This window comes from Desulfobacca acetoxidans DSM 11109 (assembly GCF_000195295.1).
In the GTDB taxonomy this organism is placed as follows: Bacteria; Desulfobacterota; Desulfobaccia; order Desulfobaccales; family Desulfobaccaceae; genus Desulfobacca; species Desulfobacca acetoxidans.
In genome coordinates this window covers 2,537,395-2,594,737 of sequence record NC_015388.1, presented here as the reverse complement: position 1 = coordinate 2,594,737, position 57,343 = coordinate 2,537,395, and the positions used below count along the sequence as shown (strand labels likewise).

At 52.2% G+C, this 57,343-nt stretch carries 56 protein-coding genes and 2 tRNA genes (1 of these 58 cut by a window edge); 22 read left to right on the top strand and 36 right to left on the bottom strand.

Features of this window, described 5'->3' with window-relative positions:
• Window positions 1-7: 7 nt before the first annotated feature.
• Window positions 8-838 (top strand): deoxyribonuclease IV, encoded by an 831-nt coding sequence (locus DESAC_RS11645; RefSeq protein ID WP_013707270.1) that lies wholly within the window; start codon window positions 8-10, stop codon window positions 836-838.
• A gap of 14 nt (window positions 839-852) precedes the next feature.
• On the opposite strand, the gene DESAC_RS11640 is transcribed toward DESAC_RS11645, so the two are convergent.
• The 3 genes from DESAC_RS11640 to DESAC_RS11630 form a co-directional block, all read right to left on the bottom strand.
• On the bottom strand, window positions 853-1,302 hold the full coding sequence (locus DESAC_RS11640; RefSeq protein WP_013707269.1) for a PPC domain-containing DNA-binding protein: 450 nt from the start codon (window positions 1,300-1,302) through the stop codon (window positions 853-855).
• A gap of 85 nt (window positions 1,303-1,387) precedes the next feature.
• Window positions 1,388-2,209 carry a FecR family protein gene (locus DESAC_RS11635; RefSeq protein ID WP_013707268.1) on the bottom strand — a complete coding sequence of 274 codons (822 nt, stop codon included), beginning with the start codon at window positions 2,207-2,209 and terminating at the stop codon, window positions 1,388-1,390.
• Between the two features lie 28 nt (window positions 2,210-2,237).
• A complete protein-coding gene (locus tag DESAC_RS11630; protein WP_013707267.1) occupies window positions 2,238-3,668 on the bottom strand; it encodes a tetratricopeptide repeat protein in 1,431 nt (476 codons plus the stop codon).
• A 211-nt stretch (window positions 3,669-3,879) separates the two neighbouring features.
• On the opposite strand from DESAC_RS11630, the gene radC reads away from it, so the two are divergent.
• From radC to DESAC_RS11595, 7 genes are all read left to right on the top strand, one after another.
• On the top strand, window positions 3,880-4,572 hold the full coding sequence (gene radC / locus DESAC_RS11625; RefSeq protein ID WP_013707266.1) for a RadC family protein: 693 nt from the start codon (window positions 3,880-3,882) through the stop codon (window positions 4,570-4,572).
• 191 nt (window positions 4,573-4,763) lie between these two features.
• Window positions 4,764-4,955 (top strand): hypothetical protein, encoded by a 192-nt coding sequence (locus tag DESAC_RS11620; protein ID WP_041283957.1) that lies wholly within the window; start codon window positions 4,764-4,766, stop codon window positions 4,953-4,955.
• A 43-nt stretch (window positions 4,956-4,998) separates the two neighbouring features.
• Entirely contained in the window at window positions 4,999-6,237 is a 1,239-nt protein-coding gene (locus DESAC_RS11615; RefSeq protein ID WP_013707265.1) for an aspartate kinase, read from the top strand.
• Window positions 6,238-6,248: 11 nt separating this feature from the next.
• A complete protein-coding gene (cimA, locus tag DESAC_RS11610) occupies window positions 6,249-7,913 on the top strand; it encodes a citramalate synthase (protein ID WP_013707264.1) in 1,665 nt (554 codons plus the stop codon).
• 79 nt (window positions 7,914-7,992) lie between these two features.
• A complete protein-coding gene (locus DESAC_RS11605) occupies window positions 7,993-8,547 on the top strand; it encodes a ComEA family DNA-binding protein (protein ID WP_041283956.1) in 555 nt (184 codons plus the stop codon).
• Window positions 8,548-8,663: 116 nt separating this feature from the next.
• Window positions 8,664-10,382, top strand: coding sequence for a diphosphate--fructose-6-phosphate 1-phosphotransferase (locus tag DESAC_RS11600; protein ID WP_013707263.1), 1,719 nt, complete (start codon window positions 8,664-8,666; stop codon window positions 10,380-10,382).
• 74 nt (window positions 10,383-10,456) lie between these two features.
• Window positions 10,457-11,284 (top strand): aminotransferase class IV, encoded by an 828-nt coding sequence (locus DESAC_RS11595; RefSeq protein ID WP_013707262.1) that lies wholly within the window; start codon window positions 10,457-10,459, stop codon window positions 11,282-11,284.
• On the opposite strand, the gene DESAC_RS11590 is transcribed toward DESAC_RS11595, so the two are convergent.
• Entirely contained in the window at window positions 11,270-11,689 is a 420-nt protein-coding gene (locus tag DESAC_RS11590) for an HIT family protein (RefSeq protein WP_013707261.1), read from the bottom strand. The two genes, DESAC_RS11595 and DESAC_RS11590, sit on opposite strands and share 15 nt — an antisense overlap.
• Window positions 11,690-12,127: 438 nt before the next feature.
• Here DESAC_RS11590 and DESAC_RS11585 point away from each other — a divergent pair, with 438 nt between their 5' ends.
• Window positions 12,128-13,531, top strand: a complete 1,404-nt coding sequence (locus DESAC_RS11585; RefSeq protein WP_013707259.1) for a TldD/PmbA family protein — start codon at window positions 12,128-12,130, stop codon at window positions 13,529-13,531.
• A gap of 57 nt (window positions 13,532-13,588) precedes the next feature.
• Window positions 13,589-15,751 (top strand): SF1B family DNA helicase RecD2, encoded by a 2,163-nt coding sequence (recD2, locus tag DESAC_RS11580; RefSeq protein WP_013707258.1) that lies wholly within the window; start codon window positions 13,589-13,591, stop codon window positions 15,749-15,751.
• Window positions 15,752-15,871: 120 nt separating this feature from the next.
• Here recD2 and DESAC_RS11575 read toward each other — a convergent pair whose 3' ends face one another.
• The 13 genes from DESAC_RS11575 to DESAC_RS11515 form a co-directional block, all read right to left on the bottom strand.
• Window positions 15,872-16,294 (bottom strand): response regulator, encoded by a 423-nt coding sequence (locus DESAC_RS11575; protein WP_013707257.1) that lies wholly within the window; start codon window positions 16,292-16,294, stop codon window positions 15,872-15,874.
• A 592-nt stretch (window positions 16,295-16,886) separates the two neighbouring features.
• Window positions 16,887-18,092: a hypothetical protein gene (locus tag DESAC_RS11570; RefSeq protein WP_013707256.1), complete on the bottom strand. Its 1,206-nt coding sequence runs from the start codon at window positions 18,090-18,092 to the stop codon at window positions 16,887-16,889.
• A gap of 14 nt (window positions 18,093-18,106) precedes the next feature.
• A complete protein-coding gene (locus tag DESAC_RS11565) occupies window positions 18,107-18,484 on the bottom strand; it encodes a hypothetical protein (RefSeq protein WP_013707255.1) in 378 nt (125 codons plus the stop codon).
• The gene (locus DESAC_RS15390) at window positions 18,481-19,956 is read right to left on the bottom strand and encodes a cyclic nucleotide-binding domain-containing protein (RefSeq protein WP_013707254.1); all 1,476 of its coding nucleotides are present in this window, start codon (window positions 19,954-19,956) and stop codon (window positions 18,481-18,483) included. The genes DESAC_RS11565 and DESAC_RS15390 overlap by 4 nt, the downstream gene beginning before the upstream one ends.
• A gap of 36 nt (window positions 19,957-19,992) precedes the next feature.
• Window positions 19,993-20,328 carry a Rho termination factor N-terminal domain-containing protein gene (locus tag DESAC_RS11555; protein WP_013707253.1) on the bottom strand — a complete coding sequence of 112 codons (336 nt, stop codon included), beginning with the start codon at window positions 20,326-20,328 and terminating at the stop codon, window positions 19,993-19,995.
• 35 nt (window positions 20,329-20,363) lie between these two features.
• A complete protein-coding gene (locus DESAC_RS11550) occupies window positions 20,364-21,131 on the bottom strand; it encodes a slipin family protein (protein ID WP_013707252.1) in 768 nt (255 codons plus the stop codon).
• The gene (locus DESAC_RS11545) at window positions 21,131-22,468 is read right to left on the bottom strand and encodes an NfeD family protein (RefSeq protein WP_148231240.1); all 1,338 of its coding nucleotides are present in this window, start codon (window positions 22,466-22,468) and stop codon (window positions 21,131-21,133) included. The genes DESAC_RS11550 and DESAC_RS11545 overlap by 1 nt, the downstream gene beginning before the upstream one ends.
• Before the next feature lie 103 nt (window positions 22,469-22,571).
• Window positions 22,572-23,327 carry a uracil-DNA glycosylase gene (locus DESAC_RS11540; protein WP_013707250.1) on the bottom strand — a complete coding sequence of 252 codons (756 nt, stop codon included), beginning with the start codon at window positions 23,325-23,327 and terminating at the stop codon, window positions 22,572-22,574.
• Window positions 23,328-23,334: 7 nt separating this feature from the next.
• A complete protein-coding gene (gene coaBC / locus DESAC_RS11535; RefSeq protein ID WP_013707249.1) occupies window positions 23,335-24,546 on the bottom strand; it encodes a bifunctional phosphopantothenoylcysteine decarboxylase/phosphopantothenate--cysteine ligase CoaBC in 1,212 nt (403 codons plus the stop codon).
• A 125-nt stretch (window positions 24,547-24,671) separates the two neighbouring features.
• Window positions 24,672-25,295: an MBL fold metallo-hydrolase gene (locus DESAC_RS11530; RefSeq protein ID WP_013707248.1), complete on the bottom strand. Its 624-nt coding sequence runs from the start codon at window positions 25,293-25,295 to the stop codon at window positions 24,672-24,674.
• A gap of 156 nt (window positions 25,296-25,451) precedes the next feature.
• The gene (locus tag DESAC_RS11525; protein ID WP_013707247.1) at window positions 25,452-26,099 is read right to left on the bottom strand and encodes a LysE family transporter; all 648 of its coding nucleotides are present in this window, start codon (window positions 26,097-26,099) and stop codon (window positions 25,452-25,454) included.
• A gap of 192 nt (window positions 26,100-26,291) precedes the next feature.
• A complete protein-coding gene (locus tag DESAC_RS11520) occupies window positions 26,292-26,918 on the bottom strand; it encodes an SH3 domain-containing protein (protein ID WP_013707246.1) in 627 nt (208 codons plus the stop codon).
• A gap of 17 nt (window positions 26,919-26,935) precedes the next feature.
• Window positions 26,936-27,703 carry a zinc ribbon domain-containing protein gene (locus DESAC_RS11515; protein ID WP_013707245.1) on the bottom strand — a complete coding sequence of 256 codons (768 nt, stop codon included), beginning with the start codon at window positions 27,701-27,703 and terminating at the stop codon, window positions 26,936-26,938.
• 387 nt (window positions 27,704-28,090) lie between these two features.
• Here DESAC_RS11515 and DESAC_RS11505 point away from each other — a divergent pair, with 387 nt between their 5' ends.
• Entirely contained in the window at window positions 28,091-28,855 is a 765-nt protein-coding gene (locus DESAC_RS11505; protein WP_237671396.1) for a HesA/MoeB/ThiF family protein, read from the top strand.
• A 48-nt stretch (window positions 28,856-28,903) separates the two neighbouring features.
• Here DESAC_RS11505 and tsaA read toward each other — a convergent pair whose 3' ends face one another.
• A complete protein-coding gene (tsaA, locus tag DESAC_RS11500; protein ID WP_013707243.1) occupies window positions 28,904-29,338 on the bottom strand; it encodes a tRNA (N6-threonylcarbamoyladenosine(37)-N6)-methyltransferase TrmO in 435 nt (144 codons plus the stop codon).
• A 338-nt stretch (window positions 29,339-29,676) separates the two neighbouring features.
• On the opposite strand from tsaA, the gene thrS reads away from it, so the two are divergent.
• The 6 genes from thrS (at window position 29,677) to DESAC_RS11470 (ending at window position 34,638) form a co-directional block, all read left to right on the top strand.
• A complete protein-coding gene (thrS, locus tag DESAC_RS11495) occupies window positions 29,677-31,599 on the top strand; it encodes a threonine--tRNA ligase (RefSeq protein WP_013707242.1) in 1,923 nt (640 codons plus the stop codon).
• Window positions 31,600-31,623: 24 nt separating this feature from the next.
• Complete coding sequence (gene infC / locus DESAC_RS11490) at window positions 31,624-32,133, top strand: translation initiation factor IF-3 (protein ID WP_041283953.1); 510 nt, start codon at window positions 31,624-31,626, stop codon at window positions 32,131-32,133.
• 18 nt (window positions 32,134-32,151) lie between these two features.
• On the top strand, window positions 32,152-32,349 hold the full coding sequence (gene rpmI, locus DESAC_RS11485; RefSeq protein WP_013707240.1) for a 50S ribosomal protein L35: 198 nt from the start codon (window positions 32,152-32,154) through the stop codon (window positions 32,347-32,349).
• Between the two features lie 12 nt (window positions 32,350-32,361).
• The gene (gene rplT / locus DESAC_RS11480) at window positions 32,362-32,715 is read left to right on the top strand and encodes a 50S ribosomal protein L20 (RefSeq protein ID WP_013707239.1); all 354 of its coding nucleotides are present in this window, start codon (window positions 32,362-32,364) and stop codon (window positions 32,713-32,715) included.
• Between the two features lie 94 nt (window positions 32,716-32,809).
• A complete protein-coding gene (gene pheS / locus DESAC_RS11475) occupies window positions 32,810-33,826 on the top strand; it encodes a phenylalanine--tRNA ligase subunit alpha (RefSeq protein WP_013707238.1) in 1,017 nt (338 codons plus the stop codon).
• A 47-nt stretch (window positions 33,827-33,873) separates the two neighbouring features.
• Entirely contained in the window at window positions 33,874-34,638 is a 765-nt protein-coding gene (locus tag DESAC_RS11470; protein ID WP_013707237.1) for a lipoate--protein ligase family protein, read from the top strand.
• A gap of 459 nt (window positions 34,639-35,097) precedes the next feature.
• Here DESAC_RS11470 and DESAC_RS11460 read toward each other — a convergent pair whose 3' ends face one another.
• Complete coding sequence (locus DESAC_RS11460; protein ID WP_013707236.1) at window positions 35,098-36,186, bottom strand: sensor histidine kinase; 1,089 nt, start codon at window positions 36,184-36,186, stop codon at window positions 35,098-35,100.
• Window positions 36,183-36,668 carry a hypothetical protein gene (locus tag DESAC_RS11455; RefSeq protein WP_013707235.1) on the bottom strand — a complete coding sequence of 162 codons (486 nt, stop codon included), beginning with the start codon at window positions 36,666-36,668 and terminating at the stop codon, window positions 36,183-36,185. Before DESAC_RS11455 ends, DESAC_RS11460 begins: the two co-directional genes overlap by 4 nt.
• A gap of 306 nt (window positions 36,669-36,974) precedes the next feature.
• Here DESAC_RS11455 and htpX point away from each other — a divergent pair, with 306 nt between their 5' ends.
• Window positions 36,975-37,823 (top strand): zinc metalloprotease HtpX, encoded by an 849-nt coding sequence (gene htpX / locus DESAC_RS11450; protein WP_013707234.1) that lies wholly within the window; start codon window positions 36,975-36,977, stop codon window positions 37,821-37,823.
• A gap of 170 nt (window positions 37,824-37,993) precedes the next feature.
• The gene (locus tag DESAC_RS11445; RefSeq protein ID WP_013707233.1) at window positions 37,994-38,725 is read left to right on the top strand and encodes a tetratricopeptide repeat protein; all 732 of its coding nucleotides are present in this window, start codon (window positions 37,994-37,996) and stop codon (window positions 38,723-38,725) included.
• Between the two features lie 82 nt (window positions 38,726-38,807).
• Here DESAC_RS11445 and DESAC_RS11440 read toward each other — a convergent pair whose 3' ends face one another.
• From DESAC_RS11440 to DESAC_RS11365, 16 genes are all read right to left on the bottom strand, one after another.
• Entirely contained in the window at window positions 38,808-39,251 is a 444-nt protein-coding gene (locus tag DESAC_RS11440) for a sll1863 family stress response protein (RefSeq protein WP_013707232.1), read from the bottom strand.
• Window positions 39,252-39,341: 90 nt separating this feature from the next.
• The gene (locus tag DESAC_RS11435) at window positions 39,342-40,058 is read right to left on the bottom strand and encodes a pyridoxine 5'-phosphate synthase (RefSeq protein WP_013707231.1); all 717 of its coding nucleotides are present in this window, start codon (window positions 40,056-40,058) and stop codon (window positions 39,342-39,344) included.
• Window positions 40,040-40,459 carry an rRNA maturation RNase YbeY gene (gene ybeY, locus DESAC_RS11430; protein WP_083800325.1) on the bottom strand — a complete coding sequence of 140 codons (420 nt, stop codon included), beginning with the start codon at window positions 40,457-40,459 and terminating at the stop codon, window positions 40,040-40,042. Before ybeY ends, DESAC_RS11435 begins: the two co-directional genes overlap by 19 nt.
• Window positions 40,413-42,878 carry an HD family phosphohydrolase gene (locus DESAC_RS11425; protein ID WP_013707229.1) on the bottom strand — a complete coding sequence of 822 codons (2,466 nt, stop codon included), beginning with the start codon at window positions 42,876-42,878 and terminating at the stop codon, window positions 40,413-40,415. The genes ybeY and DESAC_RS11425 overlap by 47 nt, the downstream gene beginning before the upstream one ends.
• A complete protein-coding gene (locus DESAC_RS11420; protein ID WP_013707228.1) occupies window positions 42,853-43,911 on the bottom strand; it encodes a PhoH family protein in 1,059 nt (352 codons plus the stop codon). The genes DESAC_RS11425 and DESAC_RS11420 overlap by 26 nt, the downstream gene beginning before the upstream one ends.
• A gap of 230 nt (window positions 43,912-44,141) precedes the next feature.
• On the bottom strand, window positions 44,142-45,386 hold the full coding sequence (locus DESAC_RS11415; protein ID WP_013707227.1) for a M16 family metallopeptidase: 1,245 nt from the start codon (window positions 45,384-45,386) through the stop codon (window positions 44,142-44,144).
• Between the two features lie 16 nt (window positions 45,387-45,402).
• Window positions 45,403-47,508 (bottom strand): polyribonucleotide nucleotidyltransferase, encoded by a 2,106-nt coding sequence (gene pnp, locus DESAC_RS11410; protein ID WP_373419371.1) that lies wholly within the window; start codon window positions 47,506-47,508, stop codon window positions 45,403-45,405.
• A gap of 29 nt (window positions 47,509-47,537) precedes the next feature.
• Complete coding sequence (gene rpsO, locus DESAC_RS11405) at window positions 47,538-47,807, bottom strand: 30S ribosomal protein S15 (protein WP_013707225.1); 270 nt, start codon at window positions 47,805-47,807, stop codon at window positions 47,538-47,540.
• 81 nt (window positions 47,808-47,888) lie between these two features.
• On the bottom strand, window positions 47,889-48,803 hold the full coding sequence (gene truB, locus DESAC_RS11400) for a tRNA pseudouridine(55) synthase TruB (RefSeq protein WP_013707224.1): 915 nt from the start codon (window positions 48,801-48,803) through the stop codon (window positions 47,889-47,891).
• Window positions 48,800-49,183 carry a 30S ribosome-binding factor RbfA gene (gene rbfA, locus DESAC_RS11395; RefSeq protein ID WP_013707223.1) on the bottom strand — a complete coding sequence of 128 codons (384 nt, stop codon included), beginning with the start codon at window positions 49,181-49,183 and terminating at the stop codon, window positions 48,800-48,802. The genes truB and rbfA overlap by 4 nt, the downstream gene beginning before the upstream one ends.
• 40 nt (window positions 49,184-49,223) lie before the next feature.
• Window positions 49,224-49,499 carry a DUF503 domain-containing protein gene (locus DESAC_RS11390; RefSeq protein ID WP_169311535.1) on the bottom strand — a complete coding sequence of 92 codons (276 nt, stop codon included), beginning with the start codon at window positions 49,497-49,499 and terminating at the stop codon, window positions 49,224-49,226.
• A 27-nt stretch (window positions 49,500-49,526) separates the two neighbouring features.
• Window positions 49,527-52,388 carry a translation initiation factor IF-2 gene (infB, locus tag DESAC_RS11385; protein WP_013707221.1) on the bottom strand — a complete coding sequence of 954 codons (2,862 nt, stop codon included), beginning with the start codon at window positions 52,386-52,388 and terminating at the stop codon, window positions 49,527-49,529.
• Between the two features lie 210 nt (window positions 52,389-52,598).
• Entirely contained in the window at window positions 52,599-53,927 is a 1,329-nt protein-coding gene (gene nusA, locus DESAC_RS11380) for a transcription termination factor NusA (protein ID WP_013707219.1), read from the bottom strand.
• 177 nt (window positions 53,928-54,104) lie between these two features.
• The gene (gene rimP, locus DESAC_RS11375) at window positions 54,105-54,566 is read right to left on the bottom strand and encodes a ribosome maturation factor RimP (RefSeq protein WP_013707218.1); all 462 of its coding nucleotides are present in this window, start codon (window positions 54,564-54,566) and stop codon (window positions 54,105-54,107) included.
• Window positions 54,567-54,773: 207 nt separating this feature from the next.
• Window positions 54,774-54,849: transfer RNA gene (locus tag DESAC_RS11370), tRNA-Gly, on the bottom strand.
• A 34-nt stretch (window positions 54,850-54,883) separates the two neighbouring features.
• Window positions 54,884-55,864: a bifunctional riboflavin kinase/FAD synthetase gene (locus tag DESAC_RS11365; protein ID WP_083800283.1), complete on the bottom strand. Its 981-nt coding sequence runs from the start codon at window positions 55,862-55,864 to the stop codon at window positions 54,884-54,886.
• A 198-nt stretch (window positions 55,865-56,062) separates the two neighbouring features.
• Between DESAC_RS11365 and DESAC_RS11360 the strand changes: the two genes are divergently transcribed.
• From DESAC_RS11360 to DESAC_RS11350, 3 genes are all read left to right on the top strand, one after another.
• Window positions 56,063-56,149 (top strand) — tRNA-Leu (locus tag DESAC_RS11360).
• A gap of 111 nt (window positions 56,150-56,260) precedes the next feature.
• Window positions 56,261-56,509, top strand: a complete 249-nt coding sequence (locus tag DESAC_RS11355) for a hypothetical protein (protein ID WP_148231239.1) — start codon at window positions 56,261-56,263, stop codon at window positions 56,507-56,509.
• Between the two features lie 152 nt (window positions 56,510-56,661).
• Window positions 56,662-57,343 carry the 5' portion of a tetratricopeptide repeat-containing protein gene (locus tag DESAC_RS11350; RefSeq protein WP_013707215.1) on the top strand. 1,937 nt of this gene lie beyond the right edge of the window, so 682 of the gene's 2,619 nt are visible here — the first part of the coding sequence; its start codon is at window positions 56,662-56,664; its stop codon lies beyond the right edge, outside the window.

Below are 57,343 nucleotides of genomic sequence, written 5' to 3'. Positions count from 1 at the left end.
GGTCGGTATGCATTTTTCCATTGCTGGCGGTTTGGCCAAATCTTTAGACCGGGCAGGGGCCTTAGACTGCCAAGGGTTGCAGATCTTTCTGCAGAACCCTCGGGGTTGGCGTTGGCGCCCAATTCCAGAGAGCGAGATTCAGGAATTTTGCGACCGACGCCGTCAGCGAAAGATTGAACTGGTGGTAGTCCACCTGTCTTACCTTCCCAATCTGGCGGCGGCTGATGGGCAGCTTTACGAACGCTCCTGGAACCGTCTGCGGCAAGAACTGTCTCTAGCAAAATCTTTACAGATTGATTATCTCGTCTGTCATCCAGGCCATGCAGCTAGTAATGACGCCAGTCTCAGTCGGATAGCGCAGGGGCTGAATCAGACTGTAGTGGTATCACCGCCTCCACCATTAATATTGTTAGAGAACACTTCTGGCCAGAAAAATGAGTTGGGGGCCAGCATAAATGAATTATATCAGATTATGTCTCGCGCCGTGGTTCCGGTTGGTTTGTGTTTGGACACGGCCCATGCCTTTGCCGCCGGTTATAATCTCCGGCTCGCCGCCGGTAGGAAAAAGCTTTTGGACGAGATTGCCGCCGGTTGCGGTCTGGCCAGCTTAAAGGTTATACATCTCAATGACTCCCTGGTCTCTTGCGGTTCCCATCGCGATCGGCATTGGCATTTAGGCAGAGGGGCCATCGGACTGCGGGCCCTGCGGGAATTTTTGCGAAGTTGTCCTCCCGGCGTGGAGGGGGTGATATTAGAGACCCCCAAAAAACAGTCGGATGATGACAGCCGCAATCTTACGGCTGCCAAAAAAATCCTAAACCAATTGGCCAAGGAATAATATAGCGCAAGCTTCTAAGCCTTTAGATCGATAGAGTTAAGCATCGACACCCCCAGGTCCGGGTCCAGGCGGCGGCACAGGTTCAGACCGGTCAACTCTACGAGCAGAGCCTCGGCCACCAGATAGATTTCATTTTCTAAACGCAGGCAACCCATTATGGTTGCATCCCCTTTACCCAAGGCGACATGCACGTGTACTTTGGGGGCATTATCCTCCCAGAAAAGATTGCCGATACCAACAACCTCCCAGGCCTGAGAAAACTCTCGCCATACCGGTTTTGGCGGCAGTTGCGGCTTCTCCGGTCCGGTGACCAGCCGCCCTTGTTTCAAGGCACCTAAAAATTGGATCCAGGCGGCCCGGATATTTTCTCGAACGGCAAATTGGCAGATCTCCTGGATGAGGTCTTCCCCATGCTGAAAGGTTAACAGAAATAGTCGACCCGGCCTGCCTTCTTGGACTCGCATTAACCTGTGCTCCTCATTTTTAGAGATGGTTGGTAGCCGTGTGAGACGAACGGATCTGATGAGACACGCAATTTTCCAACCAGGATCATTTGCCGGACGGATACGATGGTGAGGGCTGCGCTCCGCGAGGAAGATGTATGGTCGGCAGAGGCTGCTGGGTTACCCCAGGGAGCAGGATGCGAGTTTCGCCGGTTTCGCCAACGGGTTCCGGTTGCTGGGGAGGTTGCGGCTCTACCAGGTTTTTTGGCTTGAAGTCATAACTGAGCCGATATTCCTGGATCAGGCGTTGATACATCTCCGGGGTTATGACGTTGATCTGAAAAGGTTTGAATTTTTCCCCTAAAGCGTAGTGCATGGGCGATAGGTCAATGGCCTGGCCGGTAGATTTATTCCGCAAGCCGAGGGGGGCGCCGGCCTCCAATAGATAGACCTTGTCTTGTTGGGCTGATTCCAGAATGCCATCGGTACCCCTGACGGCCAGGGCTAGAATTTCGGTCTCAATGTTGAAATCCGGTTGAGTAGCGCCAAAGAATTTGTGGACAATGAATCTGATATTGCCACTGATGGTTTTTAACAAGCTCTGGCGTTTTCGGGCGGCTTCATCATACTGATAACGGCTGATTTCCAAGGTTGTCTTCTCGCCTAAAATGACCACACTTTCGTCTTTAAACCATAATTTGGCCTTGGATCGTTCCAGGGTGCGGATAGTGTCGCGTTCGTAAAGTTGATCTTTAACCTGGATGGGTCGAAAGGCGTCAGTAGCAGACTTAACCTCAGCCTGGCCGACAAGCGCAATGAGTTCGGCTGCCGCTTGGCCCTCCCGCCCCTGGGCGGTACCCGTCAGAGCCAACAATGTCAGCAAAATTACAGATACAATACTTATAGACTTGGCCTTTTGAAACTGCATGATGTTTTCCTTATAGTGGCGACTGCGGCTAGTATCTCATGTTGACCAGCAGTTGATAAATATTGCGGTCGTAAGCGAAATCCGGGATATTGGATTGTTGGGAGACATGTGTGTAGCCAGCGATCAGATCCAGGTAATCAGTCAGCGGTCGCCGCAGTTGCAGACTTATCTGATAATAATTTTGATTCTGCCGAACGTTACTAAAGGTATCCACGTTATCGAAATTATACCGGCTATATTCAAAGAGAGTCCAAAGATTAAAGCGATAGGGCAGATTAAGGCTCGCGTCGGTGATGATCCCGTAACTTTTATTATCCCAATTGACCCCTTCGGTTAATTCTCGGGCATAGACGCCGCCGATTCTCCAGGCGGCAGTCCGGCCAAAAAGGAAGGTTTGGAAAAGTCCGATCTGATTTACATAACCACTCCGGTCATAAACTGGCGCCGTGGGATAACGGAAGCTGCGGTCCTGAAACTGGTATACCAGATCAGCACTCATAAAAGAGTTCTGCTCCCAGGTGAGGTTTAAGCCGGCGTTATTGAAAAAGGAATAGCGCTCCAGGGCCTTGTGGGCCAGATCAATGCCATACCAGGGCTGTAGGGTAAATGGTCCGATTGAATATTTCAGATAAATGTCAGCCCGGTTATCAAGGAAATTGAAGTTATCGATGGTGTAGTTATTGCCGCTATAGAAGAAATAGTTCAATCCTGCTTCCCAATTCTCCCGTCTCAGTGGGGCGAAATTTGCCTCCAGGACAATAGGGGTGCGCCAGGAACCTTTGTGGCCGGGATAAGGGCCGCCGTAGGGCAGGGTTACCTGATCTGGCAGGATTTTAAAGTTATCGTCATACTCCATACCGGTGTAAAAACTTAGACTGAAGGTTTTTCTGGCAATACCTCGCCCAGGACCGGTGAGATCCTGTTCATAGAGTCGAAAAGGTCCTCGATACTCCGGCGCCAGTGTAGATGCGGCATTGAAGTGGATCATAGCCTCATCCGGCCGGTTCTGGCGACGGGCCGTAAGACTGAGATAATACCGGACCAGCCCATCTTGGGGGGCCAGTCTCTGAGCCTCCTGAAGATGGCGTTCGGCTTGGGAATACTTCCCCTGATGGAACAAGGCGGCCCCCAGATATAACCAACTCTGCGCGACCTCCGGATCAAGTCTGATAGCCTCTTTCAGCTCTGCTTCGGCCTGGGGATATTCTTGAGAGGCGAAATATGCCAATCCCAATAACATCCGGATCTCTGGATTGGCCGGTTCAATACTGGCAGCCTGGCGTAACTCACTCTTGGCCTGCTCATAACTACCGTCTAAATAATATTTATTCCCCCGAGCCAAAAGGATTTCTGATTCCTGGGAGGCAAAGCCGCCGCCGGCCCACAGTATGATCAGCAAGACCCAAAAAGTCTTCAGACCTAATCCGGGTGACCTTTGGGGAAACTCCTTTTTCGCCATAGCGCTCCTTTGAAATTAACCGAATAATCTACTGACCAGGATGTTTTCTGGCCAAGATATTGGTGATGACTAACACACACTTTCTCATATTGTCAATAAAAATGAATGTTAGGTAAGTTTAAAAAGAGAGTTGCCTGATCAGCGGTGATAGACCAGAAGGCATACAGCCACTCTGATTGACAAAGATAACAGAAAAATATTATATACCTGTATGAAGTCGGGAAAGCCCACGCCACCCCACTATCACGGCCATCGAGATCGTCTGCGGGCCCGCTTTCTCCAAGCGGGGGCTGAAAGCCTACAGGATTACGAACTTCTGGAATTGCTGTTAACTTACGCCATTCCTCGCGCCGACGTCAAGGAATGGGCCAAGGGCTTGTTGTCTCATTTCGGCTCATTCGCCGAGGTCTTGGACGCTTCCCATCAGGAGTTGGTGAAGGTTAAAGGTCTAGGAGAGTATTCGGCCACCTTGATCAGATTAGTTAAGGCCTGCGCCGAATATTATCTGAAAGAGCAGGCCATTAAACGTCGGAGCATCCCTTCGCTGCCAGTTCTGATAGACTACTGTCGCACCTCTATGGGAGGATTGAAAGACGAGCAGTTCCGGGTGATTTTCCTGAATTCGCAAAATGAAGTGATCGCCGAGGAAACAATTCAGGAGGGCACTGTAGACCAGACGGTTGTCTATCCCCGCAAGGTCCTGGAGGCCGCCTTGAAACACAAAGCCACAGGATTGATCCTGGTGCACAACCACCCGAGCGGTCGACTTACCCCTTCCACTGCTGACCGGGAACTGACCCGGGCCATCATTCAAGCAGCGCAACCACTGGCCATTACTGTCCATGACCACCTCATCATCAGCAAACAGGGGCATTATAGCATGGCCGAGCATCACTTGATTTGAGGGGAAGTAAGCAGTGTCCAGGTATCGGTGGGGGGTCTGGTGGAAGGCGAGGCGCTCAGTTACTCGGGATGGGAGTTCCTGATATCTTACAAACCGGAGCGGAAAATATCTCTTGGAATTACAGTACCCGCTCGAGTATAATTAATAGTTTCATGGTTGGCGGGTGGCCGCTAAGTAATGACAATTAGTAAATGAATTTCAAGGATAAAGAAGAATTTATTATCTGTCCTCAATGTGGCGAAGAGGCCTTTGTTACCCTCCGGTATGGATTCAATAAAGTAGATTGTCCCGTTTGTGAGTATTTTCTGATCGTGTATCTTGATACAGACGGAAAGGCCTGGACGCGGGAGTTAGGCGTCCTGGAGACGGCAGAAAATCAGTAGGTGTTGAAATGAGATATAGTTGTTTAAGGGAGATTATTCAGGAATGCCATTAATTGTACAGAAATATGGCGGGACATCGGTGGGCAGCCCGGATCGTATCGCCAATGTGGCCAATAGGGTGGTGAAGGAGTGGCGCCAGGGGAAGAAAATGGTGGTGGTGCTCTCCGCTATGTCCGGCGAGACTGACCGTTTAATTAAATTGGGCAAAGAACTGGCCGAATTTCCCGACCCGCGGGAACTGGACGTGCTGATGGCCACCGGCGAACAGGTGACGGTGTCGCTCTTTTCCATATACCTTAAATCCCAGGGTATTCCTGCTACTTCTCTGCTCTCGCACCAGGCTCGGATCTACACTGACAGGGCCTATGGACGGGCGCGCATTATCGGCATTGATACGGCCCGTATCCGTGAGGAGTTGAAAAAGGGACGGATTGTGACGGTGGCCGGATTCCAAGGAGTGGATGAAGTAGGCAATATCACTACCCTGGGCCGGGGCGGCTCTGACACCACGGCGGTAGCCATTGCTGCGGCCTTGAAGGCAGACCTGTGTGAGATCTATACCGATGTAGAGGGGGTTTTTACCACCGACCCCCGGATCTGCCCCAAGGCTCGTAAATTAGACAAGATATCGTATGATGAGATGTTAGAAATGGCGTCCCTGGGGGCCAAGGTCCTGGAAATCCGCTCCGTGGGTTTTGCCAAACGCTATAATGTCAGATTGGCGGTGCGTTCGAGTTTTTCTGACCATCCGGGAACCTTGGTAACAACGGAGGATGAAGATATGGAAAATATTCTGGTGTCGGGAGTGGCGTATAGCAAAAACGACGCCCGCGTAACCATCACCCGCCTGCCGGATAGACCGGGTATCGCTTCCCGGTTGTTCAATAAGATTGCTGAGTCTAATATCGTCGTGGATATGATTATTCAAAACACCAGCATCGACGGGATGGCGGATATCACCTTCACTGTCCCTAAAGGGGATCTGCGTAAGACCCTGGAAATTATTCAACCGCTCATCGATGAATTGGGTGGCGGCCATATCTCCAGCGATGAAAACATTGCCAAGGTCTCTATCGTCGGAGTGGGGATGCGTAATAACGCCGGGGTGGCGGCCAAGATGTTCTCTTCTTTGGCTCGGGAGAATATCAATATTATGATGATCAGCACTTCGGAGATCAAAGTATCCTGCATAATCGAGGATAAGTACACCGAGCTGGCGGTGAGAACCCTTCATGATGCTTTTGGTCTGGAACAGTCCCGCCCTCGAGGCGAATTGACCTAGAGAGGAAGAAAATGCGGCGGGTAAAAATCTACGACACGACGTTGCGGGATGGCACTCAGGCTGAATACTTTAGCTTATCCTTGGCGGATAAAATCCGCATTGCCGAAAAGCTTTCTCAGATAGGCATTCATTATATTGAAGGCGGCTGGCCGGGGGCCAATCCGAGGGATCGAGATTTTTTTGGCGAGATCCGCAACTACAATTTGGATAGCAGCCTGATCGCCGCCTTTGGTAGTACGCACCACAAAGACCGGCCGCCAGAGTCTGATCCGGTCTTTCAGGAGCTGCTCATCAGCCAGGCGCCGGTAGTCACCATCTTTGGCAAGTCATGGAATCTACATGTTAAAGAGGTGTTGCGAACTACCTTGGAACGTAACCTGGAGATCATTACCCATTCTCTGCGGTATCTCAAGCCCCATGTGCAGGAGCTATTTTATGATGCCGAACATTTTTTTGACGGGTTTCAGGCTGATCCTGAGTATGCCCTCAAGACTTTGGAAGCCGCTCTGGCCGGCGGCGCCGACTGCCTGGTGTTGTGCGAAACCAATGGCGGCGCCCTGACCTCAAAGGTAGTGGAAATAATCAAAGCGGTGCAAGCCCGGTTTCCCGAGGCGCCTTTGGGCATCCATGCCCACAACGACGGCGAGATGGGAGTGGCCAACAGCCTGGCCGCAGTGGAATTGGGGGTCAGTCAGGTGCAGGGGACAGTAAACGGCTTCGGCGAACGCTGTGGCAATGCCAATCTTTGCTCCATCATCCCCGGCATCCGGTTAAAACTGGGTCTGGACTGTGTCAGCGACGACAATCTCAGGCGGATGTCGGAATTGTCCCGGTTTGTTTACGAAATCGCCAATATTAGTCCGAACCGTTATCAGCCCTATGTCGGGCGCAGCGCCTTTGCCCACAAAGGCGGCGTGCACGCCGCCGCCGTCAAGCTTAATCCGAGGGCCTATGAACATATCCGGCCCGAGCTGGTGGGCAACTTCCGCAATTTTCCGGTGTCGGACCTGTCCGGCAAGAGTAATATCTTTCTCCTGGCCCAGACCCTGGGGCTGAAACCGGCGGATCACGATGCCGCTGTGCAGGCGGCAGCCGAAAAGATCAGAGAACTCACCCAAAATCGGCATCAGCTTAAAGAAGCAGACATCTTGCAGACTATTCTCAGCAAGGTGAAAGAATTGGAATCTCAAGGCTACCAGTTTGAGGAGGCCGACGGTTCCCTGAAGTTGCTGGTCTTCGCCTCGCTGGGAAAGGGGAAAGATTATTTTCGGATGTTAAGTTACCGGATCGTCGACCAAAAAGTAGGGGATATTGAGGCGCCGGTTCCGGAAGCGACGTTACGGGTGCGTGTGGGTTTGAATGAGGTACATACTGCCGCCCTGGGAACCGGTCCGGTCGATGCATTGTACAACGCCCTGCTTAAAGCCCTTATCAGGTTCTACCCCCGACTGGTAGAGATGCGGTTGGAAGATTATAAAGTTCGGGTCCTGCCCGGTGCTACCGGAAGCACTGCTGCCAAGGTGCGGGTATTCATCGAATCGCGGGATGCCCACGACCGTTGGGGCAGCGTTGGCGTTTCCCATGATATCATCGAGGCATCCTGGCTGGCCCTGGTAGACAGTATCAACTACAAGCTCTACAAGGATGAGCATCCCAGTTTAGGGGTGGCCTCTTAGAAACAATGCCTACAGGGGTGGTTGACCGACCGCCACTCGGTAGTAAAAGCGGTTTAAACTGCGATTCTCTCAAATAGTCATGCTACCCCGAGAGCACCAGATCATCATTGCGGTCTTGGGCCTCTGCCTCGCCGGATTGTGGGTCTGGCAGGCGGGGTTGGTCTGGCGCACTCCCTCTGTCCCCGCTGTACCACAATATAACTATTTCCTTGAGGTTGCCGGGGATCTACCTCGCCCTGGGGTCCATAATTTTTCAACTATGCCTACCTGGCAGGAAGTCTGGCATGCGGCTGGGGGTCGGGATGATTACCTATACCCACGGCAGCCACTTCCTAACGGTTCCAAAGTTATCCTATCCGCAGACCGAACTGTTATTCCGGGGCGCATGTCGGGCAATGATCTGTTGACCCTGGGACTTGCCATTGACCTGAATACGGCCGTTGCGGCTGATCTGGAAATTATTCCGGGCATCGGCCCGGTGCTGGCCGAGCGGATCGCCACCTTTCGCCGAGAACACGGTTCTTTTAAAAAAGTCGATGACTTGCTCAAGGTTAAAGGGGTGGGGCCGAAAAACCTTGAAAAGATCAGGCCGTATGTGGTTATAATGGCATCTGAGATGCGACAATGGGATTGATATCGAAGAGCTTTCAGGTTTTTCGGGATACCTTGAGGAAAATCTGTCCTCAATCTGTCACTGAAGGCGTCTAGACTGTCAAGTTAGACCAGTTTTTAGCACAAGGAGTTCCTATTATGACCGATAAGAATATTGCTCCCCAGAATCCGCAAAATCCAATTGTCAGTCTATTATGCAACGACAGTCCTGTCAGGCTGGAGCGTATGGTCTACCAACCTCCCTTGATACCAGCGTTTCGGGAAGGTTCAGGGAGTATACGGTCTCTGGACGGGTTTTCCTTGGAAGTTTTAAAGGCCACGCGCGAGCAGCTGCCTTTTGTGAGCGAAAACAGACTGGTGGATATCATCCCAGGTGGTGCCAGGCAGGAGCAGTCGCGCCGTATTGGCATTGTTCTTTCCGGCGGTCCGGCTCCGGGCGGGCACAACGTCATTGCCGGGGTTTTTGAGGCGGCCAAGCGAGCCCATCCTGACAATGCCATCATCGGTTTTCTGGCCGGACCCAAAGGCATTATCACCAAAAAATATAAGGATATTGACGCGGCGATAATCTCCGAATACAAGAATTCCGGCGGTTTTCACATGTTGGGCACCGGCCGTGATAAGATCGACAATACCGATAAGATGGCCAAGTGCCGCCAGACCTGCGCCGATCTACAGCTGGATGGCCTCGTTGTGGTGGGGGGTGACGACTCCAACACCAATGCCGCTTTTTTAGCGGAAGATATGCGTGATCTGGGGGTTCAGGTTATCGGCGTCCCCAAAACTATCGACGGCGACCTGCAGGTTCCCGGACTGCTCCAGGTCCCGTTCGGCTACCACTCGGCTTGTATGTCCTTTGCCACCGAGGTCGGAAATCTGAATTCTGACTGCAAGTCCGATCTCAAGTACTGGCACTTTAATCGGCTTATGGGACGCAGCGCCAGCCATATTGCCCTGGAAGTAGCGCTCCAGACCCATCCCAATGTCATCCTGATCGGCGAAGAGATCGAAGATAAAGAACTCACCATTCATAACGTTGTTCGCCTCATCGCCGACGTCATTGTGGAACGGGCCCGCCGCGGTATGAACTACGGCACTATCCTGATACCGGAGGGGATCTTAGAATTTATCCATGAGATCAACGTATTGATTATAAAGATCAGCTATATCATTGCCAGCTACGACAAAGAAGCCGTGGGCGAAGAATCCTTCCACAAACTGCCCTTCGAAGATCAGGTGCAGCTCATTGATAATCACGACATCTGGCGAGATTATGACAGCCGGGTTTTTTTAGGCCTGCCCACCGAACTTCAGCGCGGTCTGCTTCTGCCCCGTGACAGCCATGGCAATTTCCAATATGCTCAGGTCCGCACCGAACGGATTCTGTTGGATATGGTGGCCACCTATCTCCGGAAACAGCGGGGCAAGGGTATTTACAAGGGAACCTTTAAACACCAGAACCACTACTACGGCTACGATGGCCGCGGCACCTTTCCCACGAAGTTCGATTGCGATTATGGCTATAACCTGGGTGTTACCGCTTTTACCCTTCTGGCCAACGGTTGCACCGGCTACATGGCAGCCATTAAGGATGTGCATAAGCCTCTGGAACAGTGGCGACCTATCGGCATTCCCCTGGCCCCGCTGATGCACTTGGAGGAGCGCCGGGGTCGCCTGGAGTTGGTCATTGCCAAACAGAAAGTTGATCTTGACAGCCCGGCCTTTAAAGTTCTGGCCCAGGAACGGATAAAATGGGCCCAGGAAGATCATTATCGTTTTCCTGGACCGATCCAATTTTCAGGTCCTTGCGCCGACGCCAAACCCATTACCCTGCAACTGAATGCCTTAGGATTGTGAGGATGTCAAACTGAGCCTGGTCGAGAGGTAGCATGTCTACCACGATCCGGGGCAGATGAAAGAGTTTTTTGGAGATGGATATTTTCCTGAACGGGCAATTCCTGCCCCTTTCTGAAGCTAAAATCTCGGTCCAGGACCGGGGTTTGCTTTATGGTGATGGTTTGTTTGAGACTATCAGGGCCGAGGCCGGACGACCGTGGTGGTTGGCTGAGCATCTGGCACGCCTCTCTGATGGCGCCGCCATCCTCAGAATCACTCTACCCCCCGACTTTCCCTGGGGAGAGCATTTGCGAGAGCTAGTGGCTCGGAATGGCCTAAAAAACCAGATAGCTGCAGCAAAGATTATCATCACGCGGGGAGAGGCACCGGAATTGGGTCTGCCCCGGGCCGACCGGCCGACGTTGATTATCTCGGCTCGGCCTTATACACCGCCCACACCAGGAGAGTATCGACAGGGCTGGCCGGTGGTGAGTTTTGCAGAACGACGCAGCAGTTTTTTGGGGCAATGCAAGAGTCTGAACTACCTGTTCTGCCTGGCAGCTCGGCAGTATGCCCTGGACCGGGGGGCCCGGGAAGGACTCATCCTGGAAGCGGACGGCACCGTTTCGGAAGGGGCGGCCACGGGAATTTTCTGGCGGGAAAACGGCGTTTTCTTCCGGCCTCTGGCTCCGAGCGCCTTACCGAGCGTGACCTTAGCGGTGCTGCAGCGGGCCTTGAGAGGACAGGGAGTTGCATTTCAGGTCAGTCCGGCATCCTTGGCGCGCCTGGCCAGAGCCGAGGGCGTCTGGCTGGCCAACTCGCTGATCGGAGTCATGCCGGTTTCATCCCTGGATGGCTGCGCCGTGCCTATGTCCCCTGATACGAAGCGATTAAACGACCTGCTGTGGTCAGAGGTTGCCTAAGGTCTGTCGTAACTGCCGCGCGACACTGGCCATGTCCTGTCCTCGATAGAGACCCTGAGGAAAGAGTTGCAACCCGTCATCGACGTACCGTGGAATGACATGCAAATGGGCGTGAAACACTACCTGGCCAGCGGCTTCGTAATTGTTCATACCGAGATTAAATCCCCGGGCGTATAAGGTTTTTTGCAAAGCCAGGGCCAGGCGGCGGCTGACCTGTCCCATCTCCAGCCATAGCTCATCTGGCAGGTCCAGAAATGTTTCAAAGTGTGCCTTGGGAATCACTAAGGCATGCCCATAATGTACCGGGGCAATGTCTAAAAAGGCCATAACTCGATCGGTTTCGCAGAGACGTTCGGCATACGCCCGTCCGGCGACAATCTGGCAGAAAATACAGTCCTGGGGCATAGACTCTCCTTTTGGTGAAATAATTACTTGGATATGTTAGAAAATATTATATCAGCCGAAGCAGGGTATCAGCATCCGGCCAACGGCCAGAAAGAAAGTATATCGTATAATTTATAGGAAGACAGTGCTTTTAAAGACGGCGGGCGCGGCCCGCCCTATGAGTAAATTGTCAATGAAATATCGAAAATGGGAATAGGGCGGTCCATGGCCGCCGCTTTATTTAACATGGTCGATGAGAAAAAAATTTGTATGAAAACAGTGGGCGGTGAGCAGAAAAAGCATTATTGTGAGCAGCTACTACGGTTCTGTTTTCATGTTTCGTGGTGTTCCTCAGAACATGATGACTTTTAGCAGGTGGTAAACGTTTCGGTTTCCTTTGTTGACACTCCAATTCTAAGTTATCATACCTGTAATGCAATTTTTGGAGTAGCCGGACAGATGACAGAAATAAAAGAACTCAGATTTATCTTGAAAAATTTAGTACGGCAGATGGAAGCTACCGTCCCGTATGCCGCGGCCTGGGTGCAGGACAGGGTAGGAGAACGACTTCTGCTGGACAGTCGGGAGGCTCGCGCCGAAGCCCTCGAAAGGCAACAGGGTGTGGTATTAACAGTTTTTACCGGCCGCGCTTTTATGGAGTATGCTCTTAACGGCATTGGAACCTCTGAATTCTGTGACCGGTTAACTGCCGGGGCCGAAGAGCTGGTCAAGACTGCCCTCATGGAAGGGATTGTAGACGTGGGTCTCGATATCGATCCAGGCGTGGCATTAAACCAGGATTTTGCGGCGGCCATGGCGACCCCGCCGGAACAGATTCCTCTGCGCCGGAAAATGGCTACTCTCAAAACCATCAGGGATGATCTCCAGATTCGGGATGCCAGGGTTGTCAATGCCACGGTTTTCTACTCCCATACGAGGAGTCGGGAATTATTTGTCAACCGTACCCGCAGCCTTTATCAAGAACTGCCCCGTACCCAAATGGTAGCCCAGGTAGTATTGCGGGAGGGGGATCGGACGGCATGTCTGCATGGTGGGCATTGCTATCTGGGAGGGTATGAACATACCTATATCAAGGAAGAGGAACAGGGCCGTCTGATCCGAGATGCGGGACGGATTCTCACGGCGCCGCGCCTGTCTCCCGGTATGTATGATTGTATCTTTTCACCCGATTTTGCCGGCATCTTTGCGCACGAGGCCTTTGGCCATGGTACGGAAGCAGATTTATTCCTGGAACGGCGCTCCCGTGGTCAGGAATATCTGGGTCATCAGGTGGCCTCGCCTCTGGTAAACCTGTCTGATTCGCCGGCGTTACCGGGACAGGCGGCCAGCTTTTTCTTTGATCACGAAGGCAGATTGGCAGAGGAGACCAGGATTATTGAGAATGGCGTTCTCAAGTGTCCTATTACCGATCTCAATTCGGCCCTCCGCCTGGGTTTGAGACGTACTCCCAACGGTCGCCGGGAATCCTATGCCCACAAGATTTACGCCCGCATGACCAATACCTATTTCGGTCCCGGAAACCGGGACTTCGAAGAGATGCTGCAGGATATCAAATTTGGCTATTTTTTGGATCATCCCTCCAATGGCATGGAAGATCCCAAAGGATGGGGCATACAGTTGGAAGGACTGTATGCCGAAGAGATTCGAGAGGGGAAGTTGACCGGCAGCGTCTTCTCACCGGTCATCGTCACCGGATATGTTCCTGACCTGCTGCAATCCATTACTATGGTTGGCCCGCAGGTGCAGATCTCCGGTTTGGGGATGTGCGGCAAAGGACATAAGGAATGGGTCAAGGTCTCGGATGGTGGGCCGTTTTTGCGTCTTAAGGCGAGACTGGGCTAATCAGGATAATTTAATCAGGCTGACTGCTTACAAGAAATTGTTTTTAAGAGCTATGAGATGCTGGTGGAACTTCAGGGGCAGATTGAGCGGGTCACGTTTTTTAGTGAAGACACCGGCTTTGTGGTAGCTCAACTCAAGGTGCGCGGTCAAAAACATCTAGTGACCATAATCGGCCACCTGTTGGCGCCCAAAGCAGGCGAGGGGCTGCGTTTAAAGGGAGAATGGAGTCTCCACCCCAAATACGGTGAACAGTTCAAATTCACCGAGCACGAAACCATGACTCCGGCTACTGCCTCTGGTATGAAAAAATATCTGAGTTCCGGTTTTATCAAGGGAATCGGACCGGTTATGGCGCAGCGCATCGTCCAGAAATTCGGGGGCCAGACCTTTGATATCATTGAGACCGGGATTGAGCGGTTGGCAGAAGTAGAGGGCATCGGTCCCAAGCGGCGCCAGATGATCCAGCGGGCCTGGGAGGAACAGAAACAGATCCGGGAGGTGATGCTGTTCTTGCAGACGCACAACATCAGCACCGCCTATGCAGCCAAGATCTTCAAGCAGTACGGGCACCAGGCCGTCACTGTTATGCAGGAAAATCCTTACCAACTGGCCGCCGATATCTTCGGCATCGGTTTTCTTACCGCCGACCGCATTGCCATGAAATTGGGTTTTGAAAAAGAGACTCCGGCCAGATTGGAGGCTGGCATCCTCCATACCCTAAAGAACGTGAGTAACGAAGGACATGTATTCTTTCCCTATCGACCGCTGTTGGAAAAGGCCCGTGAGATTCTGGCAGTCGAGGAGCAGTTGATTGTCCAGGCACTCAGCCGTCTGGCGTTTCGGCAGGAGGTTGTGGTCGAGGAGTCCCTGGATCAAGACCAGCGGCCCGTCTACTTGAGCGGTTTTTATCTCGCCGAGACTAATGCCGCCAAACGCCTTAAGGCCTTGATGCAAGCCCAGCAGCAGCTCCCTTTTATAGAGCCTGCCAAGGCCCTCGCCTGGGTGCAGGAGCGTCTGGGCCTCACTCTGGCGCCCCAGCAGGCCGATGCCGTTACCATGTCTTTGCGTCATAAGGTGCTTCTCATCACCGGCGGTCCGGGTACCGGCAAGACCACTATCATCAACGCTATTTTGAAGATTTGGGAGCGCTTGGGGGTGAATGTCATGATGGCGGCGCCCACCGGTCGGGCCGCCAAACGCATGAGCGAGGTCACCGGCTGGGAGGCCAAGACCATTCATCGGTTGCTGCAGTATAGCCAACAGAAGGGTGGGTTTCAGGTTAGCGAAGGAAAGACCTTGCCCTGCGACCTGCTGATCATCGATGAAGCCTCCATGATCGATGTTGTCCTCCTGCACCACCTTTTGAAGGCTACACCTCGGGGGGCCACCCTCATCCTGGTAGGCGACGCCAACCAACTGCCATCGGTGGGTCCGGGCAATGTCTTCCGCGACCTGATCGCTTCCGGCACAATTCCTTTAGTCGAGCTAACCGAAATCTTTCGGCAGGCCCAGGAAAGCCTGATCATCGTCAACGCCCACCGGATCAACCGCGGGCAGTTGCCGCAATGGAAAGCCGAGCCCGACAAATTAGCTGATTTTTTCTTCCTGGAGCAGGAAGAACCGCAAGAAGTCCTGCACCTCGTTCTAGAATTGGTCAAGGAGCGCATACCGAAGCGTTTCGGGTTTGATCCGGTGGAGGATATTCAGGTCCTTACGCCGATGCATCGGGGCGTGGTGGGGGCCGGAATGCTCAACCAGACTCTGCAGCGGGAACTCAACCCCGACGGTCCGGGACTTGACCGTGGGGGGCGAATGTTCAAAGTCAATGACAAAGTGATGCAGATCAGGAATAACTATGACAAGGATGTCTTCAATGGCGATATCGGCCGCATCAGCCGCATTGACCAAGAGATGCAAGAATTAACGATTATCTTTGAGAACCGTGAAGTAATATACGATTTCGGTGAATTGGACGAAATTGTCCTGGCCTATGCTATTTCAGTACACAAATCTCAAGGGTCGGAATACCCGGCGGTGGTGCTGCCGATGGTAACCCAGCATTATCTGCTGCTGCAGCGCAACCTGATTTATACGGCGGTGACACGCGGCAAGAAGCTCGTAGTCATAGTCGGGGCCAAGAAGGCATTGGCCATGGCAATACATAACGATAAGACTAAAAAACGGCACTCCAGGCTGGGGGCACGGCTGGCGGCAGGGTAAGGTGTTTTTTTCTCCCGCAGCATATCCTTTTCAAACAGATAGATCGGATTTCCCTCGAGAATCTTCAGGCCTTTGTCTACCGCTTTTCGACTCTGAATCTTGAACTTTTCAGGTGAGAAGTCAGTGATTTGTGATCGGTTTCTTACGGCGGTCGGGTTTGGCAGTTTTTTTGGTGAGAAGATGTTTCACCATGGTAAGAATTTCCCATTCATTATACGGATCTAGGATGCAGCCGTAGACCCCGAGTTGCATGACTTCTCGGATAAGATTGCGATGCTCTCTGTCGTAAAGGAAGATTATCCCACCTTCCTTACAGGCGGCCTTGATGTTCATGATGATAGACGGCCCGTACTGGGTTTCAGCCTCCCAATCGATAAAGATAATAGGATTCTGGCGCTCTTTTAATTCAAGCAGCAATTCACTGGGATTGGCTATGATCACCGGCTGGAAGTTGTTCCGCTCCAGAATAATCTGCATATGCCGGCGGATATCCTCATTGAGCACCAAGAGGCTGATAGGGATAGGTTTTCCGGCTGGTATCATTGGGTTGCGTCTATGGGCTGCTGCACCGGACTAAAGCACGCCTTTGTCATCTGCTCAGAACCTTTAACCTGACTTTCCGGTTGCAACGATGCCAGGTGGTCTTCATAAAAAGAATTTTTCCGGCGGCGTGTTTGTGGAATCGCTGCCGGCGGGGTAGGCAAAGTCTTCAAGTGGAAATCAGCAAGTCATATGCCAAAAATCGGTTTCAAGAAGATTCATGGATTTGTTAATCAGTCAAGTGCTAACAATGGATAACCTTCACTTTCTTACTGTGTAAGTATATAAAAGATTTTGAATAGTTAAGAAAATTAAACCGTATTTGTCTAAAAACCGACTCTAGGAAAATATTTTAGAATAAATTAATAGTAAAATAAGGGGGAAAGAGCGAATGTCCAATAAATGACCCCTTAATCCTTATTTCACACAGAAAAACATGCAATGATAGTATTAATGGAGAATCTCATGGGGTGTAAGGGATGGGTAGAAAAGGGACGGGAGGTGAAAAAATAAGGCCTGCAGGGGCGGGCCACGGACCCGACCCTATCAGGAATTCCTAAGATATCAAATTTTTCAGGAGGTATAGCCTAAGTAGTTATTTCCCCACGTAATAAATCCGGATGGAATAAAAATCCACCTGGTCATAGATTACCAAAGGATTTTCCGACTCGGTGTATTGTACTCCTTCCAGACGCTTGTTCACCTTTTCCTGAGTGTGTTTCAGGATAGTTTCAGGTAAATTCGATTGCTGCGGCACCGCCGTCTGAAGATACTGCCGATAGAATTCATAGTTTCTAAGTACCGTCGCTTTGGTCTGTTCACGCAGGATGAGGCGCAGAGGTTTGAGGCCGTCGTCGTAATAATCACCGATGTCTTCAAAATGTTTTTTGATGGTGGGCATATCCCAACGTTTCATTTCCTTGTATTTCTGGGCCTCACTACTGGTATAATTATTAGTGGACAGAGCCAGTACACCGATGTCGGGGGAGACTTCAGGGTGCCCGGGGATATATTCAATGATCACCGACAGATCAGGATATTGCGTACTGGAGAGAGCAAATTTGCGGGATTCCTTGGCGCCACCACGTGCGGTAGTATTTTCTTGGACCTGCCAACCCTTTTGTTCCAAAAGAGCCAGCACCGGCCCGGCTTGGGGCAGCAATTGAGCAATTTCAAGCATAGAATTGGATGAGGGTTGCTGATACTCTGAGGTGGCCGTTGAGGTGGCACCACCAGCAGCCAAGGTCCGATTCTCAGAAGAAAGGGCTGAAGCAGCCGGCCGGCGGGAGGCATCGGCAGCGGGTGGGGGCGGAGAGCCGGCATATGAGCGTTTTTCTAACGCCAGGCCAGGAGGGGAGCCGCCGCTCTGGAGATCAGGTTTCAGTCCGACCAGATACATATAGCCGCCACTGGTCCCAGCCCGACTCAGGCGCCAATACACATATGGCTGTCCGGGAGAGATATCCATAATGATCCTTACCCCCTGGCCGCCTGGAAGGGCCACCAGACGCACCTGTTGAACTAGATGATGATCTCCCGGTTGATTTGGAGGCAGATCCAGGGTTCTAGCCTGGGGAAAATCAATCAGTAACTGGGGGGACCGGCGATCCGATACGGGATAAACCTTGGGTTGGGCGGAACGATTGAGCATGATGGTCAACAAAGAAGTGCCACGCACCTGACTCAAACCCAACCGAGTGATAATGAGATCGTTTTCCTGCCCCCAGCCGGGCTGTGGCGTGAAACCCAATCCTATTGCAAACCAACCCAGGAGCGCCAGTCTCAAAAGGCGTATATTCACCGGCAAACCTTATTCTACTTCTTCTGACGGGTAAAAGTAAGGCAATTCTCGGGCGGACAGCCAGGATGCCAATCGCCGCTCAGGTCGGCGGAGAGATGCCTGCCGCCATCCGTAGGGGTGGCGATTATGATACCGCCTTCTTTGGTGTACAACCAGACACGACCGTCTTCTACCCGCCATTTGAACTTTAAGGTCTTATTCTCCTCCACCATGGTCCAATCAGCTTCGCCATTGTCCCGGAGCAGGAGTTCAACATATGTTTTGCCGCCGAGGGGGGCATCGGATTTATAGGAACCCACAAAAGGGGTCCGGGATTCACCGCAACTGCTTAATATAAGCAGGCCTAGGACCAATCCCAGGGCTGCCATCAGTTTGAAAAGGGTTCTGTTCATATTCTTCTTTCCCGCCAGACAAAACCGCCTCGATCCAGAACAAAGAGGCGATCATAGAGGAAGATCTGGATGGTCATGACCAACATCCCGGTATTCTTCAAAACCTTCCACCAATTAACGGGTTCACCGGTTTCACCTACGCAACCGCAGTTGATGGGGAATCCCTGGATGATGGCGTTAGCCAACCCCGTGATAAACATGATATTCATACCGCCAATAATTGTGGCCGCGGCCCTGGTGCGGATGCCCAGGAGGAGGAAGAGGCCGGAAACCAGTTCACACCAAGGGAGGAAAAGGGCCCAAAGATTCACCCCTAAAGCGGGCATCATCTGGTAATCCACGACGTTCAAGGCAAAAACCGCTGGCCGCATAATCTTGCTTAAAGCAAACTGAATGAAGATGATTCCCAAAATCAGGCGGCAAAAGGCCGAGAGATACGGGCTGCGGCGCACCGGAGGCAGCAGCAGCAATACAAAGATGGAAACCGGGATCCACTCAAGATATTCGGCCCATCCCAGATCCATGGGCGGCGGGGGCTTGACGGCTTTATGTTCGAGGGGAAAGGCATGCCGCCAGGCGCCATAATTGTCCAACACCATGACGTTATCATATCCGCGGCTTTTAAGGGCCAGGGCCAGGTCAACATCAAAACGGCGGCTGAACGTCCCACCATAGATTAAGATCGGTGAATCCTTGGTTACCTGTTTATGTTCCAAGGTAAATCGGTACATGGGGAACATCAGATCGAAAAAGACTACCTGGAAATTTACTGCTTCCTTAATGTGCTCCTGTTGAAAAAAGCCGTCTTTGCGGGCATCAATAACAGTGAGTTCATTTTTCTGGTAGCGTTCCAGGGCATCCTTTACGGAGATGGTGGTGACTGAATCAGGCACGCCCCAGCCCTCGATCAGTGGAATCTGATTATCGTTATAAAAATTGAAGCCGAGGGCAAAAATCAGGCTCAGGCCCAATATCAATACATAATCGAAGAAGGATATTTCCCGCAGCCGCACCTGCTGTACGACCTGCTTTTCCAGGCGCCGGTCGCCTTCCACCAGCCAATGGGTCAATTGTCTGATGATCTGTCTCGCCAGAGGAGGATTATCGTCCAATAATTGTTCGAATTCCTCCCGACTGATCTCGGTAACCAGGGTGTCTTGCTCGGCCTCGACAAAAGCAGTGCGGGGCTGGCGGGTAATAATAGCCAACTCGCCAAAATATGACCCCGGTCCCAAAGTAGTCAGATCGGTGCGGATGCCCTCGGAGCTGAGACGGAAGACCTTCACTGACCCTTTCCGGATGACATAAAAGTTATCCGGACTATCACCCTGTCGGACGATAATACTGCCCTTCGGAAACGATTTATCGGTGCCGATGGCCGAAATTTTTAATTCTGCCGGTCCCGGATGGGAAGACTCGTGGCTGTTTTTGGACTCATTGCCGCCTTGGGGCTGCTTTTCTTCGATCGCCATAGCGGACGCACCTTTTTGGTAGATGGTTGCAGGTAACTAAGCGGCTTTCCGAGTTCTTTTTTTCAGGCGGTTAATTCTTCGGCGCAAGACATTGATCCGGGCGCGGCCTTCTCCACCTTCGCTGGCGGTCAGTTTGGCCTGACGCAGCAGATTAATTTTTTCTTTCAGTTCTCGAACATTAACGGTTTTGACCTTTTTGTTTCCCTCATCCGTAATGCCTTTGATTTCTTTGATAGCGGCAATGAGTTCTTCTTTATTCATGCCGTGGACACCAACGATTTCTCCTAGAGACAGGGCATGTTCCCGGAGTTCTTTGGCTGTCATGCGATCTAGGGGCTTTTCCTTCTTTTCTTTTCTCTCTTTCTTTCCCATAAATATCCACCTTATATTATTATCAATGGCGTATTTTAATCAGTTTTTAGTCTGTCCGCAAGCTTAATAAAGGGAGTGAGCAGATCGATGGGGATCGGGAAGAGGGTCGTGGAGTTCTTTTCGGCGGCAATTTCCCGGAGAGTCTGCAGATACCGCAACTGCAGGGTAATCGGCTCAGCGGCCATGATCTGCGCTGCCTCCGAAAGCTTGGTGGCAGCCTGAAACTCGCCCTCGGCAGCAATGACCTTGGCCCGGCGTTCCCGCTCCGCCTCTGCCTGTTTGGCCATGGCCCGCTGCATCTCAATAGGCAGGTCTATGGCCTTGATTTCTACCAGGGTTACCTTGATTCCCCAGGGGTCGGTGTGTTGGTCCAGTATTTCCGCCAGCCTCAGGTTGATCTTTTCCCGAAAGCTCAGGAGTTCATCCAGCTCCGATTGACCGCAGACGCTCCGTAGGGTCGTCTGTGCCAAAAGAGCCGTGGCCTGAAAATAGTCCTGGACCTCGATGATAGCCTTGACCGGTTCCATTACCCGGAAATACACCACGGCGTTGACCTTCACACTGACGTTGTCTCGGGTGATGACGTCCTGGGTAGGAACATCATAGGTAACCAGTTGGAGATTGACTTTCCGTAGTTGATCGATTATGGGAATCAGGATGATGACGCCGGGACCTTTGGCCGCCGGCAGGGCCCGACCGAGCCGGAAGATCACGCCACGTTCATATTCGTTGAGAATTTTAATGGCGCTGAATAGAAAGAAGACAATTAGTACCAACAGAATTATCGGAGTTGAAAACCCCATTATACTCCTCCTTTCGCGGGTTGTGAGACTCGACGTACCAAGAGATTAAGATTATCCACCTGCACAACTTCCACCGGCTCGCCCTGGGGAATAAATTCCTCGGCCCGAGCCTCCCAATACTCTCCATGTACCAGGATCTTGCCGTTAGGGTTGAGATCAATCAGGGCTACTCCCCTTTCTCCCACCAGACCGGCCATGCCAGTCAAAGGTTTGCGGAGTTGGGCCCGCATTGCCAGATAGGCAACGGCCAGGAAAAAGACTGACACCGCCACAACGGTGGTGAGTAGTACACCGAGTGAAACCCCCACTTCCAGTTCCTCTCTGCGGTATAACATCATGCCGCCTAAAGCCAGGGAGATAATCCCGGCTATTGACAGCATACCGTAACTGGTAACATAAATTTCCAGCAGAAAAAAGATGAAGGCCAATATAATCAAAAGGATGCCGATAAAATTCACCGGCAGAGTCTGAAAGGCATAGAATGCCAGCAGTAAACAGATACCGCCAATCACCCCGGGCAGAATCACTCCGGGATGGGCCAACTCAAAATACAGCCCGGCCAACCCCACCATCATCAGGATCATGGCGATGTTGGGGTCGGCCAGATGCTTTAAAATGCGATGGTGCAGTCCTTCGGTGATAAAAACCGTCGAGGCCTTGGCTGTTTTCAGCGTTTTAAGATCCTGGGTTAGGCGCACCGACCGACCGTCGATCTTTTTTAGTAAATCTGGAAGATCATCGGCCAGGACGTCGATAACCTTTAACTTTAGGGCATCACCGGCGGTAACCGAGACACTCTGACGGACCGCTTTTTCGGCCCAATCAGCATTGCGGCCCCGGTCGGCGGCCAGGGAGCGGACATAGGCGACCATGTCATTGATCACTTTTGCTCCCATGACCTTGTCGAGTTTCTGGGTGCCGATGGCCACCGGATGGGCGGCGCCAATGTTCGTCCCCGGCGCCATCGCAGAGATATGAGCGGCCAGAGTAATCATCAATCCAGCCGAAGCGGCTCGGGCGCCTTTGGGGGCAACATACACCACGACAGGAACCTTGGCGTTAATGATACCCTGGACAATCCGACGCATGGCAGTGTCCAAACCGCCTGGAGTGTCTAACTGTACCACCAAAGCCTCGGCCTGGGCCTTCTCCGCACTCCGGATGCCTTCCAGAATAAAGTCGGCCAGACCGGGATTAATCGATCCCGCAGCCGTAAGGATATATATCTGTCCGGGGGCCTGCTCAGAGCTCATTGCCGGATAAACCCCGGCGCTGACCAGCAACCAGATCCCGACCATAGCGATCACCACCGGGAAACGCCGGTATGCTTTATACATGGCAGCCCGCCGAGTGAGGCAGCAAGGATTCTGCGATGGTCTAATCATTTACTCAACTCAATCAAGTTTAGCGATTTGGACCGGTAGTCCTAACACCTGCCGATTAATCCTTTGAAGGTCTATAAAGGGCCAGTACCTGCTGCATATCCTCCCAGGTTTTGACCCTCTCCTGAGGCACCCGAAGGAGATAGGAGGGGTGAAACGTGGGCATGACGGCAATACCGCGCCACTGTTGCCAGTGTCCCCGGAGTCGGTTCAAAGGCGCTTTCGTCTCCAAAAGCGCATGGATAGCCACTGCCCCCAGGGTAACGATAACCTGTGGCCTGATGGCTTGGAGCTGCTTCCATAGAAAGGGCCGACAGGCAGCAATTTCGTCAGCCTCCGGGGTTCGATTATTGGGAGGCCGGCACTTATTAATATTGGTGATATAAACTTCCTGGCGGCTGATCTCCAGTTTGGACAACAGCCGGTTCAGGAGTTGCCCGGCCCGGCCGACAAAAGGCTCACCCTGCCGGTCTTCAGCCTCACCCGGTGCTTCACCGATGAAAACCAGACGGGCGTGGGGGTCGCCAGCGCCAAAGACCAGGTGCGTGCGCGTTCGCCAGAGCTTGCAGCGCTGACAGTCGCCCAATTCGGCCCTGACCTCTTCCAGGGTTATCACCTCCTGCGGTGGCACCTCCGACGCCGGTTGCAGAGTTAATTCCGGAGCCGGGATCGACTCGGACTTTACGACCGGCTCTGCGACAATGGGTTTTGAGATATGCTCCACCAACCGCAGGCCCAGACGCTGTTGATAACGCACATATTCCTTGAGCGTGACGGTCAGGCGGTGCAACTCCTCTTGAGCTGTCGCAGACATCGGGGCATCACCTTACCAAAGGGGCGTCCAGCAAAGCGACCAGGCGATCCAAAACCCGGTCGGCGGCGGCGGCTTTGCTGAGCAGCGGCAACGGTTCCACCTGTCCCGAACGGTGTATGATGGTTACCTGGTTGGTGTCTACAGCAAAACCGGAATTCAATGCCTTGACGTCGTTGGCCACGATCAGGTCTAGATGTTTGCGTTCCAATTTCTGTCTGGCATGGGTGTAAATGTCCTCGGTCTCGGCGGCGAACCCCACCATCACCTGTCTGGTTTTGAGGGAACTCAAACTTTGCAGGATATCCGGGTTGTGGGTAAGTCGGACGATCATTTCGTCGCCGCCCCGCTTAATTTTCTGACCGGCAAAACTGGCCGGCCGATAATCGCTCACTGCTGCGGCCATCAACAAGGCATCGGTTTCCGGGAATCGTTCCAACAACACCTGCTGCATCTCCAGCGCCGATCTCACCATGAGGCGTTCCACTCCCAGGGGCGCCGCCAGGGAAGAAGGGCCGCTGACCAGACAGACATCAGCACCGCGCCGTCTGGCCATCTGTGCCAGGGCATAGCCCATCTTACCGGTCGAGCGGTTGGTTAAAAAGCGCACCGGATCCAGGTCTTCATGGGTGGGGCCGGCGCTCACGAGGATGCGGCGTCCCTGTAGGTCTTTGGGGGTCAACAGCGTTGCCAGTGCCTCGACGATGTCGGCAGGCTCCGGCAACCGGCCAGACCCATAAGCGCCGCAGGCCATTTCTCCCGAATCAGGCGGCATCAGGTGAAACCCCCGCAGCCTGAGGCGTTCCAGGTTTTCCTGCACCACAGGGTTTTCGTACATCTTGACGTTCATGGCGGGGCAGACCAGGATAGGTCGGGTAGCTGCCAGAACCACGGTAGTAAGAAGATCATCGCCTAAGCCAGCGGCTATTTTGCCGATAATGTTAGCGGTAGCAGGTGCAATTACCAGGGCGTCGACATCCTGGCCCAGGGAGATATGCTCCAAGGGGGCGGCATCTACGCCGAAGAGCGCCGTGCGCACCGGAACCCCGGATAGAGCCTGGAACGTGAGCGGCGCGACAAATTCCTGGGCGCTCCTGGTCATCACCACCTGTACCCGAGCTTCGGCTTTGATCAGCCGGCGGAGCAATTCTACCGCCTTATAAGCGGCAATGCCGCCGGTGACGCCCAAAATAATCTTTTTAGCTTGCAAGATGGCTAACATAGCATATTAGCAGGAATATACTTGGATCCGCAAGTTTTGTTTCCCTCTTTCCAATTTAAAGCTCCTTTGGCCCCAAATGGATTCGTTTCCGAGAGATAGCCAGAGGTTTAAAAGGTGTTGATCTTTTAAAAGAAAGGATTATATTGCCGTTCCTGGCCTACCGTGGTGGCCGGCCCATGACCTGGCATAACCAGATAATGATCTCCCAAAGGGAAAATCTTGGTTCGCACCGAGGCGATCAGATCATTGTAGGAACCGCCCGGGAAATCGGTCCGACCGATGGAGCCGGCGAACAGGGTGTCGCCTACGTAGACTATGGGTTCGTTCTGCAGGACCAGGCAGATTCCACCCACGGTGTGTCCCGGGGTGTGGAGGACCTTTAGCTGATACTCCCCAAATTCGAGGATGTCATCTTCTTTCAATAATATATCGGCCTGAGAGGGCCGTAACCGTCCCCCGGTAAAAAATAAGGCTTCGGCAGAGGGTTGATTCAGCATGTCGGCGTCGGCCGTATGGATGGCAATGGGTGCTCCCGTAGCCTCCTTAAGTTCCTGGTTGGCGCCGACATGGTCGAAGTGGCCATGGGTGTTGATGATTATCTTGAGTTTGAGGTTCTCTTGCTGCAAGACTGCCAAAATATCGGGGCCGTCTCCACCCGGATCGATTACTACGGCCTCTCGGGTAAGCTCATCCCCCAAAATATAACAATTCGATTCCAACATGCCGACGCTCATAACTTTCTGGATCATCTGGATTTCACCTAACTAACGAATATTAAATATAATTTACCTACAACCGATGAGAGGGACTTGTCGATTGCCGGTTTCCGGTATGATGCCTGTATTTGTCTTTCTTGGCACTGCCCCTGCCCTCTGATCATTGTCTTTCCGTACGCTGGCCTTTCTTTAGGCTCCGACGAGCGTCTTGACGCCCTGGTAGCCGAAGTAACAGCCAAAAATCATCAGGAAGAGGGCGCAGACTACCATAAAACCATGGTACACCCGGTCGGAAATGAACTTTTTGCCCTGGGCCACGGCCAGGGATACCAGGCTGTACCAACCTAAATCAGCCAGGATATGACCGATGTAGAAAAAAACCACGCCCCAGAGGCCGTACTGCGACGCAAAGAGAACATATCCCAATCCCAGAGTAACCCACCAGATTAGCCAGTAGGGGTTGGACAGGCTCATGATGATACCGGCCCAGAAAGGGGAGAGAGTCTTGACATCTTCGGCATCAAAGCTGAGACGAGCGTGGCGCGCCGAGGTAAAGAGTTCGTATCCCAGCCAGAAGAGAATACATGCTCCCGCAAGGGCGATGACCCCCATGATCAAAGGTTGATTAATAATCGCGCCGATACCCAGCAAGAGGAGGATGAGCAGTCCGAGTTCCAGGACCCCATGTCCTAAGATAATTACCGGGCCGACCCAGAAACCCCGCCGCGCCGCTTCCGCCACGGTATACGTCAATAAGGGTCCTGGCATAAGGGCGCCTGACAATGCCACAAGAAAGGACGAACTGAAGATGCCCAGCAGAATCAGGACAAGTTCCATAACCGCCTTCCGGATTTGGAGTATAATCTTAATAAGGATTTTTAAAAATAAGATGTTATCATGAATATCTTGAGAAACAAAGGAAAAACCTGAGGCGGTTGGCAAGGTCGCCGCCGGAAAGTCCGGGTTGGAGGCCTTCTCACAAGGGTAGTGGTGCTCCCGGAAAATGGGAGCACCGGTAATCAAGGTATGCTACATGGGTTTGGCCTTTTCAGTGGACGGGGTGCTCTCTTCTTCCTTTTTCTGGGTTGGTGCGGCAGGTCGGCTTCTTTTTTTCGTCGTATATGATCGCCGCGGGTAGGAAACTGGTTCTAGAGAGAGATATCCCCTTAACAGCCACCCTTCGCTGCCATTCCGGAGGCTTCGCACTTTGGCCCAGCCCTGCGGCGAATCACCCAATTTTTCAACCCGCTCATTAAGTTGGACTACGCCGGTCACCCCGGAAGAATACATCGGGTAGGTGTGCAGATTGATTCGGGAGGCGTTGATATAATAATAGCCCGGATAGGGTGGCGGGGAGGGTGGGGGAGTGGGGGTTACCGCTGAAAGCAGATCGGCGGTCATCCAACCAACGGCGTTATTCCGCAGGGCGCGTACCTTCCACCAGCCGTAACCATTGGTATCTAAATACTCCACCTGATCGGAGCGATATAATCGGCAAACCACGCTGCAATCAGGTCCGGGGCATTCCCTCAGATAAGCCTCCCCGGCAATAACATAGAAAGGTCCTGCCGCCTCGCTCTGGCGCAAATCTAGGAAGTTAATCGCGGCGAGGGCAAGTAAAACAGCCAGCATGGACCAAAACCGGTATGGTGCCATGGTTCTCTCCTTTCAGCTCAATCCTCAATCTCTTCTATCTTTTTAATTTTCCACTGTCCTAATTCCTTGGCAAACCACACCCGGTAACGGAAGTCATCGGTCTGCAGATTTTTATTGGCTCGATTCTGACTCAAAGTGCTCCAGTTTACTTCCGCTACCGCGTCATTGTCGCCCAGGTCTCTGATTTTGGAGACGGTGTAGGTCATGCTCTTGAAGTCGAATTTCTCCCAATTTTTTAAGATATCCTGCCGTTTTTTATCCATTTCCGGATAGAGTAGGGAAATTGTGCTCATGTAAAGCAGGATATCTTTGTTCAAATTGGCGTCTTTGAGGTTGTTTAAAACCCTTTCCAAGTCTGCTTGCAGACCGGAAATATCTGTTTTGGGAACTATTCCTGGTTCCGTTGCCTTAGGTCCCAATGGCTGGGCGGGTTTAACGCCAGGCGGGGTGGGCGCCTCCTGAGATACCGGAGATTCGGCAAGTTTATCCGGCGGTGGAGAGGTCTGGCGGGTGAATTGTATGACCACAATCAATACGATGATTACTCCGATCGCCGCTGCTCCTGCCAACAACCAATTCTTATTGATCGCGAAGGCTGGTGACATCTGCTTTTCTTTTAAAGGGGCATCGCATTCGTGACAAAAATTCTGCTCCGCCGTCACCTCAGCGCCGCAGCGGGGGCAGCGGGGTGTGGGGGCTGGTTCGATGCTTAAATCCCTGCCACATTGTTTGCAATAATGCTGACCTTCCTCATAAGGGGTTTGGCACCCTGGGCATTCTGGCATAACAGTCTCCTTTTCTCTCCTCCTGCTGGCTTTCGATATGAGGTCATACTGCCATCAAGGCGGTGACAGCTAGTACGATAGCACAGAATCAATAGAAAAATCAATCATGCAAATTTTGAGAGGTGAATCTTTTTGAGTTTAAAAATCAAAAGAGGGAAACTTGCCCGTAAGACATTGATCGGCAATAGGCTTGCAACCCGCATGATAGCTTCAGAATAAACCCACAACCAGGCATTTTTTGGCCATATTCGCATTATCTTTTTATTATTAATGATCAATCGCGACAACAGAAAAAATCCTTCAAGCTCTAGTCTCCAAAAACCGATATGGATACAGGAAATTAATATACGGGATATCCTTAATCATGGAGGCGTTTTGTTGGAATTGATGAAAGAACTGCCCCTGTCCTTGTTTAGCGCTCTGAGTCCGGCGGAACTGACACGCTATGAAAGGCAAATGAACCTGCCGGAATGGGGGTTGACAGCCCAACAAAAATTTAAGAACTCCAGGGTGTTCATAGCTAGCGCCAGTGGTCCGATGATTACCGCCGCCCTCAATCTGGCCGCAGCTGGCGTCGGACGCCTAAAGGTGGTGGATTGTCGCCGTGTCTTGCTTACGGACTTGTGCAATCAGATGCTTTATCGGGAGAAAGATCTGAACAAGTTCAGAGTGGCAGTGGCCCAGCAGCGTCTGCGCGAGACTAATCCTTTCATAGAGGTAGAGGCTTTTGAAAGGAAAATCAGTGATCACAATGCCCTGAGACTTATCGAGGGAACAGACCTGATCCTGGCGGACTTGCGTGATAAGCCGACGTCTTTGGCTCTTAATCGCGCCGCCAGCCGGCGGCGGCTCCCTCTTATAGTTGGTTGGATTCAAAATATGCGGTGCAATATTATCACCCTTCAACCAGGCAAAGGGCTCTGTTTGGAATGCACCGGATTACATGATCGGGTCAGAGACAACGAGGCTTCTCTAGGCCCGATGAGCACTTTGGCAGGCAGTCTGATAGCCCTGGAGACAATGCGCCTCCTTGGAGGTCTAGAGCCAGCTTTTTTGGGCCAGTTGTTTGGCTTCGATGGTAACCTCTGCCGATGCGAAACGGAGAAACTCAAGGTGACCCCAACCTGCCCGGTTTGCGGCAAGACCTTCTAAGGCGTCCAACTTTCTACCATCAGTGATGATTTATTGGAGCGCAGCGGGTTATTCTTTCCGGAGTCGCGGGAGCCAGGTTGGATTAGTAGCATCGGGAATTAGGTCGCTGACCGGCATATAAGGCTTAATATCCAGTACAGGGGCGCCATCACGGGCATCCAACTTCTCCAGGATGAGGTGTCGGCCGTCTACCTGCAGCAGTCGAGCCACAGATAAAGCGAGAAGATTGGGGCGCACCGACGAACGGGAGGCAAAAACACCGGTTAAAGGATTGGCCGGATTGCGGCGCGGGTGTATCTGCAGGAGTCCCCGGTCCGGCGAAGTTTCGTTCTCATGAAAGTAGTAAATGATCCAAAGGTGGGAATGCTGCTCCAGCCCTAATAGACCCGGCATATACCGCTCTTCCACCTCAATCGACACCTGGTTATTCTCCCGACGCACCCAGCCGATGGGCTGCAAGAGATAATTTCCATTCCTAGCCATTCGTTTTGCCACCTGTATTTAGTCTTTTTAATAACGAAGATATGCGAAACCCCACTATAATTGGAAACTTATCTCTGCTTAGCATACCTAGCCGAACTGAAAAAGGCAATCGTAATTATGACCATGGAAACTCTCTGGCGCAAAACATAAAAATCTTGACAGTCTGAGGGAGTTATGCGACATTTGAATATCGTGTGGCCAGAGGGGCGAACTGTTTTCCGATGTCTTATAAATCCAGATGAACCAGAACCAGCGGCAATACCAGACATTTTAAGGCAATCGAGTGCATCTGGCGTAATGCGGTCGGTTACGAAAGGTGCTTTTTTTATGAAGGTGACATGTCAGTTATCCGGGTGCAGCTTTTAGACGGCGACAGCCATCAGGTAGAGGCCGGCCTGAGCGTCGGCAAGGCCCTTCAACTTTTGGGGGTGGCTAGAGATCACAATGTGGTGGCGGCGCGGGTCAATGGGGAACTGGTAGATTTAAACTCCCTGCTCCAGATCGACAGCACCGTGGTGCCGGTGGCCAAAGACGATCCCGAGGGGCTTCAGATTCTGCGCCACAGCGCCGCCCACATCATGGCGGAAGCGGTGCGTTCCCTCTTTCCAGGGGTAAAAATTACTATCGGTCCGGCTATTGAAAACGGTTTCTATTACGATTTTGATCCGCCCCGACCTTTTACTACGGAAGACCTTGGCCGCATAGAGGCCCGGATGTGGAATCTGGTCGAGCAAGATCTGCCTTTTATCCGCCGCGAGGTCTCCTGGCAGGAGGCGCTAGATTATTTTCAGGCCCAGGGCGAAACCTATAAAGTAGAGCTGTTGCAGGATCTCAAGGACCAGCAGGTCAGCCTGTATCAACAGGGCGGTTTTGTAGATCTCTGCCGCGGACCGCACATCCCATCCTCGGGGTATTTAAGCGCTTTTAAGCTCACCAGCGTCGCCGGAGCGTACTGGCGGGGAGATGAACGCAATCCCATGCTGCAACGCATTTACGGAGCCGCCTTTGCCACCGGAGCCGAACTGGACCAGCACCTCCATTTTCTGGAAGAGGCCAAACGTCGGGACCACCGCCGTTTGGGGAGAGAATTGGGTCTGTTCTCCATCGAGGAGGAGGCTGGGCCGGGACTCGTTATCTATCATCCTAAAGGCGCCCGTTTACGCCTGGTGTTGGAGGATTTTGAACGGCGAGAGCATTTGCGCCGGGGCTATCAGATAGTCATGGGCCCGACATTGCTAAAACTCGATCTCTGGAAACGATCCGGGCATTTTGAAAATTATCGGGAAAACATGTATTTTACCGAGATCGAGGGCATTGACTACGGCATTAAGCCTATGAACTGCCTTGCTCATATGCTGATTTACAAGTCCAGCATCCGCAGCTATCGGGAGTTGCCGTTGCGGCTGTTTGAGTTGGGGACTGTGCACCGTCACGAGCGCTCCGGGGTTTTGCATGGTCTGACTCGGGTCCGGCAGTTCACGCAGGACGATGCCCACATCCTTTGCCGTCCGGATCAGGTAGAGACTGAAATCGCCGGGGTGATCGACTTTGTGGCTGAAGTTATGGCCGTATTCGGCTTTGAGTATGAGGTGGAACTTTCCACCCGCCCGGAAAAATCCATCGGGTCTGATGAGGATTGGGAGCGGGCCACCTCCGCCCTGATCAATGCTCTGCAAACCCGTAACCTTCCCTTTGCTACCTGCGAGGGGGAAGGCGCCTTTTATGGTCCCAAGATCGATATCAAGCTCAAGGACGCCATTAACCGGCGCTGGCAGTGTGCTACTGTTCAATGTGATTTTACCCTGCCGGAGCGTTTTGATCTGACCTACATAGGTCCGGATGGCAACCCGCATAGGCCGGTAATGCTGCACCGGGTAATTTTAGGTTCTTTGGAGCGCTTTCTGGGTGTGCTGATCGAACATTATGCCGGTGCTTTCCCAGTCTGGCTGGCGCCGGTCCAGGCCATCATTCTGCCGGTGACCGATCGGGCTCATCCCTTTGCGCTGGACGTTGCCCGGCGCCTGCAGGCCGAAGAGTTGCGGGTAGAAACCGACCTGCGCAATGAAAAATTGGGGCTGAAAATTCGAGAGGCACAGTTGCAGAAAATCCCCTATATGATTATTATCGGTGATCGGGAAGTAGCCGCTCAGACTCTCTCAGTGCGGCGATTAGACGGTACCGAGATCAAAGACACACCCTGGGAAGAGTTCGTGAGGCTTTTGAAAACCGAAGGGCAACCGCCGCGGCTCGGCAAAACCTAAACACCTACGCTGGGAGGACAAACTATCCAGAAACCAAAAGTGAATATCAACCGGATGATCCGGGCCACAGAGGTTCGCCTTATTGGTCCCGAAGGCGAACAGGTTGGAATCATGCCCCTGACCGAAGCCCTGGCTCGCGCCGCAGAAGCCGCCCTTGATCTCGTCGAGGTGGCTCCCCAGGCCAATCCGCCGGTCTGCCGCATCATGGATTACGGCAAGTTCAAGTATTTGCAGAGTAAAAAGGTCCAGGAGGCACGTAAGAAACAGACTATTATCCAGGTCAAGGAAGTTAAATTCAGGCCGAAGATTGAAGAGCACGATGTTGCTTTTAAAATCAAAAATATCCGCCGGTTCCTGGCCCAGAAGGACAAGACCAAAATCTCCTTGATCTTTCGCGGACGTGAAATCGCTCATCCCCAGATCGGTATTGATTTATTAAACCGTGTTGCCACCGAATTGGAGGATATCGGGACGGTGGAACAGCCTCCCAAGATCGAGGGACGCAACCTGACTATGATTATTGCACCTAAATAATGGTGAGAGGATGAAGGTATGCCTAAGATAAAAACCCACCGCGGAGCTGCCAAGCGGTTCAAGCTGACCGGCGGTGGCCGGTTAAAAAAGACCAAAGCCTTCCGGCGACATATTCTGACCTCAAAGTCGTCCAAACGCAAACGTCATCTGCGGGCGCCGGAGATGGTTGCCAAATCCAGTGAGAAGAATTTGAAGAAATTACTACCTTATCTTTAGTGAGGTCTACTCATGCCACGAGTTAAACGAGGTGTGCGGGCTCGAGCCCGTCATAAAAAAGTAATGAAGCTCGCCAAGGGCTATCGCGGCGGCCGTCGCAGCCTCTATCGGTCCGCCCGCGAGGCTGTGGATCGGGCCCTGTGTTTTGCCTATCGCGACCGCAAGGTCCGGAAGCGGGAATTTCGCAATCTGTGGATTGTGCGACTCAACGCCGCGGTCCGACCCTTCGGACTCTCTTACAGCCGTTTCATCCACCAACTGGATAAAGCCAATATCAGGCTGGATCGCAAGGTCCTGGCTGATCTGGCGGTGTATCATCCCGAAGATTTCTCCCGCATCGTTGAACTGGCCCAAAAAGCCGCCTGATACGTTCCTCTGCATCATAAAAGTGGAAAGATCTTCAGGTATTTTTCGATTCCGTGTGCTCATGCGCGACTTCGGCAGATAAGGAACGCCAGGCGTGACTTTCGAGGAACTCCAACGACTGGAACCAGAGGCTCTGGCAGAAATTAATGCGGCGGGCTCGGCGCCAGCTCTTGATCAGATCAGGGTAAAATATCTGGGCCGCAAAGGCATCATTACTCAAGCCCTGCGTTCTTTAGGGGGGCTTCCCGTAGAAGTGCGGCCGCAATTCGGGCAGGAGGCCAACCGCCTGAAAAAACTGCTGGAGCAGCAACTGGCATCGGCCCACGATTGCCTCAAAAAAGCAGCTCTGGAGGCCGAAACGGCTGCGGGTTTGGACCTCACCCTGCCGGGGCGGCAGTTGGACAGGGGGCGGCTGCATCCCATCACCCAGATTACCCGGGAAATCTGCGACATCTTCACCCGTATGGGCTTTCAGGTGGTAGAAGGGCCGGAAGTCGAAACCGATTACTATAACTTTGAGGCCCTCAACATCCCCCGGGACCACCCGGCTCGGGATATGCAGGACACCTTTTATATCTCTGATAGCATTGTTCTCCGCACCCACACCTCTCCCATGCAGGTCCGGGTTATGGAACAGCAACAGCCGCCGGTGCGTATTGTTGCGCCGGGCAAGACCTTCCGGCGGGATTCCGACCTGACCCATACGCCAATGTTTCACCAGGTGGAGGGGCTCCTGGTAGATACGGACGTCTCCTTTGCCGACCTTAAAGGTGTGCTTACGACCTTTGTCCACGAAATGTTCGGTCCCGAAGTGGGACTGCGCTTCCGTCCCAGTTTCTTTCCCTTTACCGAGCCTAGCGCCGAAGTTGATATTCGGTGTGTTATCTGTCAAGGCGCCGGCTGTCGGGTCTGCAAGCAGACCGGTTGGCTGGAGATTCTGGGCGCCGGCATGGTGGACCCGGAAGTCTTTCGCTTTGTCAATTATGACCCGGAGGTGTACGTCGGTTTTGCCTTCGGTATGGGCATTGAACGCATCGCCATGCTCAAATTTGGCATTGACGACCTCCGCCTCTTCTTCGACAACGACCTGCGGTTTCTTAAGCAATTTTAAATATATTACAAAATAGGGCGTGCCGCGCCCGCCATTCCCGACTGCTTATGTTTCGCCTCCTTGACCACGGTCCCTGTCCTCCCGCTTGGAATATGGCAGTGGACTGCGCGTTATGGCGCTCCCATGCCGAAAACGGCGGCCCCCCTACCATCCGGTTCTACCAATGGGTCCAACCGACTCTTTCGGTCGGGGCCGGCCAGAAACTTCCCCCAGACCTAACAAAGGAACGGTTGGAGGCCTTGGGTTGGGCTTTCGTCCGCCGACCCAGCGGCGGGCGGGCAGTGCTGCACGGCGGCGATCTTACTTATAGTGTGGTGGCCGGACAAAGAGAGGGATTTCCCCCTTCGGTGCGGGCGGTGTACCGGCGGCTCTGCCGGGGACTGCAGGCCGGTCTGGCGCGATTGGGCATAACCGTCTCAACGGGGACCCCCAGCCGCAACAGCAGGAAGGAATTTCACTGTTTTGCCTGGATTTCGGACGGCGATCTGTCTTTTCAAGGGAAAAAGTTTGCCGGCGGGGCCCAGGTCTGGCGGAATGGAACATTTCTGCAGCACGGCAGCATCATGGTTGACCCGCCCGCGGCGAACTGGCAGCGGTTTCAGACCCTGCCAGACTTAAATCAGCCCTTCCCGCCAAACACGACCTGCCTGAGCGAAATTTTAGAGAGACCGGTGTCTATCAGCTCGCTCAAGACCGCTTTGCAGCAGGGACTGCGGGAGGAGCTGAACATCACCCTGATGCCAGGAGACTTGACTACCTGGGAGGAAGATCAGTTGAGGCTCGAACTTGAGGCGAGAACGCAGCGGTTTTGATTCCAGTTTAATACTTAACTTTTGGATTGTGATAAAAATATTGTCTTTGAAAGTAGGCTCATAACTCATTTGAATTACATAACCTTAATAATAGTGTCACACATTCCCACAAAAACATTTGCTCTTTTTTGGTTTTGCCTTAAAATGTAAAATTATATCATTAGTGTCCGGCACAAAAATTGAGTGCAGATCCAGGATATTATTCGGATGATAGGAGGCGTTAAGAGCATTTGCCTGTTCTGATAGACAGATAAAGTCTGGCGCCAAAGCTGGAAAAGTCTCCTGAAAAACCACCTTGACCTGCAAGCGCCGTTGTTCTTTCCGGTCCAGAAATTCCTTGGCCAGACCGGCGTGTTCTAGATGCGCTAAGGTTACCTTGAATCTTACTGTCAGAAAAGAGTCAAAAGCTGGAATTGCGGGGCGGCGAAGTGGAGCGCATTCTGCCTGTTGGTCAAGGGGTTAGATTATCGGTTCACCGAACCGCACCGGCAGATTGATAGTCACCGTAGTTCCTTTGCCTTCCTGGCTTTCCAGATTAATAATCCCCCGATGCTCGTCCACGATCTGGCGGGCAAAGACCATTCCCAGGCCGGTGCCGCCGACTTTAGTAGTAAAATACGGTTCAAAAACCTTGCTGACTACCTCAGGAGGCATGCCTTTGCCGCTGTCTTGGATCACCAGGGTGGCATAGTTTTTATCACAAGTGGTAGTAACGTGGATTTCTCCCTGGGGGCCGGTGGCTTCCAAGGCATTGCGGATCAGGTGGGCAATGGCCACCTTGAGGAGATGCCGATTTAACTGGCAATAAACCGGATAGGAGTGATAGCCGGTAATCAGGTGAACGTGTTTGCGTTCGAATTCTCCCCGCAGCATCTCCACGATATCCCGCACGATTTTGTTCAGATCATCCTGAGAGAAGAAGGATTTTTTATTCTGCGCCAGACTTTCGAATCGCACTACCATCTCTTCTAAACGTTTGGCCGCCTCCGAGATGGCTAGAGCCCAGTCTCGGGCCGGATCTTCCGGGGCCGTCTTCCGAAGCAGGCGGTTGCTGAATCCCCCGATGACCTGCAGCGGGTTGCGGATGCCGTCGGCAATTCCCAGGGCCATCTCACTCATGGTGCGTTCCATCACCAGGGCCTCCATCTCGCGGTTGAGCGCCATAATTTCCTGGCTGGTAGCCTCAATATGGTAGTGATCGGCCTCCATGCGCCGATAAAGCTTTTGAATATTATGAAAAAATAGAGTAATGGAAGCGACAATGATCGAAATAATGGCGTTGAGGCCGCCGCTGAAAGGACGCATCTGTCTCCATAAAAAGTCCAGGTCGGCATACATCAGGAGGTGGCCAGCTATGTGTCCCAAGGCTCGAGAAAGACTAAAGACAAACAGAGCCAGGGTGAGCCAATAGAGGAACAGCCATAAGGCGTTTTCGGCCTCCCGGATTACCAGGCGGCGACAGCGGATAAAAGCTGCCAAACTGACGATGACGATCAGAACCGAACCGGCGATATCGTCTATGGCGATGAACAGGGGCATGACATTCATTGGGGTCTCACCGTCCCCTCTCGACCAAATGCCCTGATACCCAGATATAAAAAGATAAAGGCTGGTGCCAGCAGTAGGTTATCCAGTTTGGTTATCACATACAGCCAATAAGCCAGTCCTTGAACGAAGGCGGCTGCCGGTTCGGCGCGGTCATTGGGGGCCAGGATCAATCTGATAAACTGCCCGATAAAACAGACGATATTCCACGCAACGAAAAATCCGCCAGACCGGGCCAACAGCCGGAAGCTCCGGTACTGCTGCAGTTTTTGCTGCCGCAGCTCAAAAATGAAAAACAGCATGGCCAAGGCCCAAAAGAGATAGGCGAATTGCCGGACAAAAAACGCCTCCTCAGGATCCCAGTGGGGCATGAAGGCCAGCGCCGGGGTGGGGTAGCACAATAATCCTGCCAGCAAACCCACCATAATGGGCAGTAGTCGACATTGCCACTTTGCAGTACCAGAAGCGGCGAATTTAGGATTCATAAGTCTACCTCACCTTAACCCTCAAAATTGCCGTGAAAAATAAGCATCGGCATGTAACGGCCCTGAGATTCTTCTTGCAGCATTTTGTTCTCATATTATCACATTTTGATTGGTTTATGAAGTTCGGGTGAATTGCTGATTCTAAGATGGTAAATACGCCTACTGTTATGGCGTTTTTTGAATCCGATCGCCCCGATTCTCTTCCTATTGACAAGACTTTGGGAGCATATTATTATGATTATTGGAAATAATCACAGTGATAATAATCTGCCAAGGTAGAGATATAATTTCCCAGGAGGCAAACCGATGACCAATCAGATAAAAACCGTCCTGCTTTTAGGGGCGCTTACCGCTTTGATCATATTTTTCGGCAAGGTTCTGGGCGGGACCCGCGGCATGCAGATCGCCCTGATCCTGGCTGCGGCCATGAACTTCTTCAGCTACTGGTTCTCTGACCGGATTGTTCTAAAAATGTATAACGCCCAGGAGGTCACGCAACAGGAGGCCCCGGACCTCTTCGCTATGGTGGCTGATCTAGCCAGGCAGGCTGAGGTGCCCATGCCACGGCTGTACATTATTCCTGAGGAGACTCCCAACGCCTTTGCTACCGGCCGCAACCCTGAACATGCCGCAGTGGCCGTTACTCAGGGCATCCTGCGTCTGTTGACGCCGACGGAATTGAAGGGGGTGTTGGCTCATGAAATGGGGCATGTTCGCAATCGGGATATCCTGATCCAATCCATCGCCGCGACGTTGGGCGGAGCCATCATGGTGCTGGCCGATATGGCCCGTTTCTCGGCGATCTTCGGCGGCAGCAGCCAGGATGAGGAGGGTGGAAGCAATATCTTTACCACCTTGCTGTTTACCATTTTGGCGCCCATCGCAGCTATGCTCATCCAGATGGCCATCTCCCGCTCCCGGGAGTATATTGCCGATGAAACCGGGGCCCGGCTCTGCCACAACCCCGAGTCTCTGGCCCGCGCTCTCGAAAAACTGGCTTATGGCAATGAGCGGATTCCGATGCAGGCTAATCCCGCAACCGAAAACATGTTTATTGTCAGTCCTTTTGCAGGCGGCGGTTTAATGAGTCTGTTTAGCACCCATCCCCCTATTGAAGAGCGGATCGCCCGACTTAGAGCAATGCGCGCCAGTTAACTTTCAGGGGAGGTTTTACTACAATCCCCGCGGGCCATCTGGTAGACCGGTGGCCCATTTTTTTTAGAGGGAAAACGGTGGAGGGAAGAGGGATGAAGGGGGAAAGCAGGTTCTAAGGTTGAGATATAAAGAGACTATGACTGGAGCTTTTTATTGAGGGGGATTGGTTTATGAGAAGATCAAGCGGAGCTTGGATTGGAGTGGTCATCCTAGTGGCGGGGTTTTCCTGTCCTGGCCTTGCCGGGCAGAGTCTTTTGGATCAGGGAAAGGAGGCCTTCAAAGCCCAAAGATATGGGGAAGTAATAGAGCTGTTGGGGAAATACCTCCAAAATCAACCTGACTCGGTGGAGGCCCGGCGCTATCGGGTCCAGGCCTTGGCACGTTTAGGGTATCCGGAAGAGGCTCTAACCGAAGTAAATCAGGGCTTGAAACAGCGTCCGAACGAAATCAGTCTCCTCCTCCTGAAAGGCGGATTGTTGGGTGAACTATCTCGCCGGAAGGAGGCTATCGAGGTTTTCAGCCAGGTTTTGAGGGCTGACCCGCAGAATGGCGAGGCCCTGAAGGAACGCGGGGCTAATCTGGCCAATGAGGGTAAGATCGGAGCGGCCATGCGTGATCTCAACCGGGCGGTCAAATTGCTTCCCAATGACCCCTGGGCCTTTAATCATCGTGGGATGGCCTGGTTATGTCAAAACAAATATCAGACGGCGTTAAACGACTTTTCTACCGCCATCAAGCTGCGCCCGGATCTGCCGCATGCCTACTTTTTCCGCGGTAATCTGTATCTGCATCATATGAATCGACCGGACAAGGCCCTGGTTGATTTTAAAGAAGGCTGCCGCCTGGGCCATCCCCTCTGCTGCCAGGAGGTTGAGAAACTGGCGGGGAATGAACCGGAATGAAATTCATTATTAGAATCGGCTGCTCTAACCTCCTGGTAGAATCCGGAAACCTTTGGGTGTATAGCCCTTGGGAAGATAATCCCTAAATATCCTTGCCTTTTTCTAGATCCTGGTCCATCTGTTTGAGGGTGTTATCCAGTTTGGACTTCATGTCATCCCAGGTCTGGCCAACCGCTCCCTTGGACTCCTCCAATTGCTTCTTGGCTACTTCTTGTTTCTGCTGTAATTGTTGGACCAAGTTCTGGAGTTTGGACTTCATCTCCGGGGTCGCCTTTTCGGCACGGGCCTGAAGTTCGTCCAGCTTCTGATTGAAATCCTGCATTTTTGACTGCAGGTCATTAAAATATTTGGCTTTCTGCTCCTCAAGGAAATCTTTGGTCATATCAAGGAGTTTCCCGGCCTGCTCTTGTATTTGATCTTTGGAGATTCCTTCTTTGGGTTTAGGGGGTTCTTCTTTCTTGTCGCAGCCGGTGAAAACTAACGATGCCAGTAGTAACGCAGCCGATACCAAAAGAGTTTTTTTCATTGTTGACCTCCTGAAGTAATGGCGGGCGGTGCCCACTTTACAATTTTTGTCCCAAGGTAAACTATGCTTCGCTTTTCCTCGCAAGCTCTTTCATGATTTAATCAAGGCTATCATTTCCCTGACCGCCCTCTCGAGGCCGACCAGTACTGCTCGGGAGATGATGCTGTGGCCGATGCTATACTCGTCAAACTCTTTGCGGCCCCGGAAGCGTTTAATATTGCGGTAATTAAGGCCATGCCCGGCTTTTACCGCCAGCCCCAATTGCCGGGCATGGGCTGCGGCAGCCAGTAATTCTTCGAATAACCGGTCTGCTTCATCTTCTGAACGAGCCTCGGCATAGGTGCCGGTATGCAGTTCCACGTAGTTAGCGCCTACCACCGATGCGGCCTTGAGCTGCTCCGGCTGCGGGTCAACGAAAAGGCTGACCCGAATACCCGCCTGCTGCAATTGTTGGACGGCCTGATGGATATGATCCTGATAGCCGGCAACGTCCAATCCGCCTTCGGTGGTCAATTCCTCACGTTTTTCCGGGACCAGGGTTGCGACATCGGGTCTGATTTCTTTGGCAATACCGATTATTTCGGCGGTAGCCGCCATTTCCAGATTGAGACGGGTCTTAACCGTCTGTCGCAGAATTCTGACATCCCGGTCCTGGATATGTCGCCGATCCTCGCGCAGGTGCACAATAATACCGTCGGCGCCGGCCAATTCCGCTAGCGCCGCCGCGGTTACCGGATCGGGTTCATCAATCAGCCGTGCCTGCCGCAAAGTTGCGATATGATCTACATTTACTTCCAATCTGGCCACGCAATAACCTCCTTCAATTCCGGATACAACCGCAAAAAAAGTTCTTTGGTTTTGACGGCCATGCACTGGGCTGCGGCTTCGCTGGTTTCATGATCGTACCCCAAAAGATGGAGAATGCCATGAATGAGGTAAAGATCAAAGAGTTCGGCGAACTCCCAACCTTGCTGCCAGGCCTGGCGCTGGGTCGTCTCAAGCGAAATAATGACATCGCCCAGAATCTGGGGTTGGACCTCAGGGAAAGGACCTCCCTGCTGGGGCAGGGCGATGACATTGGTGGTGCCTCGCCGTTGCATGATGGTCCGATTGAGACGAGCCATAGCCGGGTCATTCACGAAGGTGAGGCTCAATTCGGCCTTAGGACAATCCAAGGCGCTTAAGATCTTCTCGACCCTTTTCCTGATCTTTGTGGGGTTTAAGGGAATCTTTCTCTGCCGGTTGTTTATCCAGATCGTCACTACTTTTCTTTTTTTCGCCGCCTTTATCGGCTGCCTGGGGGTAATCTACTCGGTGGTGGAAGATGCCGCTGAGGATTTTTATGAAACTTTTGGCGATTTCATGCAAGTCTTTGAGAGTAAGTTCGCATTCATCCAACTGTCCGTCGGCAAAGATATTGTTGATGATCTTTTGTACTAATCCCTGAATTCTGGCCGGGGTCGGATCCAGAAGGGTCTTGGAGGCGGCCTCCACCTGATCCGCCAGCAAGACTAATCCGGCCTCTTTGGTCTGCGGTCGGGGTCCGGGATAGCGGTAGTCTTCAATATTTACCTGCTGCGGGTTAGCCGCCTGCTGTTTGGCCTTATTGAAAAAATAGGCCATGAAACTGGTGCCGTGGTGTTGCTGGATGATATCAATAATCTTCTGGCCGACCCTGTCCTGTCGGGCAAGCTCCATCCCGTCTTTGACGTGGGCCTGCAGAATCAGACTGCTCATGGAAGGGGCCAGTTTTTCATGTTTATTTTCGCCGCCTAGCTGATTCTCCACAAAGTAGGTGGGCTTTTTGATCTTGCCGATGTCATGGTAATAGGCTGCGGCCTTGGCCAGCAGAGGGTTGGCGCCGATTTTTTCCGCCGCCGCCTCCACCATGTTCCCCACGATGATGGAGTGATGATAGGTTCCAGGGGCTGCCAACATCAACTGCCGCAACATCGGGCGCTCCAAATTTAACAACTCCAGCAGTTTGATATCCGAAGTCAGATCAAATAACATCTCCAAAATTGGCGCCAGTCCGGACGCCAGGATACCTACCTGGATGCCACCGCCTAGGGCAAAGACGCCGCCGAAAAAAACGTCTTCCAGATCCAGCGGCAAGTCTAAGAGTTTTATGGCGAGGACCATGGCAAAATTAACCACCGCCACACTAAGGCCCGTACGGATGAGGACCCAGCGGTTGCGGCAATAACGGGTCCCCCAAACACCCACCAGGTTACTTACTGAAAAATAGACAAAAAATAAAAAAGGGTTTTCCAGCAACATGGCGGTGAGTATGGAGGCCAGAAAAGAGATCATGACTGCGACTTCTAAGCCGATAAAGATATTCGCCAGGATCGGAGCCAATGCCACCGGTAGATAAAAGATGAAATTTTTGGAGATAAGGGGGCTAAGGCGGGTTAGGGCATCGCCAAAGATTGTCAGACCCAAATTCAACAGGGTTACGCTCAGAAGAATTAAGGCCAGAAAGGTCAGCTCAGTGTTATTGTGAGACGATTTTTTGGCAAAGAGACGGCTTAACTGATAACAGGCGCCAAAGAGCAGGACAATGATGAAGAAAGAGCCTAAAAACTTCCAGAGCCACCATCCCTGAGGGGTTTCTTTCTTCATTGTCTGAAGCTTAATTAGGTGGGTGGGGGTTATTTTCTCACCTTCGCGCACCAGCATCTCGCCCTGTTTTATCTGAAAGTAGACCGGACGCAGTTCCTGCAGACGTTTAAGTTTACGGCGCTCGGTTTCAGCCCGGTTTAAAGCCAGGTTGGGAACGACCAGGGATTGGGCGACCTCGCAAACCGCATAGCGCGATCCCGTCGGCAGGGTAACGGTCTCCCGACAATAGAGTCCGACCTTTTTTCTCGCTTCCTCAACTGGTAAGAAACGCTCGGGATTGTTTTCGACTTTCTCATTCCAGGAGGGCAGGTGACGGATAATAATGTGCCGGCGTTGGTTCTGCAACCCCGAGGACTGCTCACTGAAAACACCCTGGGAGACGACAAAATTTACCTGTTGACTGATAATATCCTCCCACTGTACGGAGAAATTATCGCGCGCCAACAGGTAGAAGATATTGTTAGGCAGGACAACACCCAGGCGCCGCTCGAATTCCGGTTTTTTATCAAGTATTATCTTGTATACCTGCGAGAAGGGAGGCGAGGTTATAGCAGCGCCGGGTTCGCCCCGATGGCTTGTCGCTTCTTGTAATGCTTCCTGTCTGGCCTGCCGCATAAATTCGAAGGCGTCATGCAACCGGGCATTGATCTCCGCTCCGACCCGCTCGTCCAGATCGTATACCAAAGGACTTTCAGTTATGCATTCTTGCTGCCGTTTGGCGGTTGATTCTTGATCTTCGACCAAAAAATCCGCGGTTGCTTTGATGTTGGCTTGGGCAATGTCATTCACCCGATAATCAGGATAGGATACCTGAGAGCGGGGATAGACGATAATGGCTGCAAGCAGGCTGAATACAACCAACAAAAAGATCCTAAACCATTTTCCCTGTCCAGCCGCTCCGGCTGCGGCGCGTTTCCCTGCGGGGAGTTGTCGCCAGAGCCGCTGAATCTGGTTCAATTCCAAAAATCTTCTGACTTTATGGTTGTTTTTCTTTTCGATCATGAACGTCGTCGTACCGCAAGGCGGCAGTTTCTCGAGCAACAGGTCGGTGTTTCTGGGATTGAAAGTTTTCGTAGGCTAATATGATATCCTGCACCAGGGGATGGCGCACCACGTCATTCTTATTAAAATACACAAAATCAATGCCATCGATATTTTGAAGTATCGTTATAGCCTCTTTCAGGCCCGAGCTGGCTCCGGCAGGCAGATCAACCTGCGTAATATCGCCGGTGATCACGGCCCGAGAGCCAAAACCCAGCCGGGTGAGGAACATCATCATCTGCTCCGAAGTAGTGTTCTGGGCCTCGTCTAATATTACGAAGGCATTATTCAGGGTGCGGCCGCGCATAAAAGCCAAGGGGGCTACCTCAATAACGCCGCGCTGCATAAGCTGTGAGGCTTTGTCAAAATCCATCATATCGTGGAGGGCATCATAGAGCGGGCGCAGATAGGGATTGACCTTTTCAAACAGATCGCCGGGCAAGAAGCCCAATTTCTCTCCGGCTTCTACTGCCGGCCGGGTCAAGACAATACGGTTGCAGTCGTTGTTAACTAAAGCCGCCACCGCCATCGCCATGGCAAGATATGTCTTGCCTGTGCCGGCCGGACCGATGCCGAAGACCATGTCATAAGTGCGAATGGCCTGAAGGTAACGCTTCTGGTTGAGGCTTTTGGGCGTGATGCGACGCTTCAGGGCGGTGATATAAACCGTATCCAGAAAGATACTTTTGAGGTCGGCTTCCTGGTTCTCCTTGAGGATTCTCAGAGCGTATTGAACGTCCTGGCCAGTAATGGGATAGCCCGCCTGAATCAAGCCATAGAGCTCCTCCAAAGTCCGTCCGGCCAGTTCAACTGCGGGTTCGGCTCCTTCCAGGATCACCTCATTGCCCCGGACATTCGTTTTGATATGCAACAGACGGTCAATAATCCGCAGATGTTGGCACTGCTGGCCGAAAAGAATCTGCACCAGTTGATTATCGGCAAAAGCAAGCTTCCGGTTTGCGCCACCGCTGGCAGCCAAGAGGCCTTTTCTCATCCCGCCGCCATATCGTTCGGGCGCAGTTTGATGGATACCCTCTGTATCATTAGGTCTGGTTTCAGTAACGAACCGGCAGGAGCCAGGGCGTCGGAATAATTATAACTGCCGAATGTTAGATAATTCATCGTAGTTAAACTAGTATCAAAAAACTATCTACTTGACAAGAGTGACAATCCCCCTACGATGCAATTATTCTATCGGCAAAAACAGGATAAATCCATAGTTGTTCAGCCAATAGAAATAGTAGATGCCTTGAGCGGCCCCAGGCAGACGATTTGCCAGCTACCCAGATCCAGCCAATCCTGAGCTTTTTCGATAACCTGGTGGGGAGTGACACTGGCCAGATGATCGATTATTTCCTCATAGGAGAGGTAATGGCCGAAGCTAAGTTCGTTCCTGGCCAACCGCATCATCCGATTGTCGCTGTCTTCGGCACTCAGATACAATGAGGCGCGGGAATAATCGACCGCCGCCTGCAATTCCTGGGGGGAGACTCCGGTGGTTTTCAGGGCCTCGATTTCACGTCGAATGGTGTCTAGCAGTTGCTCAAAATTTTCCGGACTAACGGAAGCGCTAATGGCTAATAGGCCAGCATCACTGAAGCAGTGTAAGAAGGAATAAATGGAGTAGCACAATCCCTGCCTCTCCCGTATTTCTTGAAAAAGGCGTGAACTCATATTGCCGCCCAGGATCAGGTTCAACAGAATTGCCATATACCGGCTGTCCTCTCCGGCGGCAGGTGCCTTGCCGCCGGCGACCAGATGTACCTGTTCCAGATCCTTTAGGAAATTGTGAGCCCCAGGATAGGTGGCGACCTTCTGTCGTGGACGGGAGCAGCGGCAATTGTGGAAATCCCCAAAAGCGGCGGCGGCTAGATTTACCAGGGCCTCATGCTCTAAGCGGCCAGCCGCAGCGATTACTATATCTTGGGGGTGGTAATGGGACTGGCGGTAGTCCAAAAGCAGCAGGCGGGTAAAATTACATACGGTATCAGCACTGCCCATGATCGGTCGACCGAAGGCGGAGTCACCATAAAAATGCCGGTTAAAGAGAACATGGACATATTCATCCGGAGTATCTTCGAGTTCATCGATTTCCTGGAGAATTACCTGGCGTTCCTTCTCTAATTCGGCAGTATCATACACCGGGTTGAGCAGGATATCGCTCAACAGATCGAAGAGTCGGGGAAGCTCAGCAGCCAACACCTTGCCGTGAAAACAGGTATTTTCCTGGGTGGTAAAGGCATTGGCAGTTCCCCCCAACTGGTCGATTTGACAGGCCAGCTCGCTGGCCGAGCGGCGCCCTGTTCCTTTGAAGGCCATATGTTCCAGGAAGTGGGCCATGCCATTTTCTCCGGCGGTCTCATCCCGAGAGCCGGTGTTAAGCCAGATTCCCAATGAAACCGAATGAAAATGGGGAAGCGCCTCGGTTACCACCCGGACGCCATGGGGCAGTACGGTTTTCTGATACATTTCGTGGGAGCGCCTTTTAAGGATTTACCGAATCCTGATCGAGATCCAACGCCGCTTTACGTGACAGGCGGATTTTTCCCTGTCGATCGACATCTAACACTTTTACCAGGACTTCGTCGCCTTCTTTGAGGATGTCGGTTACCTTTTTGACCCGCTGTTTATCCAATTCCGAGATGTGGACCAGACCGTCGGTGCCGGGCAGGATCTCTACGAAGGCACCGAAATCGACAATCTTCTTAACCTTTCCGCGGTATAACTGTCCAATTTCCGGTTCTTGGGTGAGTTCCTGGATCATTCGAATGGCCTGGTTGGCAGCCAGGGCGTCCGGCGAGGCGATATGAATCCGGCCATCATCTTCGATGTCAATTTTGGCGCCCGTAACAGCCACGATGTTTTTCACCGTTTTGCCGCCGGGTCCGATTACCTCCCGAATCTTATCGGGATTAATGGTCATCACGACGATTTTAGGAGCGTTCTCTTTGAGTTGAGTCCGTGGCTGGTCGATGGCCTCATTCATTCGACTCAGGATGTGCAGCCTGGCTTCCCGTGCCTGGTGCAGCGCCTGGCTCATGATCTCCCGATTGATACCGCCGATCTTGATGTCCATCTGAAGGGCGGTGATACCCGCAGCCGTGCCCGCTACTTTAAAATCCATATCCCCTAAATGATCTTCGTCGCCTAAGATGTCAGACAGGATGGCGATATTATTCTCCTCTTTAATGAGTCCCATGGCCACCCCGGCCACCGGAGCTTTAATGGGAATGCCGGCGTCCATCATGGCCAAGGAGCCACCGCAGACAGTGGCCATGGAGGAAGAACCATTTGAGGAAAGGATTTCGGAAACAACGCGAATAGTATAAGGAAATTCCTCGGGTTGGGGCAGAACCCGACTGAGGGCCCGCTCTGCCAGGGCTCCATGACCGATTTCGCGGCGGCTTGGTCCCCGCAGCATCCGGGTTTCGCCGACGCTGTAAGGAGGGAAATTATAATGCAGCATAAAAGCCTTGAAGGTGTCTCCGGTAAGCGTCTCAATACGCTGTTCATCAGAGACGGTTCCCAAGGTGGCGACAGCCAGGGCCTGGGTTTCGCCCCGGGAAAACAACGCTGAACCGTGCGTCCGGCTGAGGAGCCCTACTTCACAGGAGATGGGTCGAATGTCGGTATAGCTGCGGCCGTCGATCCGCCGTTTTTGATTAAGCACTAGGTCCCGTACCAGGGTCTTTTCTAAGTCATGATAAAATCCGGTAATTTCTTTTTCACGTCCTTCGTATTCAGACTCCAGAGTTGTGAGGACTGTCTGCAGACCATCCTCCATCGCCTGGTGGCGGACCTTTTTTTCTGCTTGGGCTATAGCTTGGAGGATTAACGCCCGACTCAGTTCCTCCACCCTGGTTTTCAGGGTCTCATCGATGATTATCTCTGAAACAGGTCTTTTGGTTTTGCCCGCTTCGACCCGCATCTGCTCTTGCAATCTCAGGATCGGCTGCATCTCGGCGTGCGCGGTGAACAGGGCCTCCAGGATCTCTTCTTCTGAGGCCAGTTCAGCCCCACCCTCTACCATCACCAGGGCGTCATTGGAGCCGGCGACGATAAGATTGAGGGTGCTTTCTTTAAGTTGTGAAATAGTCGGGTTGACCATCAGTTCGCCGCCAACTTTGCCCATCCGGACTGCGGCAATCGGACCCTGAAAGGGGATATCCGAAATTGCCAGGGCCGCAGAGGCACCGTTTAAGGCGATAATGTCCGGATCGTTTTCCATATCGACGGAGAGCACCGTCGCAATAATCTGTAATTCGTGAAAGAAGCCTTTGGGGAACAGAGGGCGGATGGGACGATCAATCAGCCGTGAGGTCAGGGTCTCCTTTTCACTCGGACGGCCAATCTCCCGACGGAAGAAACCCCCAGGTATCCGGCCGGCTGCATAAGACATTTCCAAATAATCCACCGTGAGGGGCAGAAAGTCGATGCCTTCGCGGAGGCGATCTGACGCGACCGCAGTTACCAGTACCCCGGTGTCGCCGTAACGGGCAAATACCGCGCCGCTGGCCTGAGCCGCCATTTTGTCAATTTCAAAGGCCAGAATTCTTCCTCCAACCTCTACTTCAAAGGTTTTTGCCATAATCTTTGTAAACGCCTCCGTTTGCTGGGCCATTATTTCCGCAGGCCTAACTGATCGATAAGACTGCGATAACGTTCAATATCCTTCTTTTTTAGATAATTGAGCAGACGCCGCCGTTGACCCACCAGCTTGATTAAACCGCGCCGGGAATGGTGATCCTTGGCGTGAGTTTTAAAATGATCGGTCAGATAACTGATGCGTTCGCTCAGGATAGCTACCTGCACCTCCGGTGATCCGGTATCTGCTTCATGCAGTCGGAACCGATTGATGATATTACTCTTCTGTTCAACGTTTAATGCCACGTTCTACCTCCTCAGAAATATTATTCATATATAAATGGAACATCGTCCAGCATCGCCTGGACCGGATGAGATGCCCTTCTATCAGGGATTAAATACTCGCACAGGTTGCACTTTTCTTGCTGAAACACTATCTCTGACCTCGGCAACGGCTATGAGGCTGCGCTCACAGACAACTTTTAATCGCTCTTCCGGTCGGGCCCAGGTCATCTCCATCAGTTTCCCATCCAGCAGCATGGATTGTCCCTGCCGCAGCTTGGCAGTCATCCCGGAATCTACCTCTAGTGTTGGCAGGTGTGGCAGACAATCGACAAGAGGAATAAGATGGTCGAGGAGCCCAGGCACATCTGCTTCGTCCGGGTTGCTGGAAAGACATATGGCCTGGTCGAGAGTAAAAGGACCAACCCGCTGACGTTGCAGGGCTTTGAGGTGAGCACCACAGCCCAGACGGGAACCGATATCAGCCGCCAGGGTGCGGATATAGGTGCCCTTGGAACACGTTACCGTCATGATAAGTTCCGGAAGATTCACTGATTCTACCGACAGGTCTAGAATACTAATCCGCCTTGCCGGAATATCAATAAGGGTTCCCTGTCGGGCCAATTGGTAGAGGCGCTGCCCCTGGTAGTGAAGTGCCGAGAACAACGGCGGAGTCTGCCATTGCTCTCCGATGAACGTCGCGGCGACTCGATAAACTTCTTCCGGAGCAGGTAGTTGCGGGCAGTGCGCTATTACTTCACCGGTACTATCCTGGGTATTGGTTTCAGTTCCCAGGACGATGGTGGCCCTATAGGTCTTGGGAGCATCGATCAAGAAGGGAACAAGCTTGGTGGCTTCATTCAGACAAAGAGGCAGCACTCCGACGGCAAAGGGATCCAGGGTTCCCAAGTGACCGATCTTCTTTACTTTCAAGAGTCGTCGGACGGCCTTTACTACTCCAAAAGAGGAAGGTCCGGCCGGTTTGTCGATAACAATAATTCCCTGGGGCTTTGGGTTCATGACGATCCCTGGGAATCATCGGGGGGAGTGGACTCTTGGCCAAGTCGCCGCAGGAGAGAATCCACCCGCTCGCCGCGGCGCCAGGAGTCGTCAAGCTGAAAAATCAATTCCGGCATCACTCGCAGGATATGTTCCTGCGCCAACTCCTGCTTAATGAAACCCGAGGCCTTTTGCAATGCCTTCTGATTGGCGGGGACTTCCGCCTCCTGCCCGCGGGTTAGATAGTAAACCTTGGCGCGCCGCAGATCATCGCTAATCGCGACGCTGGTAATAGTGATCTGCTGCAACCGAGGATCGCGGCTCTTGCGCAGTAAAATAAGGGCAATCTTTTCCCGCAGCAATTCTCCGATTCGATCGCGCCTCTTATAATCTGTAAGCATCAGAATATCTTCCATTGCTGGGACGTTGGAAACTGCATAGCTACCAATGCCAGAGTTCCACTTGGGAGTCGACCACCTGCGCCACATGCTGATCTTCGATATAGCGAATAATTTTTGTGATCATAGCATCTAATAATTGAGAGTCGTTGCTCACCAGTGCTAGGCCTAATTTTGCCTGCTGCCACAGATCGTGATCGTCAACTTCGGCAATGGCGGCGTTGTATCGATGCCTGATCTTTTCGATCAGACTCTTCAATACACTGCGTTTGCCTTTGAGCGAACGGTTTTCAGGCAGATGCAGGGTTATGCAAGCCATCGCAACGATCATAGGCGGGGAAGGGGGCTATTCGGTTTTGCTGGCAATCGGCGCCAGATGGGGCTTAATTTCCTCCATCTGGTAAATCTCTATAATGTCGCCCGGATGAAGCTCGTTAAATTTCTCCAGGCCGATGCCGCACTCATACCCGGCCTGAACTTCTTTGACATCATCCTTAAAGCGTTTTAGAGAAGCAATCTTGCCTTCATAGATGACGGCATCATTGCGTTTGACCCGCACCAAGGAATTCCGTTCCACTTTGCCATCCAACACGTAGGATCCAGCAATAGTACCCAATTTAGAGATCGTGAAGACCTGGCGAACCTCAACGCGACCGAGGGAGCGTTCTTCAAAAATCGGTTCCAACATTCCTTCAAGGGCGGAATGCACATCGTTCACTAGATTATAGATAACATCATAGAAACGTACGTCCACCTGCTCCTGCTCAGCCAGGCTCTGGGCCTTGGGATTGGCCCGGACATTAAAGCCGATGACAATGGCGTTGGAGGCCGAGGCCAACATGATATCGGTTTCGGAAATATCTCCGGCACCCGTATGGATGATGTTGACCTTGATTTCCTTGTTGCCGAGCTCTTGCAAGGCCTGCGTCAGGGCTTCGATAGAACCTTGAACGTCAGCCTTTAAAATAAGATTGAGCTCTTTGACCATACCCTCCTGAAAACGTTCGTACAGCTTTTCCAGGGTAACCTTGCTGAGCCTGGCCATGGCAGCTTCCCGCTGTTTCAGTTGCCGCATCTGGGCTACCTGTTTGGCCACGCGTTCGTTTTCCAAGACAATGAACTCATCTCCGGCCTGAGGAACGCCACTGAACCCTTGTACTTCAACCGGTGTTGAGGGAGAAGCCTGTTCCACCCGCAGCCCCCGATCATCGAACATAGCCCGTACCCGCCCGTATTCCAGTCCGCAGACAAAGACATCACCAGCCTTGAGGGTGCCGTTTTGTACCAGGACTGTTCCCACGGCGCCCCTTCCTTTGTCAAGTTTGGCCTCGATAATCCGCCCCCGGGCCAGAGTGTCGGAGTTAGATTTAAGCTCAAGGATTTCGGCCTGCAGGAGGATTTTTTCCAAGAGGTCATCGATCCCGATAATTTTTTTGGCGGAGACCTCAGCAAACTGCACATCGCCGCCCCATTCTTCCGGGACAACCCCGCGATCGGCCAGTTCCCGCTTCACCCGATCGGGATTAGCGTCCGGTTTGTCAATTTTATTCACCGCCACTACCAAGGGCACTCCGGCAGCCTTGGCGTGATTGATGGCTTCCAGGGTCTGCGGCATGACGCCGTCATCAGCAGCTACAACTAGGACAACTATGTCAGTGACCTGAGCACCCCGGGCGCGCATGGCAGTAAAGGCTTCATGGCCGGGTGTATCTAAAAAGACTACTTCCCCATGATCGAAAGAAACCTGGTAGGCGCCGATATGCTGGGTTATGCCGCCCGCCTCGCGATCAATCAGATGACTTTGCCGGATGGCGTCCAATAACGAAGTTTTGCCATGATCAACATGGCCCATAATGGTCACTACGGGTGGCCGGGGCAGGAGCTCACCCTCTTCTTTGGTTGGAAGATTGAGGATATCTTCTTCAAGGAGAGTCGCCCGTTCTACCTCGTATCCGAATTCGCTGGCAACCAAAACCGCCGCATCATAATCCAAGGGTTGATTAATGTTGGCCATAATGCCTAGTCCCATAAGCTTCTTGACCAATTCACTGAACTTGATGCCCATCTTTTTGGCCAATTCCCCTACGGTGATGGCGTCCCCCACTTTGACCCGGCGTTTTATGGCCTTAGGAACCGTCAACTCGGTCTTGGCCATCTTGCGGATAGCCTTCCTAACCCCTTTCTTCTTAACCCCCCCGATACTTTCCGCCTCTTTGCCCTCGTAGAGCTCGGCACCTTCTCTGATTTCCTTTTTCCGGAAGGCTTTTTTCTTGGAAGCGTCATCTTCTGCTGCCCCCGGTTTTTTGCCGCGTTTCTTTTTGACCCTGCCTTTTTTTTCTTCCTTATCAGCTACCGCCACTACGGGTTTTTCTTCTTTGGTCTTGGTGATTTCAATTACTCGGGGAGTTCTGCGGGCTGGCGTAGAGGTTGCCACAGGAGCAGCCGCCTCCTCCACCGGGGGTAGACTGATGATACGTGCTGGAGTATCTTTCCTGGCCTTCTTGGCTTTCTGGCGCTTCAAAGCCATAGAAGCATCCGGAGTTTTGGCCTCTGCCAGTCTGGAAGATTTTCGGCCACTAATCTCAGGAGCAACCGTCGTCTCTTCAGGTTCCACGGTAAGCGGCATTCCATCGGGCTGAACCTCAACCTGCTCAGCGGGGTAAGCAGCAGGGGTCTCAGACTTTATTTCTAACTGGATCGGTATTTGAATTTCAGGGGCAATCTCGGCCGGCGCCTCTTCTACGACCGTGACTGGTTTTTTTGGAGCTTCCGGCAAGGCAATGATTTTGGCCGGTTTATCGACGGTTCTACGCCGCTTCGGCGGCGCTGCCAAAGGCTTTCCAGGCTTTACAGCGGCAACTGGGGCATCTGGCGGTAGTGCTTGGATTTCAGCAACAGGACTATCAGACGGCAAGATAGATCCCTGCTCTACAGTTTGACCGGCGCGAAATGCAGAAACAGAGGTTTTTTCTGACATCGGTTTCGGTCTGGCCAATGTTCGACGACGTTTCACATTCGATCCTACCCGTTGCTCCTCAACCAGAGGTACAGTTTTAGCGAGCACTTCTCGGGCTCGGGCTACATCGGTAGCGTCTATGGAGCTGAGATAGTTCTCCACCTCGATGTTTATTTCCCGCAAGCGCAAAATAAGTTCTTTAACATCCAGATTAAATTCTTTGGCTAAATGCGTAACCCTGGTTTTGGCCATAAATATTTTTATCCTTGTAGCAGAAACGAGTTAAATAGTTTTTTTGTGGTAATACTTCAGCTATCTGAAAGAATAGATCAAGGAATGGTGGGGAATGCTCACCATCCAGCGTTACAGCACCGACAGTCCCATCCACAGGGGCGAATCTTGTATTCGCCTCAAACAACTGAAGAGTTACCTTTTGTGTATCCAGGTAAAAACATCCTAGTCTCATACCTGATCGGCATCCTGGACCACATCGTTGGAACCGGTCTCCAAATTACCTATTTCTTCAACACCGGTTGTCTCCGGATTGTCTTCGGAAGCCTTCATAAGGGTTTGAGCCGCACCCAATATCTGTGTGGCCTTTTTCTCATTAATACCAGGTACTTGCATTAGTTCGGCCAGATTTGCCTCCGCCACTTCTTTGGCCGAGGTGAATCCGGCTTCGTACAGGGCGCTGGCGGTCATCTCGCCTACCCCGGGAATTTTCAAGAGGGACAGATAACCCTCTTTCATCGATTTCGAGTATTTGCTTTCACTCTTGACATCGATCTTCCAACCGGTTAGTTTCGCTGCCAACCGGACGTTTTGGCCCCGCTTCCCGATGGCCAGAAAAAGCTGGTCATCCGGAACAATGATCTCCATGTTTTGGCTATCTTCATCAATAATTATGCGACTGACCTCGGCTGGAGCCAGGGCCTGGGTGACAAATTTCGCCGGATCAGGGTTCCAGGGAATAATATCGATCTTTTCCCCCCGGAGTTCCTGAACGATATTCTGTACCCGAGAACCTTTCATACCAACGCAGGCACCTACCGGATCTACGTCTGCATCCCGGGAGGCGACGGCAATCTTCGAACGGCTGCCAGGCTCTCGGGCTACTGCCATAATTTTGACTATGCCTTCCTGTATTTCAGGCACCTCGGCCTCAAACAACATGATGAGGAAATTTTCATCAACCCGGGAAAGAATTATCTGTGGTCCTTTAGTCTGCCGTTTGACATCTACGACATAAGCCCGGATCCGGTCTCCCTGCCGATAAAGTTCGCGGGGAACCTGTTCGGTGATGGGCAGAAGCGCTTCCGTTCTCCCTAGGTTGACGATGATGCCTGACTTATCCTGTCGCTGCACAATGCCGTTGATGATCTCACCTTTGCGGTCTTTATAATCTTCAAAAACAATGTCTCGTTCGGCGTCCCGCATTCCCTGAATAATTACCTGCTTGGCAGATTGGGCAGCGATCCTGCCAAAACTGCCGGCGTCTAATTTAATACCCAGGCTGTCGCCCAGATCACATTCCGGGTCGAGCTGGCGTGCTTCCGGCAGCGTAATCTGCCTATCAGAGTCGATTACCTCATCCACCACTTCTTTAAATTGAAAGACCTCAATTTCCCCGGTGTCCTCCGAAAAACCTACCTCGATATTGTCCTGCTTGGCCCCATATCTTTTCTTAGCCGCTGAACGCACTGCTTCCATGACAGTGTTGAGCAGTAGGTCCTTGTCAATACCTTTATCTCTACTGACTTGCTCAATGAGACGCCTTAAATCTCCGATCATAAATTCCTCTGCCGTTCTTATTGACGGTTTAAAAATCAATGCAAGCGCTTAGCAGTCAACTTTCAGGTGTTAGCTTCATAAGGTAAGTTGTTATGACAGTAAAGTGATGAATTATCGATATCCTATCAAGATTGCGAGCTTACCCCTACGTTGGTGTTTTTGCTGAAAGCCTAGCGGCTATAAATCAATATCAAGGCGAGCGCGGGCGATGTCTTTTACCGGGATGGCATAAACCCGGGAGCCTTCTTTAACCTTCACTGTCTCCCCGTCCAATCCTAAAAGTTCACCTCGATACAAGGAACGTTTGCCAACGCCGCCGCGGACGGTGATACGGACCAAGCGTCCGGCATAACGGCTAAAATCTTCAATCTTTTTTATCGGTCGAGTCAGGCCGGGAGAGGAGACCTCCAGGATATAAGCATGTCTAATAACGTCATGGACATCGATGAGCTCTCCTAAAAGATTACTTAAATAAGCACAATCTTCTAGTGAAATCCCTCCGGGTTTATCCAAAAACAGGCGCAGAATGTACCTCCTGCCGGCTCTCACGAACTCAGTTTCTACTAACTCAACGTCATGAGCCTGCAGAACCGGGAGGATAAGTTCAGTAACACGCCCGGTCACATCATCCGGCTGCATCCCAAGACCTCGGTCCAACCCAAAAGACTAACCGTAAAAAAAAAAGCGGGCGTGTGCCCACTTCCAAATCCCAAGACTTTTCCTCATCTCGGCTACGCCCGAAAGCGCACGATTCATCCGCCTTCAAAGTTTCCCACGGTTTATGAGTCACCTCAAAAGGGGAAGCGGGTACTGGCGCAGATTGAACCTCTCACTGCACCCAGACTCTGGAGCGGGCAACGGGATTCGAACCCGCGACACCAAGCTTGGGAAGCTTGTACTCTACCAACTGAGCTATGCCCGCCTGACTTAGATTTTAAAGATTTCAGATGATTATGTCAAGAGGTATTTTGTCGTGATACTTCAACCTCATGTCGATCGCGGCCCTCGAGTCTGACGATCTGTCGAGCCGCCTCCACATCTGTTTTGATCTGATCCACCAGGGCCGGGATATTGGGGAAACGTCGCTCATCTCGAAGACGCTGAACGAATTCCACCGCCAGATGCGAGCCGTATATATCCTGGTTAAAATCCAATATATGAACTTCCAACGATAATTCGTCATTATCGAAGGTCGGGCAGACGCCGATATTAGCCACCGCAGCATAGGTCCGACCCCAAAGGGTAGCCCGAACCGCATAGATGCCGGCAACAGGTAAAAGTTCATTGTCGGCTCTGATATTAGCAGTGGGAAAACCCAGCAGTCGAGCGCCGCGGCCATGGCCGTGGATTACCTCCCCGGTTACCTCGTAGGACCGACCCAAGAATGTCCGCGCCGCCGCTACCTTGCCGTCCCTAATGAGGTTGCGAATCAAGGTGCTGCTGACGATGATCTCATCGACCTGAATAGCGTCAACCACATGTACCGGAAATCCCCAGGCTGCACCAAGTGTTTGCAGTAGGGCAATATTCCCCTCGCGGTTATGGCCAAACCGATAGTCGTGACCGATTACTATTTCCTGAACCCCCAATCGCTCCAGCAGGTAGTGCTGAATAAATTCCCGAGCCGGCATCGCCCCGAACTCTTTGGTGAAAGGGTGTACGATAACTATATCCAGGTTCAATTCGCCCAGTAGCCTGATCTTCTGATCCGTCGTAGTAAGTAGTGGCAATTGTCTCCCTGGCTGCATCAACTTAATGGGATGCGGGTCAAAGGTGATTACCACTGAATGCCCGTTTACTGCTGCAGCCCGCTCTCGCACCAACCCAAAGAGCGTCTGGTGGCCTAAATGGACACCGTCAAAATTGCCGATCGTAATGACAGGCCTACTGAAAGGCTGTGTAATAAGGTTAAGATCTCGATAGAGGACCATTGGCATCCCGATTCATCCGGCCTTTTTTCTCATCAAGAAAGCCTCTCGCCAGATGAACTTCCTTTGTTACCCACTATTTTTCTTCTTCTTTCAAGCGAAGTCAATATAGAATTGACAACCTAAATTTTATATTATACAAATAATATCAGATTAATCATACTAAATAATGTGGCTGTAGCCGTTGCCATGAGAAAGTCCACTTTTGCCGAAGTGGCGGAATTGGTAGACGCGCTAGGTTCAGGGTCTAGTGGGCGTACGCCCGTCGGGGTTCAAATCCCCGCTTCGGCACCATTTATATCAGGGGGGTTAGGGAGATTACCTTAACCCCCGTTTTCTTCCTGGGGCTTGATCGCTGCACAGATTGCGTCTCATCTCTTGCCTGCATGCAGGTTGGGGGTGTTCGTGGATACCTTTACAATAACAAGATTTGTCCTTTCCAATGGCCAGGAAAAAAGGCTCTATTGCCGCTTGATCAAGTCCCGTCAGACGCCTTTTGCCACCTTCCGGCTCTATGAAGACAATCAGGGACACCGATGGCTGGAAATCGTCGATGGCGATCAATCCTGGCTGGAGGAGTTGGTCGGCGAAACCTTTGAACAGCGAGTGGCCACCGAACTCTTAAGCCTGGGTCTGAACAAATACAGCGGGTGAGTTAAATCATTTTGATCCCCAAAATCTAAACGAGAGTCTCTTTACCGTCGAGTATTATCGGGCATTGACAGTAGGTTAGTTAGACGAGGGCATCCCCGGCACAGGGCAGTGCCCTCCCTATCGAGAAAACCTCTATAGAGGAGATCGGAGCCATGGCAGTGTCACAGACACGTCCCCGACCTGAGAGCGTGAAGGTGAGTCGGGCCAGGGAAATCCTCCGGGGCCGGGCTGTTTCATCCCGGGAGGTGCTTCAATTGGCCAAGGAGTTGACTAAAGAAAAGGCTTTCAGCCTGGCCCGTCGGCTGTTGGCTCAGGCGCGCCAAGAACCCGCAGTTCAAGGAGATTCGGCACTACTCCGAGCCATCATCCAACAGCAGGCCCTTTGTACTTCACACGATCTAGAGCTGCCGGCAGACGTCCGCTTAGATCTGGCCTTCCAGATTCTGCAGCAATCCGGAGACGATCTCCAGAGCCGCATTGACCCGGAAACCCTGGGAATTGCTGGCTCAATCTGTAAAAGCCGGTGGGAAATTGATGGGCAGGTGCAGCATCTGGAGCGCTCCCGAGCTTATTTTTTACGAGGATGTCAAGAAGGGGTAACGGGCGATTATGGTTATTGTGCCATAAACGCTGCCCTGGTGCTGGACATTTTGGCTGACCTCGAATCTGTTGCGGCCGAGCGCAGCGGGGCTGTTTCGGCAACCGCGGTCCAAAGAGAGCAGGAAGCCAGACGGCTTCGGGAAACGCTGATAGCAGAACTTCCGGAATTAGCGAAGACAAAAGAACACCAAGGGCTCATACAAGATTGGGGATTCCTGGCCACTGTTGCCGAGG

Bases quoted from the DNA above. Each gene is read 5' to 3' on its own strand.
- DESAC_RS11540 (WP_013707250.1), bottom strand. From the start codon at position 23,327: ATGTCTGCGACAGCTCAAGAGGAGTTGCACCGCCTGACCGTCACGCTC.
- rplT (WP_013707239.1), top strand. From the start codon at position 32,362: ATGCCACGAGTTAAACGAGGTGTGCGGGCTCGAGCCCGTCATAAAAAA.
- DESAC_RS11415 (WP_013707227.1), bottom strand. From the start codon at position 45,386: ATGTATCAGAAAACCGTACTGCCCCATGGCGTCCGGGTGGTAACCGAG.
- rbfA (WP_013707223.1), bottom strand. From the start codon at position 49,183: ATGCTTACAGATTATAAGAGGCGCGATCGAATCGGAGAATTGCTGCGG.
- DESAC_RS11390 (WP_169311535.1), bottom strand. From the start codon at position 49,499: ATGGCTTGCATAACCCTGCATCTGCCTGAAAACCGTTCGCTCAAAGGC.
- DESAC_RS11530 (WP_013707248.1), bottom strand. From the start codon at position 25,295: ATGATCCAGAAAGTTATGAGCGTCGGCATGTTGGAATCGAATTGTTAT.
- coaBC (WP_013707249.1), bottom strand. From the start codon at position 24,546: ATGTTAGCCATCTTGCAAGCTAAAAAGATTATTTTGGGCGTCACCGGC.
- DESAC_RS11620 (WP_041283957.1), top strand. From the start codon at position 4,764: ATGAATTTCAAGGATAAAGAAGAATTTATTATCTGTCCTCAATGTGGC.
- tsaA (WP_013707243.1), bottom strand. From the start codon at position 29,338: ATGGCTAGGAATGGAAATTATCTCTTGCAGCCCATCGGCTGGGTGCGT.
- DESAC_RS11595 (WP_013707262.1), top strand. From the start codon at position 10,457: ATGGATATTTTCCTGAACGGGCAATTCCTGCCCCTTTCTGAAGCTAAA.
- recD2 (WP_013707258.1), top strand. From the start codon at position 13,589: ATGCTGGTGGAACTTCAGGGGCAGATTGAGCGGGTCACGTTTTTTAGT.
- DESAC_RS11505 (WP_237671396.1), top strand. From the start codon at position 28,091: ATGAAAGAACTGCCCCTGTCCTTGTTTAGCGCTCTGAGTCCGGCGGAA.
- DESAC_RS11365 (WP_083800283.1), bottom strand. From the start codon at position 55,864: ATGCCAATGGTCCTCTATCGAGATCTTAACCTTATTACACAGCCTTTC.
- DESAC_RS11440 (WP_013707232.1), bottom strand. From the start codon at position 39,251: ATGAAAAAAACTCTTTTGGTATCGGCTGCGTTACTACTGGCATCGTTA.
- rimP (WP_013707218.1), bottom strand. From the start codon at position 54,566: ATGCAGCCGGATGATGTGACCGGGCGTGTTACTGAACTTATCCTCCCG.
- DESAC_RS11630 (WP_013707267.1), bottom strand. From the start codon at position 3,668: ATGGCGAAAAAGGAGTTTCCCCAAAGGTCACCCGGATTAGGTCTGAAG.
- DESAC_RS11555 (WP_013707253.1), bottom strand. From the start codon at position 20,328: ATGGGAAAGAAAGAGAGAAAAGAAAAGAAGGAAAAGCCCCTAGATCGC.
- DESAC_RS11640 (WP_013707269.1), bottom strand. From the start codon at position 1,302: ATGCGAGTCCAAGAAGGCAGGCCGGGTCGACTATTTCTGTTAACCTTT.
- htpX (WP_013707234.1), top strand. From the start codon at position 36,975: ATGACCAATCAGATAAAAACCGTCCTGCTTTTAGGGGCGCTTACCGCT.
- DESAC_RS11515 (WP_013707245.1), bottom strand. From the start codon at position 27,703: ATGCCAGAATGCCCAGGGTGCCAAACCCCTTATGAGGAAGGTCAGCAT.
- DESAC_RS11590 (WP_013707261.1), bottom strand. From the start codon at position 11,689: ATGCCCCAGGACTGTATTTTCTGCCAGATTGTCGCCGGACGGGCGTAT.
- DESAC_RS15390 (WP_013707254.1), bottom strand. From the start codon at position 19,956: ATGGCGATCGAAGAAAAGCAGCCCCAAGGCGGCAATGAGTCCAAAAAC.
- rpmI (WP_013707240.1), top strand. From the start codon at position 32,152: ATGCCTAAGATAAAAACCCACCGCGGAGCTGCCAAGCGGTTCAAGCTG.
- nusA (WP_013707219.1), bottom strand. From the start codon at position 53,927: ATGATCGGAGATTTAAGGCGTCTCATTGAGCAAGTCAGTAGAGATAAA.
- DESAC_RS11585 (WP_013707259.1), top strand. From the start codon at position 12,128: ATGACAGAAATAAAAGAACTCAGATTTATCTTGAAAAATTTAGTACGG.
- DESAC_RS11565 (WP_013707255.1), bottom strand. From the start codon at position 18,484: ATGAACAGAACCCTTTTCAAACTGATGGCAGCCCTGGGATTGGTCCTA.
- DESAC_RS11455 (WP_013707235.1), bottom strand. From the start codon at position 36,668: ATGAATCCTAAATTCGCCGCTTCTGGTACTGCAAAGTGGCAATGTCGA.
- DESAC_RS11605 (WP_041283956.1), top strand. From the start codon at position 7,993: ATGCTACCCCGAGAGCACCAGATCATCATTGCGGTCTTGGGCCTCTGC.
- infB (WP_013707221.1), bottom strand. From the start codon at position 52,388: ATGGCCAAAACCAGGGTTACGCATTTAGCCAAAGAATTTAATCTGGAT.
- DESAC_RS11545 (WP_148231240.1), bottom strand. From the start codon at position 22,468: ATGTATAAAGCATACCGGCGTTTCCCGGTGGTGATCGCTATGGTCGGG.
- DESAC_RS11550 (WP_013707252.1), bottom strand. From the start codon at position 21,131: ATGGGGTTTTCAACTCCGATAATTCTGTTGGTACTAATTGTCTTCTTT.
- DESAC_RS11425 (WP_013707229.1), bottom strand. From the start codon at position 42,878: ATGATCGAAAAGAAAAACAACCATAAAGTCAGAAGATTTTTGGAATTG.
- DESAC_RS11615 (WP_013707265.1), top strand. From the start codon at position 4,999: ATGCCATTAATTGTACAGAAATATGGCGGGACATCGGTGGGCAGCCCG.
- DESAC_RS11575 (WP_013707257.1), bottom strand. From the start codon at position 16,294: ATGATACCAGCCGGAAAACCTATCCCTATCAGCCTCTTGGTGCTCAAT.
- truB (WP_013707224.1), bottom strand. From the start codon at position 48,803: ATGAACCCAAAGCCCCAGGGAATTATTGTTATCGACAAACCGGCCGGA.
- DESAC_RS11445 (WP_013707233.1), top strand. From the start codon at position 37,994: ATGAGAAGATCAAGCGGAGCTTGGATTGGAGTGGTCATCCTAGTGGCG.
- DESAC_RS11520 (WP_013707246.1), bottom strand. From the start codon at position 26,918: ATGGCACCATACCGGTTTTGGTCCATGCTGGCTGTTTTACTTGCCCTC.
- DESAC_RS11420 (WP_013707228.1), bottom strand. From the start codon at position 43,911: ATGAGAAAAGGCCTCTTGGCTGCCAGCGGTGGCGCAAACCGGAAGCTT.
- DESAC_RS11635 (WP_013707268.1), bottom strand. From the start codon at position 2,209: ATGCAGTTTCAAAAGGCCAAGTCTATAAGTATTGTATCTGTAATTTTG.
- DESAC_RS11470 (WP_013707237.1), top strand. From the start codon at position 33,874: ATGTTTCGCCTCCTTGACCACGGTCCCTGTCCTCCCGCTTGGAATATG.
- cimA (WP_013707264.1), top strand. From the start codon at position 6,249: ATGCGGCGGGTAAAAATCTACGACACGACGTTGCGGGATGGCACTCAG.
- radC (WP_013707266.1), top strand. From the start codon at position 3,880: ATGAAGTCGGGAAAGCCCACGCCACCCCACTATCACGGCCATCGAGAT.
- DESAC_RS11645 (WP_013707270.1), top strand. From the start codon at position 8: ATGCATTTTTCCATTGCTGGCGGTTTGGCCAAATCTTTAGACCGGGCA.
- DESAC_RS11600 (WP_013707263.1), top strand. From the start codon at position 8,664: ATGACCGATAAGAATATTGCTCCCCAGAATCCGCAAAATCCAATTGTC.
- DESAC_RS11525 (WP_013707247.1), bottom strand. From the start codon at position 26,099: ATGGAACTTGTCCTGATTCTGCTGGGCATCTTCAGTTCGTCCTTTCTT.
- DESAC_RS11460 (WP_013707236.1), bottom strand. From the start codon at position 36,186: ATGAATGTCATGCCCCTGTTCATCGCCATAGACGATATCGCCGGTTCG.
- thrS (WP_013707242.1), top strand. From the start codon at position 29,677: ATGTCAGTTATCCGGGTGCAGCTTTTAGACGGCGACAGCCATCAGGTA.